This is a genomic window from Mucilaginibacter pedocola, from assembly GCF_002013915.1.
GTDB classification, from domain to species: Bacteria; Bacteroidota; Bacteroidia; order Sphingobacteriales; family Sphingobacteriaceae; genus Mucilaginibacter; species Mucilaginibacter pedocola.
The window spans coordinates 1-57671 of the sequence record NZ_MBTF01000013.1; the positions used below are offsets into that span (position 1 = coordinate 1).

Annotated in this window: 51 protein-coding genes (1 of these 51 running past the window's edge); 30 read left to right on the top strand and 21 right to left on the bottom strand. The window is 46.3% G+C overall.

Translation table 11 applies throughout. The features are described from left to right. Window positions 1-240: 240 nt before the first annotated feature. On the top strand, window positions 241-1206 hold the full coding sequence (locus BC343_RS15100) for an IS110 family RNA-guided transposase (RefSeq protein ID WP_078347262.1): 966 nt from the start codon (window positions 241-243) through the stop codon (window positions 1204-1206). Between the two features lie 181 nt (window positions 1207-1387). Here the strand turns inward: BC343_RS15100 and BC343_RS15105 are convergent, their stop codons facing one another. Next, window positions 1388-2158 (bottom strand): enoyl-CoA hydratase/isomerase family protein, encoded by a 771-nt coding sequence (locus BC343_RS15105; protein ID WP_078348647.1) that lies wholly within the window; start codon window positions 2156-2158, stop codon window positions 1388-1390. 134 nt (window positions 2159-2292) lie between these two features. Here BC343_RS15105 and BC343_RS15110 point away from each other — a divergent pair, with 134 nt between their 5' ends. After that, entirely contained in the window at window positions 2293-4926 is a 2634-nt protein-coding gene (locus BC343_RS15110) for a PAS domain-containing protein (RefSeq protein ID WP_078348648.1), read from the top strand. A gap of 51 nt (window positions 4927-4977) precedes the next feature. Further along, complete coding sequence (locus tag BC343_RS15115) at window positions 4978-5337, top strand: response regulator (protein WP_078348649.1); 360 nt, start codon at window positions 4978-4980, stop codon at window positions 5335-5337. A gap of 137 nt (window positions 5338-5474) precedes the next feature. On the opposite strand, the gene BC343_RS15120 is transcribed toward BC343_RS15115, so the two are convergent. From BC343_RS15120 to BC343_RS15130, 3 genes are all read right to left on the bottom strand, one after another. Next, window positions 5475-5921: a DUF983 domain-containing protein gene (locus tag BC343_RS15120; protein WP_078348650.1), complete on the bottom strand. Its 447-nt coding sequence runs from the start codon at window positions 5919-5921 to the stop codon at window positions 5475-5477. Next, window positions 5908-6795 carry a helix-turn-helix domain-containing protein gene (locus BC343_RS15125; RefSeq protein WP_078348651.1) on the bottom strand — a complete coding sequence of 296 codons (888 nt, stop codon included), beginning with the start codon at window positions 6793-6795 and terminating at the stop codon, window positions 5908-5910. The genes BC343_RS15120 and BC343_RS15125 overlap by 14 nt, the downstream gene beginning before the upstream one ends. 297 nt (window positions 6796-7092) lie before the next feature. Then, entirely contained in the window at window positions 7093-8727 is a 1635-nt protein-coding gene (locus BC343_RS15130; RefSeq protein ID WP_238381787.1) for a gliding motility protein RemB, read from the bottom strand. A gap of 174 nt (window positions 8728-8901) precedes the next feature. Here BC343_RS15130 and BC343_RS15135 point away from each other — a divergent pair, with 174 nt between their 5' ends. The 5 genes from BC343_RS15135 to BC343_RS15155 all read left to right on the top strand — a co-directional run bounded on the left by BC343_RS15135 (window position 8902) and on the right by BC343_RS15155 (window position 14134). Beyond that, window positions 8902-11922 (top strand): glycosyltransferase family 117 protein, encoded by a 3021-nt coding sequence (locus BC343_RS15135; RefSeq protein WP_078348652.1) that lies wholly within the window; start codon window positions 8902-8904, stop codon window positions 11920-11922. A gap of 129 nt (window positions 11923-12051) precedes the next feature. Then, complete coding sequence (locus tag BC343_RS15140) at window positions 12052-12828, top strand: DNA-formamidopyrimidine glycosylase family protein (RefSeq protein ID WP_078348653.1); 777 nt, start codon at window positions 12052-12054, stop codon at window positions 12826-12828. 84 nt (window positions 12829-12912) lie between these two features. Next, entirely contained in the window at window positions 12913-13173 is a 261-nt protein-coding gene (locus BC343_RS15145; protein ID WP_078348654.1) for a hypothetical protein, read from the top strand. A gap of 155 nt (window positions 13174-13328) precedes the next feature. Beyond that, window positions 13329-13811, top strand: a complete 483-nt coding sequence (locus tag BC343_RS15150) for a ferritin-like domain-containing protein (protein ID WP_078348655.1) — start codon at window positions 13329-13331, stop codon at window positions 13809-13811. Between the two features lie 2 nt (window positions 13812-13813). Then, complete coding sequence (locus BC343_RS15155) at window positions 13814-14134, top strand: hypothetical protein (RefSeq protein ID WP_078348656.1); 321 nt, start codon at window positions 13814-13816, stop codon at window positions 14132-14134. 188 nt (window positions 14135-14322) lie between these two features. Here the strand turns inward: BC343_RS15155 and BC343_RS15160 are convergent, their stop codons facing one another. The 3 genes from BC343_RS15160 to BC343_RS15170 all read right to left on the bottom strand — a co-directional run bounded on the left by BC343_RS15160 (window position 14323) and on the right by BC343_RS15170 (window position 16158). Continuing rightward, window positions 14323-14715 (bottom strand): hypothetical protein, encoded by a 393-nt coding sequence (locus BC343_RS15160; RefSeq protein ID WP_078348657.1) that lies wholly within the window; start codon window positions 14713-14715, stop codon window positions 14323-14325. A 40-nt stretch (window positions 14716-14755) separates the two neighbouring features. Then, window positions 14756-15391 (bottom strand): HAD family hydrolase, encoded by a 636-nt coding sequence (locus tag BC343_RS15165; RefSeq protein ID WP_078348658.1) that lies wholly within the window; start codon window positions 15389-15391, stop codon window positions 14756-14758. 107 nt (window positions 15392-15498) lie between these two features. Continuing rightward, a complete protein-coding gene (locus tag BC343_RS15170) occupies window positions 15499-16158 on the bottom strand; it encodes a GDSL-type esterase/lipase family protein (protein WP_162276878.1) in 660 nt (219 codons plus the stop codon). 313 nt (window positions 16159-16471) lie between these two features. On the opposite strand from BC343_RS15170, the gene BC343_RS15175 reads away from it, so the two are divergent. The 7 genes from BC343_RS15175 (at window position 16472) to BC343_RS15205 (ending at window position 22211) form a co-directional block, all read left to right on the top strand. Beyond that, on the top strand, window positions 16472-17725 hold the full coding sequence (locus tag BC343_RS15175; protein ID WP_078348660.1) for a DUF2130 domain-containing protein: 1254 nt from the start codon (window positions 16472-16474) through the stop codon (window positions 17723-17725). A gap of 127 nt (window positions 17726-17852) precedes the next feature. Continuing rightward, a complete protein-coding gene (locus tag BC343_RS15180; protein WP_078348661.1) occupies window positions 17853-18203 on the top strand; it encodes a single-stranded DNA-binding protein in 351 nt (116 codons plus the stop codon). Window positions 18204-18278: 75 nt separating this feature from the next. Next, window positions 18279-19343, top strand: coding sequence for a M20 family metallo-hydrolase (locus tag BC343_RS15185; protein ID WP_078348662.1), 1065 nt, complete (start codon window positions 18279-18281; stop codon window positions 19341-19343). Between the two features lie 302 nt (window positions 19344-19645). Beyond that, window positions 19646-20980: an argininosuccinate lyase gene (argH, locus tag BC343_RS15190; protein WP_078348663.1), complete on the top strand. Its 1335-nt coding sequence runs from the start codon at window positions 19646-19648 to the stop codon at window positions 20978-20980. A 6-nt stretch (window positions 20981-20986) separates the two neighbouring features. Continuing rightward, window positions 20987-21241, top strand: coding sequence for a hypothetical protein (locus BC343_RS15195; protein WP_078348664.1), 255 nt, complete (start codon window positions 20987-20989; stop codon window positions 21239-21241). A 43-nt stretch (window positions 21242-21284) separates the two neighbouring features. Next, entirely contained in the window at window positions 21285-21488 is a 204-nt protein-coding gene (locus BC343_RS15200; protein WP_078348719.1) for a YwbE family protein, read from the top strand. A 33-nt stretch (window positions 21489-21521) separates the two neighbouring features. Then, window positions 21522-22211 (top strand): DUF1345 domain-containing protein, encoded by a 690-nt coding sequence (locus BC343_RS15205; RefSeq protein WP_078348665.1) that lies wholly within the window; start codon window positions 21522-21524, stop codon window positions 22209-22211. A 123-nt stretch (window positions 22212-22334) separates the two neighbouring features. Here the strand turns inward: BC343_RS15205 and BC343_RS15210 are convergent, their stop codons facing one another. Then, a complete protein-coding gene (locus BC343_RS15210; RefSeq protein WP_078348666.1) occupies window positions 22335-23645 on the bottom strand; it encodes an MFS transporter in 1311 nt (436 codons plus the stop codon). 268 nt (window positions 23646-23913) lie between these two features. Here BC343_RS15210 and BC343_RS15215 point away from each other — a divergent pair, with 268 nt between their 5' ends. The 7 genes from BC343_RS15215 to BC343_RS15245 all read left to right on the top strand — a co-directional run bounded on the left by BC343_RS15215 (window position 23914) and on the right by BC343_RS15245 (window position 31645). Further along, window positions 23914-25257, top strand: coding sequence for an alkaline phosphatase family protein (locus BC343_RS15215; protein WP_202909802.1), 1344 nt, complete (start codon window positions 23914-23916; stop codon window positions 25255-25257). Between the two features lie 35 nt (window positions 25258-25292). Beyond that, entirely contained in the window at window positions 25293-25802 is a 510-nt protein-coding gene (locus BC343_RS15220; protein ID WP_078348668.1) for a hypothetical protein, read from the top strand. Window positions 25803-26005: 203 nt separating this feature from the next. Continuing rightward, window positions 26006-27607, top strand: a complete 1602-nt coding sequence (locus BC343_RS15225) for an amidase (RefSeq protein WP_078348669.1) — start codon at window positions 26006-26008, stop codon at window positions 27605-27607. Between the two features lie 252 nt (window positions 27608-27859). Then, window positions 27860-28255, top strand: a complete 396-nt coding sequence (locus BC343_RS15230; RefSeq protein WP_078348720.1) for a helix-turn-helix domain-containing protein — start codon at window positions 27860-27862, stop codon at window positions 28253-28255. Between the two features lie 257 nt (window positions 28256-28512). Next, window positions 28513-29277, top strand: a complete 765-nt coding sequence (locus BC343_RS15235; protein WP_078348670.1) for an SDR family oxidoreductase — start codon at window positions 28513-28515, stop codon at window positions 29275-29277. Window positions 29278-29552: 275 nt separating this feature from the next. Next, window positions 29553-30677, top strand: coding sequence for a sulfotransferase family protein (locus BC343_RS15240; RefSeq protein ID WP_078348671.1), 1125 nt, complete (start codon window positions 29553-29555; stop codon window positions 30675-30677). Between the two features lie 35 nt (window positions 30678-30712). After that, the gene (locus BC343_RS15245; RefSeq protein WP_078348672.1) at window positions 30713-31645 is read left to right on the top strand and encodes a DUF72 domain-containing protein; all 933 of its coding nucleotides are present in this window, start codon (window positions 30713-30715) and stop codon (window positions 31643-31645) included. A 71-nt stretch (window positions 31646-31716) separates the two neighbouring features. Here the strand turns inward: BC343_RS15245 and BC343_RS15250 are convergent, their stop codons facing one another. From BC343_RS15250 to BC343_RS15260, 3 genes are all read right to left on the bottom strand, one after another. Further along, a complete protein-coding gene (locus tag BC343_RS15250) occupies window positions 31717-33447 on the bottom strand; it encodes a tetratricopeptide repeat protein (RefSeq protein WP_078348673.1) in 1731 nt (576 codons plus the stop codon). A gap of 241 nt (window positions 33448-33688) precedes the next feature. After that, window positions 33689-33910: a PspC domain-containing protein gene (locus BC343_RS15255; protein WP_078348674.1), complete on the bottom strand. Its 222-nt coding sequence runs from the start codon at window positions 33908-33910 to the stop codon at window positions 33689-33691. A 1-nt stretch (window position 33911) separates the two neighbouring features. Then, window positions 33912-35198, bottom strand: coding sequence for a DUF2851 family protein (locus BC343_RS15260; RefSeq protein WP_078348721.1), 1287 nt, complete (start codon window positions 35196-35198; stop codon window positions 33912-33914). Window positions 35199-35320: 122 nt separating this feature from the next. On the opposite strand from BC343_RS15260, the gene BC343_RS15265 reads away from it, so the two are divergent. Both BC343_RS15265 and BC343_RS15270 read left to right on the top strand, forming a co-directional pair. Continuing rightward, window positions 35321-36298: a glycoside hydrolase family 5 protein gene (locus tag BC343_RS15265; RefSeq protein WP_078348675.1), complete on the top strand. Its 978-nt coding sequence runs from the start codon at window positions 35321-35323 to the stop codon at window positions 36296-36298. A 111-nt stretch (window positions 36299-36409) separates the two neighbouring features. Continuing rightward, window positions 36410-36820: a hypothetical protein gene (locus BC343_RS15270; RefSeq protein ID WP_143822205.1), complete on the top strand. Its 411-nt coding sequence runs from the start codon at window positions 36410-36412 to the stop codon at window positions 36818-36820. A 3-nt stretch (window positions 36821-36823) separates the two neighbouring features. On the opposite strand, the gene BC343_RS15275 is transcribed toward BC343_RS15270, so the two are convergent. The 3 genes from BC343_RS15275 to BC343_RS15285 form a co-directional block, all read right to left on the bottom strand. Continuing rightward, entirely contained in the window at window positions 36824-37246 is a 423-nt protein-coding gene (locus tag BC343_RS15275; protein WP_078348677.1) for a BLUF domain-containing protein, read from the bottom strand. An 86-nt stretch (window positions 37247-37332) separates the two neighbouring features. Beyond that, window positions 37333-38094, bottom strand: a complete 762-nt coding sequence (locus BC343_RS15280; RefSeq protein ID WP_078348678.1) for an MBL fold metallo-hydrolase — start codon at window positions 38092-38094, stop codon at window positions 37333-37335. Next, entirely contained in the window at window positions 38091-38363 is a 273-nt protein-coding gene (locus BC343_RS15285; protein WP_078348679.1) for a hypothetical protein, read from the bottom strand. Before BC343_RS15285 ends, BC343_RS15280 begins: the two co-directional genes overlap by 4 nt. 289 nt (window positions 38364-38652) lie before the next feature. Between BC343_RS15285 and BC343_RS15290 the strand changes: the two genes are divergently transcribed. Continuing rightward, window positions 38653-39786: an acyltransferase family protein gene (locus tag BC343_RS15290; RefSeq protein ID WP_078348680.1), complete on the top strand. Its 1134-nt coding sequence runs from the start codon at window positions 38653-38655 to the stop codon at window positions 39784-39786. Window positions 39787-40133: 347 nt separating this feature from the next. Here BC343_RS15290 and BC343_RS15295 read toward each other — a convergent pair whose 3' ends face one another. Both BC343_RS15295 and BC343_RS15300 read right to left on the bottom strand, forming a co-directional pair. Then, window positions 40134-40802, bottom strand: coding sequence for a LolA family protein (locus BC343_RS15295; RefSeq protein ID WP_078348681.1), 669 nt, complete (start codon window positions 40800-40802; stop codon window positions 40134-40136). 154 nt (window positions 40803-40956) lie between these two features. After that, entirely contained in the window at window positions 40957-43542 is a 2586-nt protein-coding gene (locus BC343_RS15300) for an FtsK/SpoIIIE family DNA translocase (RefSeq protein ID WP_078348682.1), read from the bottom strand. Window positions 43543-43857: 315 nt separating this feature from the next. On the opposite strand from BC343_RS15300, the gene BC343_RS15310 reads away from it, so the two are divergent. Next, window positions 43858-45177 carry a serine hydrolase domain-containing protein gene (locus BC343_RS15310; RefSeq protein ID WP_078348684.1) on the top strand — a complete coding sequence of 440 codons (1320 nt, stop codon included), beginning with the start codon at window positions 43858-43860 and terminating at the stop codon, window positions 45175-45177. Window positions 45178-45334: 157 nt separating this feature from the next. Here the strand turns inward: BC343_RS15310 and BC343_RS15315 are convergent, their stop codons facing one another. From BC343_RS15315 to BC343_RS15335, 5 genes are all read right to left on the bottom strand, one after another. Beyond that, the gene (locus BC343_RS15315; protein WP_078348685.1) at window positions 45335-45520 is read right to left on the bottom strand and encodes a hypothetical protein; all 186 of its coding nucleotides are present in this window, start codon (window positions 45518-45520) and stop codon (window positions 45335-45337) included. A gap of 108 nt (window positions 45521-45628) precedes the next feature. Beyond that, a complete protein-coding gene (locus BC343_RS15320; RefSeq protein WP_078348686.1) occupies window positions 45629-46366 on the bottom strand; it encodes a DNA-formamidopyrimidine glycosylase family protein in 738 nt (245 codons plus the stop codon). Between the two features lie 122 nt (window positions 46367-46488). Then, the gene (locus tag BC343_RS15325) at window positions 46489-46953 is read right to left on the bottom strand and encodes a RidA family protein (protein ID WP_078348687.1); all 465 of its coding nucleotides are present in this window, start codon (window positions 46951-46953) and stop codon (window positions 46489-46491) included. Window positions 46954-47028: 75 nt separating this feature from the next. Beyond that, window positions 47029-47889, bottom strand: coding sequence for a YitT family protein (locus BC343_RS15330; RefSeq protein WP_078348688.1), 861 nt, complete (start codon window positions 47887-47889; stop codon window positions 47029-47031). Window positions 47890-48063: 174 nt separating this feature from the next. Beyond that, complete coding sequence (locus BC343_RS15335) at window positions 48064-48810, bottom strand: NUDIX hydrolase (RefSeq protein WP_078348689.1); 747 nt, start codon at window positions 48808-48810, stop codon at window positions 48064-48066. Between the two features lie 184 nt (window positions 48811-48994). Here BC343_RS15335 and bglX point away from each other — a divergent pair, with 184 nt between their 5' ends. From bglX to BC343_RS15355, 4 genes are all read left to right on the top strand, one after another. Beyond that, window positions 48995-51304, top strand: coding sequence for a beta-glucosidase BglX (bglX, locus tag BC343_RS15340; protein WP_078348722.1), 2310 nt, complete (start codon window positions 48995-48997; stop codon window positions 51302-51304). A gap of 793 nt (window positions 51305-52097) precedes the next feature. Continuing rightward, on the top strand, window positions 52098-55352 hold the full coding sequence (locus tag BC343_RS15345) for a SusC/RagA family TonB-linked outer membrane protein (protein ID WP_078348690.1): 3255 nt from the start codon (window positions 52098-52100) through the stop codon (window positions 55350-55352). 11 nt (window positions 55353-55363) lie between these two features. Continuing rightward, a complete protein-coding gene (locus BC343_RS15350; protein ID WP_078348691.1) occupies window positions 55364-57154 on the top strand; it encodes a RagB/SusD family nutrient uptake outer membrane protein in 1791 nt (596 codons plus the stop codon). Window positions 57155-57380: 226 nt separating this feature from the next. After that, window positions 57381-57671, top strand: partial view of a vanadium-dependent haloperoxidase gene (locus BC343_RS15355; RefSeq protein WP_078348723.1) — the start only. The gene runs 1029 nt beyond the window's last position; 291 of the gene's 1320 nt are visible here — the first part of the coding sequence; its start codon is at window positions 57381-57383; the stop codon falls past the right edge of the window.

Genomic DNA, 57671 nt, shown 5'->3' on the forward strand with positions numbered 1-57671 from the left:
TGTCATCCTATGTTTGCTTATAGGAAAAAGTTAAGTGTTTAGAGTAAATTTAAAGTAGAAGAAAAAGGGTAAAGAGAAAGATCACGAGTTGTCATTGGCTGTAGGAAGCCGTTCGAAATGCAGATCACTTTACCCCTTTGCTTACAAGCTTGAACAGTTCATTAGGCCACAAGAGCCTGTATGTAGGATTGATAAGCAGTAAAGCAGGTTCTTCTACAGTATTTATCTCAAAACAAAGTTATGGAAACTCATGCAAATTACATTGGTGTAGACATTTCAAAAGCGTCCTTTGACGTATCAGCCGGCCGACGCCATTATCAGTTCAGCAACGAAACTACAGGCTTCGACGGCTTCTTAAAGCTATTGGATACAGATAGCCATATCGTGATGGAAGCATCCGGCCCATATTATTTAAGGCTTGCTTGCTTCCTGCATACGAAGGGCATTAAGGTAAGTGTGGTAAATCCTTTGGTGATTCGCCGCTACAGCCAAATGCGTATGTCCCGGGCTAAAACAGATAAGAAAGACGCACTCCTGATCGCAGAGTATGGTGCCATGGCTAAGCCGGAGCAATGGGCCCCACCACAGCAGCATGTGGTAGAATTACAGCAAACAGAAGCCATTTTATCAGGATTGAGCAAGCAGCATACTGTGTTAAGCAACCAGCTTGAAAGCTTTACAGCTACAGGAATGATGCAAAAAGCACTGAGGCAGACGATACAAAAAGAGCTATGCCACCTTAAACAACTTATATCACGGCTTTCAGCTAACATGGAAAAGATCGTTCTTGAACATTATGGGCAAATGCTATCAGGACTGAAAAGCATACCTGGCATTGGCAAAAAAACAGCGATAATGCTCATCCTGGTAAGCGGTGGTTTCGAGCGTTTCGGCGATTGCAGTAAATTAAGCTCTTACATTGGGACATGCCCGCGCCTGTTCGAATCGGGCAGCAGTGTAAAAGGCAGGCCAAGAATATGTAAAATGGGCATGTCTGCGATCAGGGCCTCATTGTATGTATGCTCATGGAGCGCAAAACGCTGCAATAAAGCCTGCCGGGAGCTTTATGAACGCTTGCTGGCAAAAGGAAAAGCCAAAAAAGTTGCTTTGATCGCAGTCGTAAATAAGTTGCTAAAGCAAGCTTTTGCAATAGCTAAAACTAACTCAACATATCAGGAAAATTATTCAAATATTATTTGCTTTTAAACACAGTTCATTTCGACGAACAGCGGGCGAGGGCGGTGCGGGGCGTGAGGAGAAATCTTATGCGATATGCAAAGCCATTATGCAAATCCGCATTACAAATCGTTCATGCATTTCGTCGAAGATTTCTCACCCGCTCCCGTTCATTCCCTCCGCTTGAGGGATTCGAAATGACATCGTTTTTTTACTTCTTCAAAAATCCCTTTAAAGCCTCCTGTGTAAACTCCGACAGCACCAATTCACCACTAATCGCGGCACGCTCCAACAGCAATTCATCCCAATCCTCTGTGCCTTCCCAAAGTATTTGTTTCAGCCCGGTTAAGGCGTCGGGGTGGTAGGCGCAAAGCTTTTGGGTGAGTAGTAAAATAGCTTCGTCCATATTGGGGATATCGCTATAAACCTCGTTATACAAGCCTTTTTCTTTTGCCCATTGCGCGGTTTGGAAATCGGTAGCGCGGATAGTCAGCTGCGAAAAGGCCGGCAAGCCTATTTTACGCGTTACCGCCGGCGATATCACAAATGGGCCTATACCAATAGCCAGTTCGCTTAGTTTAACAAAAGCAGCTTCGGTAGCCAGGCAGTAATCGGCGGCAGCGGCAAGGCCAACCCCGCCACCTACAGTTTTGCCCTGCACACGGGCGATAATGATCTTGGGCGACTTGCGGCAGGCGTTTATCACATTAGCAAAGCCCGAAAAAAACTCTGCCCCGGCTTGTTTATCCTTTATCTGTAATAGCTCATCAAAACTGGCGCCGGCGCAAAAGGTGCGGTCGCCCTCGCTTTTCAGCAATATCACTTTGGTTTTATGGTCGATGCCGGCAAAGGTTATCATTTCGGCAAGCTCTTTTAGCAGGGCAGATGGTAGCGAATTCTGCGCGGGATGGTAAAAGCTGATGGTGGCCAGCCCGTCGTCGGCTATAGTGAGCGATACGCTGCCGTTTTGGTTGTTGCTCATAATTGGTTTTTAACAGATGCGGAGGACAATATCAGCAAATTTAAATTACCCATCAATTAAGTGCATCTCATTGAACCATGGCGCTAAAACAAACAGGCCGGCAATTTTATTATATTTAAGCGCTAAATATCTTGATGGAACATAACAGCCCCCCGCCAACCGAAAATTTATTTGAAACACTTATTATGGAGTCGCCCGGCCCGGTGGCTTTGTACGTGGGGCGCGAAATGGTGATCAAGGTTGCCAATAAGGCCGTAATTAAAGTATGGGGTAAAGGCCCTAACGTCATCGGCAAAACCTACCGCGGCCTGCTGCCCGAACTGGAGGGGCAGGGCTTTTACGAAGTGTTGGATAACGTTTATACCAGCGGTATACCCTACGAAGCTACCGACGAACGCGTTGACCTGGTGATGGATGGTGTGCTGCAAGTATTTTATTTCAATTTCACATTTAGCCCGTTAAAAGATAATGATGGCACGGTATGGGGCGTATTGAATACCGCCACCGATGTTACCGAATTGGTTACCACCCGCCAAAAACTAACTGAAAGCGAGCAGCGTACGCAGTTTGCACTACAGTCGGCCGAGTTGGGCACCTGGGACCTTGATCCTGTAAATGATGTTGTAAGATGGGATGCCCGTTGCAAAGCGCTCTATGGTTTTGCCAAAGGAGAGGAGGTGGTATCTTATCGGGAGGTTTTAAAATACATTCACCCCGGCGACCGCGAACGTATCGATAAAACGGTGCAGGATTCGCTGATACCCGAGCGGGGAGGTTTTTACGATAGTGAGTTCCGTACCATTGGTGCCGAAGATGGTATTTTGCGCTGGCTGCGCTGCAGGGGCAAAGCTTATTTTAACGAAGAGGGGCGCTGCATACGCTTTGCGGGTACCGCGCTGGATATTTCGCGTGAAGTTCAGCAACGCGAGGAGCAGCGCAGGTTAACTACTCTAATCGATAATACGTCGGACTTTATAAGCTTGAGCGATCTGAATGGCAACGTTACTTATGTAAATGCCGCCGGGCGCAAAATGATGGGGCTGGATACCCCCGAAAGTGCCCTACGCCACAATACTGATTTTATAATGCCTGAGGAGATAGAGCGGGTGAGAACGGCCATTACCCCCGATATACTAGATAGTGGCAGATGGAGTGGCAGAGTATTATACCGCCATTTTAAAACAGGAGAAGCTATACCCGTTGAAGCAACATCGATGCTGATATACGACCCTGTGACCAACGAGCCGCAGGGTAGGGCATCGATAGCGCGCGACCTTCGCCGCGAACTTGCCGACCAAAAAGCAATTACCGATAGCGAGCAATTACTGCAAAATATTACCAGCGCAGCGCCAACCGCCCTGTGGATGAGCGACGAGCAGGGCATGATAACTTATGCCAACAAAACCTGGACGGACTGGACCGGGCAAACCCACGACCAGATACTTGGCCGAGGTTGGCTACATTGCATACTGCCCGAAGACCGCCAGCGCGCAGCCGATAAATTCCTGCGCGACCTTACCGCGCAGCGCCCCTACGAGGTGAATTTCAGGATACGCAATAAGCTGGGGCAGATAAGGTGGTGTATAGCCACGGGCAACCCGCAGTACCGCAACGGCGTTTTTATAGGTTATATTGGTGCCTGTACCGATGTAACCGAGAAGACGATAGTGGATACTGAACTGCAGTTGAAAAACGCCGAACTGAACGCCCAAATAAGCCAGTTTGAATTTGTGACTGATTTTATGCCTGTGCAATTATGGACCGCCAAAACCACCGGCGAATTGGATTATGGCAACAAACGCGCTGTTGATTATTTCGGCGTGCCGATGGAAGATATTACCGGCCCTAAATGGCTGGAGATGGTACACCCCGACGACCGTGAGGCCTGCGTAAAAGCATGGGTTGCCTCATTAAAAAGCGGGCGGGTGTATCAATTCGAATTCAGGTTGCTTGGTAAGGATGGTAACTACCGCTGGCATTTGGCAAGGGCCTTACCTTTTGTGGTTGATGGCGAAATTGTGAAGTGGTTTGGTACCAATACCGATATACACGAGCAAAAAGAACTGCAACGCCAAAAAGACGATTTTTTGGGCATAGCCAGCCACGAGCTAAAAACGCCGGTTACCAGTATAAAAGCCTATGCACAGGTGCTGGGTGCTATGCTTGCTAAAGATGGCGAGGATAAAAAGGCCGGCATGGTGGCCAAAATGGATGCCCAACTAAACAGGCTCACCAACCTTATAGGCGACCTGCTCGATGTTACCAAAATAAACTCGGGTAAAATACAGTTCAACAAAACCCTGTTCAATTTTGACGATGTAGTGCGCGATAATGTGCACGATCTGCAGCACACCACCACCCGCCATACACTGGAGATGGAGTTTGGCCACGTTGGCGAAATTTTCTCAGATAAAGACCGCATAGGGCAGGTAATAACCAACCTGATCACCAATGCCATTAAATACTCACCAGATGCAGAGCGTATAATTGTCAGCACTAAAATGAAGGATGGGCAGGTATCGCTTTGCGTACAGGATTTTGGCATTGGCATACCCGATGACAAACAGGAGCGCGTGTTCGAGCAGTTTTACCGTGTTAGTGGCAGCAAACAACATACTTTCCCCGGTTTGGGGCTTGGATTGTACATTTCCTCGGAAATTATTAAGCGCGAGGGAGGTAAAATGTGGGTTAACAGCGTGGAAGGAAAAGGGTCCACTTTTTGCTTTTCATTACCAGTAGACAGTGGTGATGTAATCGAAAAGAAATAACTGTATTAAAATTAACCCAAAAGATAATTTAACCGAACGCTTTATACCAAGATGAAACCGAAGAAGATAATGATAGCAGATGACGACCCGGGGATAGTGGATGCTGTAGAGATGCTGCTTGAATTTGAAGGCTACCAGGTCACCAGCACCTACAACGGTGCCGAGGTGCTAAACCTTAAAGGCGACCTGCCCGATTTGCTGCTGTTGGATATATGGATGAGCGGCGAAGACGGCCGCGATATTTGCCGGCAGCTAAAAAGCCTGAATGATACTCGAAATATCCCGATCATCATGATATCCGCCAGCCGCGATATACAAGCTTCTGCCTTCGAAGCCGGTGCCGATGATTTCCTGGCCAAGCCATTCGAAATGGATGAGCTGATCAGGAAGATAGAGAAGCTAACAAATTGAAGTTAAATGTTGAATAATGAATATCGAACGCCGAATAATGAAGTAAAAGCCTTCGTTATTCGGCGTTCAGTATTGGGTGTTCGATATTGATCCTATTCGCCTTTCAAAAGCTTCCCCTTCAGGGGGCTGGGGGGGGCTTACGCCTCCGGCTCCCTTGTCAGCCCCTTATTCCTGTCCTCACTTCTCCATGCCTCGTAATGAAGCCCCGGTGTTAACCAGTACAATAATACCACCCTCGAGTACCTGTAATTAAAAGGCGACATCAGGAATATCACAGCCATCAATACACCCACATACAACCACGGCGAACTGGATTGGGTGAGCACGTGAATTGCTACCGCAAAGGTTACCATCTCTGCTACGTTGAATGCGTAGCTTACAAACATGGCTACGTACCAGTATCCGGGTTCGCGTTCATAGTGCAGTCCGCAGTGCGAGCAAATTTCGTGCATTTTTTGACCGAACAGTTGGTAAGTGCTGGTAGAGAATATATCGCCGCGGCGGCAACGGGGGCATTTGGCTTTTACGCAGCCCTCCAGGGCCGAAATAGGTTTTGCAGGTTGCAGGTTGTTAGTGCTTGTCATGGTGGGTCAGATTTTGTTTACGAAACTCTTCGGGTGTTTGCCCGGTATATTTTTTGAAAAATTTGCTGAAGTAAGAGTTGTCCTCAAAGTTGAGCTGCGAGGCAATTTCGTTAATGTTTAGCCCCAGGTTTACCAGCAGGCGTTTGGCTTCCAGTATTACCCGGTTACGTATCACTTCGCCTGCAGAAATGCCGAGTATATTATTACACAGCGCATTTAAGTGGTTCGGCGTAATGTAAAGCATCGCTGCATAATCTTTGGGCAGGCGTAGTGCAGCAAAGTTTTTATCAACCAGTTTGCGGAAGCTTTGTAGTAGCGTGTAGTTGTAGTTGAGTGCATTTGCAGCTACATCGTGCTCGGTATGCCTTGCTACTATAACGAATAGTTGCAGCATCAGTGCACGTACCATATCGGCGCTCATGCGATTGTGCTGCCCGTCTTCCTGCACCAATTGCTCAAATAGTGCGGTAATGGCTTGCCCGGTTTCGGCAGGCAGGTTTATTACCTCGTCATCAATATTCCCGCTAAAAAAGGGGAGGCTATCCAGGTAATCGGAGCGAAGCAAAAACGATTGAAAAAAAGCTGCTGAAAAGTTGATGATGAAGCCATCTACGGGGCCTTCAAAACTCCAGCTGTGCACTTGGCCGGGCACCATAAAGTAAATTTGGTAGGGCTTTACATCAAAACTTTTAAAATCGATAGCATGGGTTCCGCCGCCTTCGGTAAAAAATACCAGGTGGTAAAAGCTGTGCTTATGAGCCATGCTAAGGTTTTGATGCTTTTGCAGGTAAGGCGCAAACCTGCTAATGAGCAGATCGTTGTGCTGATGCTCGTGCAGGGTGCAAATATCATAAACCGGGAACGCCTTTTTCATACCACAAAGATACAGGGCTGTCGGTGGTACAAAAGGTGATTTCTGTCACTTTTGTGGTATTTTTTACTGATAAGTAAATTTTACAATAGCGTTAATGTCGATTTTACCGCAAAGGGCGCAAAGTTTTCGCAAAGAAGCGCAAAGCTTGTGTTGGTATCAAAAATGCTTACTTAATAGCCGTTATATAAGCCTTTGTGTCCTTTGCGCTCACCACCATGCTAATTCTCAGTGTTCTTTGCGGTAAAATAACCACAAAGCATTCGTGAAATTCGAATCAACTAGCAGAATTAGTGTTTATTAAAAATCGTGGTACAAATTCCTAAACGATGTTCTCACCCCGAAGGTTAGTACCATATTACGCTTATCGGCAATGGTGTTTTTCTCTACACGGTATAAGCCGCCCAATTCGAAACGGAGGTTGTATTTGGGGTTCATCAGGAACGATACAGTACCCTCGGCGTAGTACAAATCGGTTTTAATGCCTTGTGCAATTTTTGATGTTGGCGTGGTTACCTCGTAGGGGGCGTTAATGTTTTTGCCATTGTTTTCGCCGGTGGCATCTAAACCGTATTTGGCGTAATTCAGTTGCCCCTGCAAATCGAAACGGCCTATCGAATAATTCAGCAAACCAACAAACTCTTTAAAGTTGGCACCCAGCGGGTGTGCAAGCGGGTCGCCATAGAAAGTGTAGCTGGCCAGCATGTTGGCATCCGAGTAGGTGTATGGCTTCACGGTATTAAACTCGAACAGGTAGCTCAGGTTTTTTGCTCCTGCCAAATCGCCGCCGCGAACGCCAACTTGGTAGCCATTGCTGCTTTTGCTTGGTCCGCCTGCGGCCTTTTGGTTATCCAGTATCACTTGTGCATACAGGGCATTCTTGTTGAATATTTTGTACTTTCCCGTAAAGCCGAACAATACATTGTTGGGCGTAACCTTATTGTTGCCGCTGGTGAAGAATAAGGGGTTGATGTAATTAATATCAAACCCGTGGCGGTTGTCAACATCGTCGGCTTCGGGCGTTACCACTGCGTTGAAGAAGCCTAATGAAAGGCTCTTGGTAGCATTCCAGTCAAAGTAATGGTAAATGGCGTACTTGCGGCGATTGCTGCCAAAATCGTCAAACTTTGGTGCTTTTATATCCTGCAGGTAGGTCCACATCATCATGTACTGCACGGGGCCAATATTGGCAGTAGCGCGCAGGAAAGGATAATTGGCCGCAAAATCCGATAGGAGCAGCGAGCGGTAGCCATCGCCTATAAAGGTTTTATCCTGGCCTAAGGTTACATTAAGGTATTTATTTGGCGTGTATGATAGCAGGGCCGTTACGTACGACCAATCCTTCTGTGGTTTACCAAAACTGCGGTCGTAAGCCAGGCCCGGCACAAATTCTGTAGTATTTACATAGTCATTGTAATAAGAAGGGAATATGGCCTGATTTTCGAAAGCGCTGGTGTAGAATGAGAACTTACTGCCAATGGTACCACCTACCTGGAAACCGCGCGTGTTAATACCAAGCGGAGTTTTTAAGATATACCCGAAAGGCTTAAAGTTGCTCGGCATATCTTTACCATCTTTAAAATCTTTCCCAAAGGTGTTATCAATCAATATATCTGCATAAAAAGTATACTCCTTATCGTCTACCTGCAGCAAATGCTCGTTGAATAGCTTTCGTTCTACCCAGTTGCGGTCTTTTTTTACCCCCAGGTTCATCAACTCGGTGTAACGGTTGGTGAGCGAGCTGTCTACCAAAAACGGCCTCAGCGATGTATGCATACCATTAGTGGTAGAATAAACCTCTGCGTTAAATTTTTGGTAAAATTGATAAGATTGCGGTAGGTAAACCGATTGAGCCTTAGTTACTCCGGTAAAAAACAGCAGCCCGGCAATTAGCAGTGTAAATTTGCGCGGCAACAGGGGTTTATGTTTTTGCATCGCAACAAAATAAGTATTATTTATTGTAACATTAAAATGCAAGGGGCAATTAAATATTAATACTTAGGCACAGGCGTTAATTTGTGTTAAATTTGTTAACAGAAGCCCCATAACAACCAAATAATTTATAAAATTACTGATATTTGCCCGCGCTTTATCAGCACCTTACAGTACATGCAATACAACAAAATTAACAACCTTTTAGGCTGGCTTTGCTTCGTTATAGCCTCTGCAACTTACATTTTAACTTTAGAGCCATCGGTAAGCTTTTGGGATTGCGGCGAGTTTATCTCCTGCGCCTACCGCCTGCAGGTATCGCACCAGCCGGGCTACCCTATGTTTGCCATGTTGGGCAAAGTAATGTCGTTGCTATCGTTTGGCGATAATACCAAGGTGCCCTTCTATACTAACATGGGTTCGGCATTGGCAAGTGGTGCTACGGTAATGTTCCTGTTTTGGAGCATTACGGCTATGGCCAAAAAACTGGTTGCCGGCCGCGAGAAAGATTTTGGCGATTCGGCCACCATGCTCATCATGGCCTCGGGCCTGGTAGGGGCATTGGCTTTTACTTATACCGATACTTTTTGGTTTTCGGCCGTGGAGACCATCGTTTTCGCGCTATCGTCACTTTGTATTGCTGTAATCTTCTGGGGTATTCTGAAATGGGAGGCCCATGCCGATGAGCCGGGTGCCGACCGCTGGATAGTTTTCATAGCCTATGTAATGGGCCTCTCGATAGGTATACACCTGCTTAACTTGCTTACCATACCTGCCATTGGGCTGGTGTACTACTTCCGCAGGTATAAAAATGTTACTACCAAAAGCGCTTTTATGGCCTTTTTGGTAAGTGTGGTTATCTTGGGCGTGGTACAATACGGTATACGCGGTTACACGGTAAAATTTGCTGCCTATTTCGATCTGTTTTTCGTGAACAATCTGGGCCTGGGCTTCGGTACCGGTGCGTTGTTCTTTTTATTGCTGTTGATAGGTGCTATTGTTTTCGGTATTGTGTACAGCATCCGCAACAAAAAGCCTGTGCTTAATTTGGCTATGCTTTGCGTGGCGGTTATATACTTTGGCTACGGCTCGTTCGCTTATATTCCTATCCGTGCAACTGCTAATCCGGATCTGAATAACTCGCACCCTGATAACGCCTTTACCATGTACGGTTACCTTAACCGTATACAGTATGGCGAAAACCCGCTGCTGTTTGGGCAATATTACGATGCCCAGGTTACCGACCAAACCGAAGGCAATATTATTTACCGCAAAGGCGAAAAGAAATACGAAGTTGCCGGCAAACGCCCTAATTACGTTTACGACCATACCACTTTGTTCCCCCGTATGTACAGCAGCGATGGCAACGACGTGAACTTTTACAAACAGTGGCTCAATATCCCCGAAGGGCAAAAACCAAACTTCGGTACCAACCTTAGCTGGCTGGCCAGCTGGCAGATATACCAAATGTATGTGCGCTACTTTATGTGGAACTTTGTTGGCCGCTATAACGACCAGGATGGCCAAACCAGCACCGAAGGTATTGACGGTAACTGGACCAGCGGTTGGTTGGATGGTGGCAAGCATCTGCCGCAGTCGTTACTGAAGGACCCTACGTATACCCCGCTTTACGCTTTGCCGCTGATAGTAGGCTTGTCAGGTATGCTCTATCACTTCAACCGTAACCAGCGCGATGCACTCATTATAGCCTTACTGTGGTTCTTTACCGGTATTGCGGTAGTGCTTTACGTTAACCAGGCGTCTACGCAGCCGCGCGAGCGCGATTACTCGTACGTTGGCTCGTTTTATGCTTTTGCTATATGGATAGGGCTGGCTGTAATAGCCATTGCCGATACCTTGCGGAAGAAATTGAATATAAAGATAGCCACCGGTATAGCCTTTGTGTTTTGTATTTTGGTTTGCCCTGTATTAATGGCAAAGCAGGAATGGCGCGCTCACGACCGCTCTACTAAAATGACACCGCACGATATGGCTTATAATTACCTTATTTCGTGCCCGCCAAACGCCATTTTATTTACCTATGGCGATAACGATACTTACAGCCTTTGGTACGACCAGGAAGTGGAAGGCATACGCCCCGATGTACGCATTGTAAACCTGAGCCTGTTCACCGGAGATTGGTACATCCGCCAGATGCAACGCCCCATGAACCAGAGTGCGCCACTACCTATTACCATGCCTTACGATAAGTATAAAGAGGGCGTGCGCGATATCATATATTACAATGACAGTAAAATTGCAGGTTACTCGCCTATAAAAGATGTGTTCGAGTTTATCACCTCAGACGACCATAACCTGCAGGGGCAAAACCAGGCCGGCGAGTACATGAACTACCTGCCTACTAAAAGCTTTAAAATAGATATTAACCCTAAGGATGTGTTAGATAACCACGTAATTACCACCGACCAGGCAGGCCGCCTGGATAGCGCAATGCGATGGAAATACACCTCTAACTACGTTACTAAAGAGAACCTGGCCATTTTTGATATACTGGCCCATAACAACTGGAAACGCCCTATTTGTTTCACCACCACTATTGGTAACGATAACCTGATAGGCCTGCAGCCATACTTGTATAAAGAAGGCTTCACATACCGCCTTATTCCGTTCAAGCCAGATACTGCTAACCATAACCAGTTGGGCAAAACCAATACTTTGGTGATGTATGATAACGTGATGAACAAATTCAAGTTTGGCAACTTTAAAACGGCTAAGTATCTGGATCACGAATCGGTAAATATGTTTTACCCTGTTATGATGACCACGTTTTTGGATTTGGCCACCAACCTGGAAGCAGAAGGCCATGGCGACCTTGCGCTGAAAGCCCTGCATAAATTTGATGCAGAGATGCCAAACCTATACCCATATATTGATGTAACCGGCCGCAAAATGTACATGGCCGAAATAGCCTACCGCTTAGGCGATATTACCTTAGGTAACAAGTTTACCAACGAGATAAATGCGCATTTGGTAGACCAGCTTGATTTTAACTACTACAACCTGCAGCACAACCAGCAATACCTTAACCAGCGCGATGTACAGATAAGCATGCAGGTGTTAAGCAACCTTGCCGATTACCTGCAGCAGCACCACCAGGATGCACTATACAAAAAGCTGGATGCTGAGTTTAAAGGCTACGCAACCAAGTTTGCGCCAATAATGCAGATGGGGGAGTAAGGCTTTCTGATAATAAAAAAACGCCATCCTTATAGGGGTGGCGTTTTTTGTTGAAAAGATATTTTTAAAAACCTCTGCGGCCGGTTATCGGTTTTCTAAATTCGTAACATTAAAAAAACATCTACCGCCATGCCCGAACTACCCGATCTTCAAGCCTTCGCCCGCAACCTCGATAAAAAATTAGCCGGTAAAACGCTGAAACATATTGTTGTACACAACGCCAAAAAGCTAAACGTAACTAAAGAAGAATTAAGTGCTAAACTGGAGAAGCAAACACTGAAGCAAATTTACCGCGATGGCAAAGAGCTTTACATCAAATTCAGCGAGGGCGATATTTTAGCCCTACACCTGATGCTGCATGGTAAGCTGTTTTTGTTTGAAGGGAAAAACGAGAACAAATACAGCATCATCGAACTGCTTTTTACTGATGACAGCGGTTTGGTGCTTACCGATTTCCAGGGAATTGCTACGCCTACTTTAAACCCGGGTGAGAAAGAAGCGCCCGATGCTGTGGACGAAAATGCCGGTTTCGACTACCTGAAAGCGAAGCTGGGTAAAACCAAAACCAATGTAAAAACGGTGTTACTCGATCAAAAGATCATTCGTGGTATTGGTAACGCTTACGCCGACGAAATTTTGTGGGATGCCGGTATTTCGCCCTTTTCGGCAAGCAATAAACTACCCGAAGAGAAGATAAAGGACCTGGTGAAATCCATTCATTTAGTTCTAAAAGAAGCTGAAAAACAAATACTTAAATCGAATCCGGATATTATTAACGGCGAGGTGAGGGATTTTATGCTCATCCATAATTCCAAAAAGAAGGAAAGCCCCAATGGTGCACCTATTTTGATAAAAGAGGCCGGGCGTAAAACCTATTATACCGAGGAGCAAACGCTTTATAGCTAATAGGTGTAAGCTTTGTGTTAGTTGGTGCACTAATCGGCACGCTGCTTGCGTTTTAACTGGCAGATAAATTAATTAACACAAAATATGGCACACATCCTTACATTCGCCCTCCACTTGTTTGTTGTTGCTATGATAGCTGCATTTATTGTTGGCTCGGTAACCGCCCTTTCCGGTACTTACGACCACTGGGGCAACCGATATGTTTTAAAAGCACGCCGAAGCCGTTTAATCCGCGAACGAGCCCGTGCCGCCCGCCGCGACGGTGTATATAAAAATGTAACGCCTTTTAAGGCCAAAAAAATAAATAAACGTTCGGAGTTTTATTTGGTACGCCAGGCAGCTTAGAAAGCGCCCGCTACGAGAGTTTATAGAGGAGCCCCTGGCATTGCCATGGGCTTTTGTTTGTGTTGTAATTTATTTATTTACAGTTATTTATAAACGAAAATACCACAAACATTAACCCGCATGTTATGTTATTTAACTAAAATAATAACACAACAATGGGAACATTACAGCATATCCAGCACCAGATATCAGCGCTTAACGACCTGATAAAGATCAATAACGACCGCATTACCGGTTATCAAAAAGCGATAGAAGGCACTACCGATGCCAGCCTGAAGGCTGTATTTACCGGCTACACCGACCAAAGCCGCGGCTACGTAAACGAACTTAACGAGTATGTGCATGTGCTGGGCGGCTCGCCGGCCGATGGTACTACGCTATCGGGCAAGTTTTACCACACCTGGATGGATGTTAAATCTGCATTCAGCAAAAAGGACGACCATTCGGTACTATCTGATTGCGAATACGGCGAAGATATAGCCAAAACGGCCTACCGCAAAGCTTTAGATGATAAGGAGTTGATATGGGAAGACGGTAAGGTAGTAAACCTGCTCACCAATCATCTGAATGGTTTAAAAATGGCACACGATGCTATTAAGGCCCTGCGCGATTCGGTAAAAGAAAAACAGGAGGCATAATTATGGATAGCCCCGATCAGGATTTTTTGAAAGAATACAAACCGCTGCATGTACCGCACCGGTTTGATGCAGAAGCGTCGCTGCAGGATAACGTAGTATACGCCCTTGCCCAATTAGAGCATGCTACCGCCGGCGAAGTAGCCAAAATGCTTGATGAATTTGAGCCCGAAACAGACATTGCCACCCATCAAATGCACGCCGAAGAAGTGCTTGGCCATTTATTTGATAAAGGCCTGATAAAAGGCGATGATAGTGCTGACAGGGTATACAATCTCAGCAAAATACTCACCCAAAACTCGGGCAAGGCGGATGCCTTGTTTTGATAACAGCATTTTCATTCTAATCATCTCTACAACCCGCAATCCGCGGGTGTCGACTTTCTCTGCTTTACAAAGAGGGTGCAGAAATTCGAAATAGTGCAGCTTACCCTCTTTCCGCTTGCGGAGAGAGGGTCGCCCAGCGATAGCGTAGGCGGGGTGAATAAAATCGCGAGCTTTTAATCGACGAATGATCAAGGCGCCGTAGGCGCAACCGGCGTTACCGACATTACGCTATCTACAACAAAAACACTTACGCCGCGCCATGGTAGGGTGTGCAGGTATTCTTTATAGTGCAGGTCCATCATGGCACCGGCGCTATGGTTAAGTTTGTCGGCAACTTTTTCATCGGTTACCGAAAACATAAATTCGTTTGATGTGATACCACCGTTTTGCGATTGCGAGCGTATGCCCGATTGGATGAGGCGGCCCTCATAGGTTTTAAACATATAACCCTTTTTTACAAAGTAGTTCAGAGTTCCGGCTTTAGTACCTTCGCCAAAAACAAAGTAATAACGGTAGTATATTACGCCCGTTAAAACCACTAAAAGTACAAGGATAACTATCGTAAAAATGCGGCCTTTCATATCAATGGGTTTTGTTACGTAAAGCTAACGCAAATGCAGGTTATAAGTTTAAAAAATAATCAGTCAGCGATTTAAAATCGTCAAACTTCTCGTCATAGTCGTTAGTTTGGCCAAAACCATAGCTCACAAATACAAAGGGGATACCCGCTAAGCGGCTTTGGTGCCCGTCGCCTTCGGTATCGCCTACGTAAACAGGTGCTTTCAAATCGTACTTATCGGCCAGTAGTTTGATGTTATGCTGCTTGGGCATAAAGTTTATGCCGTAAGCAATTTCGTCGGTAATGTGCGCGTCTATGCCAGCCCAATCTATAAACTGGCGGATAACGCCGGCGGCACAATTGCTCAGTATAAATAGCTGGTATTTTTCGGCAAGTTGCGCCAACCCCTCCTTTACGCCATCGTAAAGTATGCCGCCCATTTGGGGGATAAGCACTTTGCGTTTCTCATTCACCTGGCCATATATTTCCCAGCGTTTTTCGGGCTCAAAATCGGGCATCATTACTTCAACCACTTTTTTGCCTTCCCAACCCACCATGCCCGAAAGCTGTTGGCGGCTTACTTTTTTATCGATGCCCAGTTCTTCGAACATTACGTTCCACGAGTGTGCGTAAGTGTCAACAGCATCCCAAAGGGTGCCATCCATATCAAAAATGAGGCTGTCGGGTTTTGTAAGCATGTGTTTGTTTATTTAATCGCAAAGATATTTGAGTGAACACGAATTTCACTAACGGAATCAAATTATCACAAATCACGAGCAAAATATGCCACCTTATAATTTATTCACTATAAGTAGCATTCAATAGCCCTGCGCCACAGGTAATAGCCAACGCTGTTAAAGTGTATACCATCAATGGTTGCAGCTCTATCGAGTTCGCCATTTTTAGCAAGGGCACTGTATAGATCAATGTAGATAACGTTTTTATCCTTTGCGAGGGTCTCTATCCTTCCGTTTAAAGGCAGTATCTGCTTGTTTAAGTAGCTCGAATCGGTAGGCATTATCGATTGCATGTAGATAGTGGTTTTGGGAGATTCGGCCTTAACCATATCCAGCATTTTAGCAATGTTGTTGTAAGCTACCTCGCTGCCCAGGTTTTTACGGAGGTCGTTTATGCCGCCTTCCAAAAATATTTTATTGGGGTGCCTTTTTACTATTTGCTGCAAATGTGTAATAAGGCCTGAGGTGGTTATGCCGGCTTGCCCGCAATTTTTGATATGAGGGTTGTTAAAAGCCTCTTGCAACGGGAAACCATAAGTAAGGCTTGTGCCTAAAAATATCACGTCGGCGGTGTCGGGTTTCTCGCTAAGTAGTCTTGTTAGGTTATTTACCGGCGGGTGAAAAAAGTCGTGGTTGCTGTAGTAAATCCGCTTGCCTACAAAAAACATCACGAAGGCAACGTTCAGTAAGATCGATATGCCGAGGGCGATGTTTTTCTTTTTATTCATGTAGCAAATATATAACATTGAGCTTTCGGGGTGATTAGTTGAAGTGGTTATTTAACCACAGAGGTTCGCAGAGAGCCTTGCAAATGACCTAAAAGTTAGAAAGCGAGTTGAATTTATAGATAACGCAAGTTCTTTTACTTTGCGGCTTAGCGCTTTTGCGTGAGTAAATAACCACAATATGAGTTCTTTGTGAACCTCTGCGTAACCTCTGTGCCCCTCTGCGTTAAAAAGCGCCACACTCAAAAAACTAAAATTTTGAGCATTTTATTCACAATCTTTAGCGTAATCCGACTTAAATTATCAGATTTGTGTTATGCCTACAGAAGTAAAATGCCCCAGTTGCGGCCACGGTTTCCCTATTGAGGAGGTAATGGCCGAAGAATATAAACAGCAGTTGCGCGTGCAAATGGCGGATTTTAAGCGCCAGAAGGAAGACGAGTTTAAAAAGAAAGAAGACGAGTTTAGCCGCACCCAACGCCAGCAGCAGCAGGATTTTGAGCAACGCCTGGCCAACGAGAAAAAAGCCATGCAGCAAACGCTTGAAGAAAACCTGCGCAAAACCATAGCATCCGATTTTGAGAACCAATTGCTCATAGCCAAAAACGAGGCACAAGCCAATGCCGAAAAGCTGAAGGATGCCCGCCAAAAGGAACTGGAGTTTATGCAGCGCGAACAAAGCCTCAAGCAAAAAGAGGAAGAGATGGAGCTGGCCACCCAACGTAAATTGCAGGAGCAGCGCGCCGAATTAACCGAGCAAATACGTAAACAGGAGGTAGAAAAATATTCCATTAAAGATACCGAGCACCAACTGAAGGTGAAGGAAATGGAAAAGCAACTGGAAGACCAAAAGCGCCTGGTTGACGAGATGAAGCGCCGTGCCGAACAAGGCTCGATGCAGTTACAGGGCGAGGCGCAGGAGCTTATATTGGAAGAATTGCTGCGCCAGCATTTCCCTTTTGATGTAATAAGCGAAGTAGGCAAGGGCGTGCGCGGGGCAGATTGTGTGCAAACCGTGCGCAATCAGTTTGGGCAGGAATGCGGCAAAATTATTTACGAAAGCAAACGCACTACAGCCTTCGGTGGCGACTGGATAGATAAGCTGAAGAAAGATATGCGCGCCATGAATGTGGATGTGGCCGTAATAGTTACCCAATGCTACCCAAAGGGGATGGATTGCTTTGGCGAGCGCGACGGCGTTTGGATATGCAGTTTTGACGAGGTGCGGGCCGTAAGCTACATACTGCGCGATGGTGTGGTGAAGCTGGCTAACCTGGCAAAATCGCAGGATAACAAAGGCGATAAAATGCACCTATTGTATGATTACCTTACCAGCAGCGAATTTTCCGAACAATGGAAGGCCATTCGCGAGGGGTATATGAGTATGCGCCTATCTATACAAAAAGAACGCGATGCGATGGAGAAAATGTGGAAGGCCCGCGAAAAGCAACTGGATAAAGTATTACTGAATGCGGCTCACATCAAGGGCTCGATAGAAGGCATAGCTGGTAACGATATGATACAGCTTAGCCTTGGTGAGGACGACGATGACCCTCTACTGTTAGACTAACAATTGGTTAATCTGTTTAGGAATAATCTATTTGCCAATAAATTTCGGCTACGCATATTTGTGTAGCCGTTGCTGTTTATGGGGTTAAATAATACCAGGCAACCGCGTACAATACGGTATTGGGTTTATGTTGAATAATATAGGGGTAAACAGGGTAATTTTGTTAGGGACGCTGGGCGAAGGCATCAGTGAGTGTACCGATACGGAAGGTAACGCATTTTTATGCATCAGCCTGCATACATCCGAGCAGGTAAAAAAAGAGTCGAAACAACCCCCGCATCACGAATACCACAAGGTTAAAGTTCCGCAAAAATTGCTGGCTCAGGATGGGCTTAAGCTGCGCGCCGGGCAAACGCTGTATGTTGAAGGTAAAATACACACAACCTCTTTTGTAGATGAACAACGAGTAAGGCGTTACAACCTCGAAGTAATTGCCGGCCGTATAGAAGTAGTGGGCGCGGCAATGGCCGATATATAGGGATAAAGCACTTAGCTTAATCCACAAAAAACATTAATTTTGCATCATAACATCAACGGGGAAATACCCGCATCTATGGCAGAATTAGCAACATTGCAGCAACAGGCAGTTACACTGCTCCAGCAATTAATTTCGATACCATCTTTCAGTAAAGAGGAAGACCGCACGGCCGACCTGATAGAAACTACCCTGCAGCAACACGGCGTTACCACGCACCGTAAGCTGAACAACATTTGGGCCTGGAACAAGCATTTTGAGGCATCCAAGCCTACCATCCTGCTCAATTCGCACCACGATACCGTTAAACCTAACTCGGGCTACACCCGCGACCCTTACGACGCCAAAATAGAAGGCGATAAACTTTTTGGCTTAGGTAGTAACGATGCCGGCGGCTGCCTGGTATCGCTCATTGCGGTGTTTCTGTATTATTTTGAGCAGGAGAACCTGAAATATAACTTTTGTTTGGCCACCACCGCCGAAGAAGAAATATCCGGCGTGAACGGCTTGGAACTAATCATCCCCGACTTAGGCGAACTCAGCTTCGGCATAGTGGGCGAGCCTACGCTGATGGACCTTGCCGTTGCCGAACGCGGCCTGATGGTGTTGGATTGCACTGCCCATGGCAAAGCCGGCCACGCTGCCCGCGAAGAAGGCGAAAACGCTATTTACAAAGCACTGGCAGATATTGAGTGGTTCCGCAATTACAGGTTCCCGAAAGAGTCGGAAGTTTTCGGTCCGATAAAGATGTCGGTTACTATCATCAACGCCGGCTCGCAGCATAATGTGGTACCTGCCACCTGCACCTTTACGGTAGATGTACGCGTAACTGATGCTTACCGTAACGAGGAAGTATTGGAGATAATACGCCAACACGTAAGCTGCGATGTAAAACCACGCTCTATCAGGTTAAAACCATCATCAATAGATAAGAACCACCCTTTTGTACAGGCAGGCATAGCCCTTGGCCGCACACCATACGGCTCGCCCACTACGTCGGATCAATCGCTGCTGGATATCCAATCCATCAAAATAGGCCCCGGCGACAGCGCCCGCTCCCACATGGCCGACGAGTTTATATATGTAGACGAAATAGGGAAGGGGATAGCGCTATACATTGAGATGCTGAGTAAAATAGTTTAGGGGAGAGTATTCGTTATCCCTGGTTAGATTTGACAACTTTTTAAAAGTTGTCAAATCTGTTCCTCCCCCCCCCGATGTCATTTCGACGAACAGTGGGGTGGGAGTGCGTGGCGTGAGGAGAAATCCTGTACGATACGCTAAGCCACTATGCAAATCCCCAATGCATGAACGCTTTGCAAATCGTCTTAGCAATGTGTCGAAGATTTCTCTTCGCCCTCTGGCTCTTTTCCTGCCCGCTGCTCATCGAAATGACAACGTTTTTTGAGGCTGTTCACCAACCCATTTAATTCTATATTTGCACCATGAGTAAGTTATGGCAAAAAACAACTAACGTAAACCAATTAGTAGAAACCTTCACCGTAGGGCGCGACCGCGAGCTCGACCGGGAAATGGCGGCTTTTGATGTGCTTGGTTCGCTGGCCCACACTACCATGCTGGAAACTATTGGGCTGATGGGTGCCGATGACCTCGCCCAGGTACAAAAAGAACTAAAGGCCATTTATGCCGATATACAGGCCGGTAATTTTACCATTGAAGATGGGGTAGAGGATGTACACTCGCAGGTAGAGATGCTGCTAACTCAGCGTATTGGCGATGCCGGTAAAAAGATACATAGCGGCCGCTCGCGTAACGACCAAGTGCTGGTTGATTTAAAACTCTTCTTCCGCCATAAAATACAGGAAGTTGTTGAAGAGGTAGAAAAACTCTTCCGCCAGCTGATAAAACTAAGCGAAGAACATAAAGATGTTTTATTGCCCGGCTATACGCATTTGCAGGTGGCCATGCCGTCATCGTTCGGGCTGTGGTTTGGTGCTTATGCCGAAAGCCTTGCCGACGACCTGGAACTGGTACTTGCCGCCTGGAAGATAACCAACAAAAACCCATTGGGTTCCGCAGCGGGTTATGGCTCGTCGTTTCCGCTTAACCGTACGCTTACTACGCAGCTGCTGGGGTTTGAGAGCCTTAACCATAACGTGGTTTACGCCCAAATGGGCCGCGGTAAAACCGAGCGCATTATTGCGCAGGCACTATCATCGGTAGCGGCAACCCTTGCCAAAATGGCTATGGACCAATGCCTGTACCTGAGCCAGAATTTTGCCTTTGTAAGTTACCCCGAAAGCCTCACTACAGGCAGCAGTATTATGCCGCATAAAAAGAACCCCGATGTGTGGGAAATTATGCGCGGCAAATGTAACCGCCTGCAAGCCCTGCCAAACGATGTGGCCATGATGACCACCAACCTGCCATCGGGCTACCACCGCGAATTGCAATTGCTGAAAGAACTGCTGTTCCCGGCTTTTGCCGACCTGCTGGACTGTCTGCACATGGCAACCTTTATGCTCCAGAATATCAGCGTAAACAAAAATATATTAAACGACCCTAAGTACGCCTACCTCTTCAGCGTAGAGGAAGTAAACAAGGCCGTACTAAACGGTACGCCTTTCCGCGATGCCTACAAACAAATTGGCCTCGATATAGAACAAGATAACTTCAACCCCGAAAAAACCGTGAACCACACCCACGAAGGCAGCATAGGCAACCTGCAAAACCAGCAGATAACTGAAGGGCTGGAAAAAGTGTTAGGCAGCTTTGGGTTTACGAAAGTGGAAGAAGCGATAACTAATTTATTAAAATAAGTTTGTATGCAAAAAGGTGTGCGAGTTATATTAAAGACGTTTTTAGGAGAAACAACCGCGCCGGAAAGTACAGAACCCTGGAATGACTATTGGAAATTGCTTGGCGAAGAAGGCGAGGTGATAGGCGACGAAATTTACAACCAGCGCGTTTTAGTTTTGTTCCATACAGATTTAAATATCTTTAAACTCGCTAATCATAACCCGGTACCGAACTCGTTGTGGATTTTGCCATCGGACCTTGAAACAATTAATACAAAATAGAATCGGTGAAATCATACAAATCGGTGCAATCGGTGAAAATAAAATGAACGGACAAAACAGAGCAGACATATACCCGGGACTTGAAGTAGATATCATCCTGAAAAAAGACCAGCGCAGCGGCAAGCTAACGCGCGGCATAGTAAAAGATTTGCTTACCAGCGCCTCGTTCCACTCGCGCGGCATAAAAGTACGTCTGGAGGACGGGCAAGTGGGCCGCGTAGCGGAAATAATAGAGGACGATTTTTAACCATTCACCACTCTCTAATTACTACTCACCAACATGCAACCCGTAAAAGAACCTCAAAAATACTTCCTGCTACGGTTGGATGCGCATTACCGCTTGTATATAGCTTTACTGGTTGGCCTGATGGCTTTCTTTTTGTCGAGAGGGATGCAGTCGGTACCTGAAATTACACTCATCGTTTGGATAGCGGTGGCGCTGACCATTATCATACTAAACTGGGTGATCATTTTGTGGGCGCATCCGCGCGAGATACGCAAGATAGCCAGCCTGGAAGATAGCAGCCGGTATTTGGTTTTCCTTTTTGTGATGACGGCCTCGCTGGTGAGTTTGGTGGCCATGTACCTACTACTCAAATCAACAAAGGGGCAGTCTGACGAAACCATTAGCGGCTACATTATTTTAGCCATGAGCGCGGTGGTAGTTTCGTGGTGGCTGGTGCATACCGTTTATACCATGCGTTATGCCCATTTGTATTACGATACTTCTACAGCTAAAGACAGTACCAAAGGCGGCTTAGAGTTCCCCAAAGATATCACCGATCCGGACTATATGGATTTTGTGTACTTCTCCTTCGTCATCGGCATGACGTTCCAGGTATCCGACGTGCAAATAACGTCCCGCCACCTTCGCCGCATAGCCTGGGCACACGGGCTTATCGCTTTTGCATTTAACACCGCCATTGTGGCGCTGAGTATAAATGTGATATCTGGATTGGTGTCTAAGTAGGGGAGAGTCCGAAAGACCGCAAGTCGGCAAGTCCAAAAGACGGAGGTTGCGTACTCACAGGCACCTTTCTTTTCTCGTTATTGCTTTTCTTCTTTCGGACTTCCGGACATCGGACTTTCCGACTTAAACCTCCTCCTCTATCTTCGAGTGCTTCTGCGTATCTACCATAGTTGCATATATCAGCAACGATATCAAAATACAAACCGTTACGTACCAGTAAAACCATTCCTGGTGGCCGGCTTGCTTAAAGCTGAGCGCAATGTACTCTGCCGAGCCGCCAAAGATAGATACGGCAATAGCATAAGGGAAACCTACACCAAGGGCGCGTATATGTGCGGGGAAAAGTTCGGCTTTAACTACAGCGTTGATGGAGGTGTAGTTGCTTACTACCAGCAAAGCCGCCATAATAAGCGCAAAGGCTACCCACTCACTTTTGGTATGGCTTAGCGCCATCAGGATGGGTACGGTAGTTAAGGTACCCAATATGCCAAAGGTTTTCAGCATGGGCTTGCGGCCTATACGGTCGGATATATAGCCATATAAAGGCTGCGCCAGCATAAAAATAAATAGCGTAAAGGTTGATACCAGCGTAGCTGTGCTTTTGCTGAAACCGCTGGTATTCACCAAAAACTTCTGCATATAGGTAGTGAAAGTATAGAAAGCAACGGTGCCGCCCAGCGTAAGCCCGATAACCGTAAGCACGGCTTTGGGGTGTTGCAATAAGGCGCGGATAGTACCCCGGCTATCTTTATGTACCTTATTTTCTTTACCGGCAAAAGCGGCAGGCTCTTTAAGGCTGCGGCGCAGGTACATGGTAATAACGGCCAGTATAGCGCCAATAACGAACGGTATGCGCCAGCCCCAGGCATGCAATTGCTCTTCGGTAAGGAACACGCGTTGTAGCAGCACCAACACACCCAATGCCGTTAACTGCCCCATAATAAGCGTAACGTATTGAAAGCTGGAATAAAAACCACGGTGCTTTTTGGCCGCCATTTCGCTGAGATAGGTGGCGCTGGTACCATATTCGCCGCCTACGCTAAGCCCCTGTATAATGCGGGCGAAAAGTAGCAATATGGGGGCAGCAATGCCAATGGTATTATAGTCGGGCGTAATGGCAATAATAAGTGAGCCGGCGCTCATCAGCAAAACTGACCAGGTAAGCGCCGCTTTGCGCCCGTGTTTATCCGCAAAAGTCCCCATTAGCCAGCCACCCACCGGGCGCATTAAAAAGCCAATAGCAAACAATCCGGCACTGTTTAAAAGCTTAACAGTTTCATCTGTCCCCGGGAAAAAGGCATCCGAGAAGTAAAGTGAAAAGGCTGTGTAAACATACCAATCGTACCATTCTACCAAATTTCCCAGTGAGCCGCCAACTATTGATTTAATGCGGCCGGCGGTAGTTAAAGGTGTGTTGGTAGTAGTGGTATGCATGGGGCGGTTGTTTGGTTGAGGCAAGATAGGAATTATAAATTGGTTTGGGAGGGGGAGCTAAATTCCCTCCTTGGGGAGGGGCGGGTGGGGCGTGCGCGCAAATGCAGGGAGGGGTTAGCCAGTAAATCCAACTCGCACAATCCACGAAACCCCTCCCTGCACCCTCCCAAGGGAGGGAATCGCGCAATGCCCTCGCTCGTTAGAATGAGATTCCCCCTTCGCAACATTAATGTTATAGTACCAATATCTTAACTTGTAATATATATTTTTGAGCCCACGTTATTACCAAATGATGAAGAAGTACGCCCTTTTTGCTTCGTTTATGCTGTTTTGTGTAAGCAGTTTTGCGCAAAACACGCCTCCGCCACCCGATACTACACAACAGATAATTGCAGGCCGCAAAAACAGCCCCGCGCAGCAGCAAAAACCTTATGTGATATTAATCTCTGCCGATGGCTTCCGCTGGGATTATGCCGATAAGCACAACGCAGTTAACCTGAAAAAACTTCGTGCCAAAGGCGTGGCTGCCGAATCGATGGTGCCATCTTTCCCGTCGGTTACTTTCCCTAACCACTATGCCTTGGTGAGCGGCTTATACCCATCGCACTCGGGCCTGGTGAATAACAGCTTTTACGACCCTGCCCGTAACGATAGTTACAACATGAGCAACAAACCAAAGGTAGCCGACGGCAGCTGGTACGGCGGTACGCCGCTGTGGGTATTGGCCGAGCAGCAGAAGATGCTTGCCGCAAGCTTTTACTGGGTAGCATCCGAGGCGGCTATTAAAGATACCCGCCCAACTTACTATTACATCTATAACGAAAAAATAGAGATCAACAACCGCATAAAAGCGGTGGTCAATTGGCTGAAACTACCACCGGCAGAGCGCCCGCATTTAATTACTTTCTACTTCCCGCAGGTAGACCATGCCGGCCACACCTACGGCCCCGATGCACCCGAAACAGAGCATGAGGTACACTTTGTAGATTCGGCAGTGAATGCGCTGCAAAAGGCTGTTAAAAAGACGGGTTTGGATGTGAACTTCATCTTCGTTGCCGACCACGGTATGACCAAGATCGATAACCAGAACCCTATTGGCATACCCGCAGCTATTGATACCGCAAAGTTCAGGGTAACGGGAGATGGTACGTTAGTAGAGCTTTACGCCAAAGATAGAAGCGCCATACAAAGCACCTTCGACGAGCTAACCAGGGAAGCAAAGGATTACAAGGTATACCTAAAAACCGCCATGCCCGAAAAATTCCACTACGGCGCAAGCGACGATTGGCATGGGCGCATTGGCGATATCCTGCTTATACCCGAGTGGCCAAGGGTTTTCAACCTCATGAACCGTAAAAACCTGCACCCCGGCTGGCATGGCTTCGACCCATCGGTAGTAAAAGATATGCACGCCACTTTTTATGCCTGGGGGCCGGCCTTTAAAAGGCACCTCAAGATAGAATCGTTCCCCAATGTTGATGTTTATAACCTTGTAGCGCGTATATTAGGGCTCAACATTACCGAAAAGGTAGACGGTACCCCCGCGCTGGCCAATAAAGTATTGATGAAAAAGGTTGTCAGGCGTAAAAGAAGGAATGAGATCACTTATTAAAAAACTGTGGAAAGGGCAGTAATTTGTTTAGCGATTTGAGGAAGCTTTTTCCATTATTTATTTTAATTCTTTTACCCTTTTTTCTAAAAGCTCAGGATACCACCGTTGTAAAACGCCAGGCAGGGTTATTTGCTCATGCCACATTTCAGGGCGATGTAGAGCACATTATTGCCGGCACTTATCCCGCGCTTATCGAGCTATCGGGCGGTAAAGCACAGTTAGCGCAACTCATAACCGAACGCATGGATGCCCTCAAAAAGCAGGGTATCACCAGCTTTGAAGGAACCGTTGGTAAGCCCGGTAAAATTTATAAAAATGCAGGGCAATGGTATTGCCTGCTTCCCGAAGAAATTATATTGCGCACATCGATAGGGCGCTACCGCAGCAAATCGTATTTGTTAGGCGTAAGCGAAACCAAAGGCGAGAGCTGGACCTTTTTAGATGTAGGTAATATGCCGCGCGATGTGCTGCATCGGCTGGTACCCAACCTCAACCCCGAATTGGTGATACCGCCGCCTGTAAGAACCGAGTTTTTACCGGACTAACATGGGTGGCTAATTTAACCACAGAGTTCTCAGAGGTTTCACAGAGGTTCGCAGAGAGCCTTGCAAATGGGTTAAGAGATGAAACTCAAAATACTCTTTTGCCACTATATAGGCTCTGTGTATCTCCGCGTTTTTCTCTCTGTGTCCTCCGTGGTAAAATAACCACTAAAATACTTACCTTACCTCCTCAATTCCCTCCCCATATGCAACGCAGAAACTTTTTAAAAACCGGCACTTTAGCAGGCCTAACATTAACCACATTAGGCGCAGCATCGTGCAGTACCCCATCGGCAGATACAAAAACCGAAACGCCGGCAACAGATGATTTCGAACTGAACGAAATAACTATTGATGGTTTGCAGAAACTGATGGCAGATGGTAAACACACCTCGCGCAGCATAACGGAATTATATTTAAAAAGAATTGATACAGTAGATAAGACAGGGCCGAAGCTGAATGCGGTTATCGAAATAAACAAAAGCGCATTGGATATGGCCGATGCGATGGATAAAGAACGCAAAGCAGGTAAAGTGCGCGGCCCGCTGCATGGCATACCCGTGCTGATAAAAGATAATATTGATACAGGCGATACTATGCAAACTACGGCGGGTTCGCTGGCATTGGAGGGGCATTATGCCAAACAGGATGCCTTTATTGTACATAAACTGCGCGAGGCCGGCGTGGTGCTGTTGGGTAAAACTAATTTGAGCGAATGGGCAAATTTTCGTTCGTCGCGCTCTACCAGTGGTTGGAGCAGTAGGGGTTTGCAAACTAAAAACGCTTATGTGTTAGACAGGAACCCCAGCGGCTCCAGTTCTGGGTCTGGTACGGCGGCATCTGCTAATTTGTGTGCGGTGGCCGTGGGTACAGAAACGGATGGCTCGGTGGTTTCGCCATCGTCCGTTGCCGGCCTGGTGGGTATTAAGCCAACAGTGGGCTTGCTTAGCCGTAGTGGCATTATCCCAATTTCGGCTACGCAGGATACGGCGGGGCCAATGACGCGTACCGTGCGCGATGCCGCTATACTGCTTGGCGCTTTAGCAGGCGCCGACCCTAACGATAAAGCCACCCTGAACGCCAAGCCCGCAACCGACTATACAAAATTCCTTGATGCCAACGGCTTGAAAGGCAAACGCATTGGCGTAGAGAAAATAGAACGCGCGAACGACGGTACGTTAATGCTGATGAAGGAGACCATAGAAACCCTGAAAAAGCAAGGCGCGGAAGTAGTGGAAGTAGAGGTTTATAAAGCATTAAAACCTGCCAACGGTGCCGAGTTCCAGGTGTTGCTTTACGAGTTTAAAGATGGTGTAAATAAATACCTGGCCAAGGCTGATGCCAAAGTGAAAACACTCGCCGATGTAATTGCATTCAACAAGGCTAACGAACCCAAAGCCATGCCCTTTTTTAAGCAGGAGGAATTGGTTGAGGCCGAGGCCAAAGGTGACCTCAGCAGTAAAGAATATCTTGATGCGTTGGAGAAGTCGACCGGTGTAAGCCGCAAAGTTATAGATAGCATCCTGACCGAAAATAAGCTGGATGCAATTTGCGGGCCAACCAACGGATTTGCAAGCTGCACCGATATTTTAAACGGCGATTATGATAATGGCTTCGGTTTTTCTACACCTGCGGCCATGGCAGGCTACCCGCACATTACGGTGCCTATGGGCAACTGGCACGGGCTGCCTATGGGCTGGTCGTTCTTTAGTACGGCATGGAAAGAAGGGGAGTTGCTAACCCTTGCATACGCCTACGAGCAGGCATCGAAGAAAAGAACAAAACCGGAGTTTAAGGAAACGCTGTAAGTAGTTTGCAGTGGGCGGTTTGCAGTAGGCAGTTCTCATAACATTTATGTCATATCGAAGGAAGCGAAGCGACGAGATATCTTGAACGATTTGAATTGACGCTATGCATAGCGGCTTTGCATTTACGCTATGCATTATGTCGAAGTTTTCTCCTCACGCCCCGCGTTTGCCCTCCCGCTGTTCGTCGAAATGACATTGTTTATTATTACCTTTGGTAAAAGCAAACTGCACACCGCGAACTGCAAACTGACTATGCCCGCTCCGTTACCAAAAAAATATTTGGCCCGCAAGGATGAGATCACCAGCGATTTTTTGCTGGCGATAGATAAGCACCTGGACGATATTATGCAGGAGCGTACCACAGAAATGTTCGAGATACGCGACCTGGCCGATGTTTTGCATATCCACCCAACGCACCTCAGCAATACCATTAAACTTACCACCGGCAAAGCCCCATGCTTTTTCTTCGAAAAACGGATAATGGAAATAGCAAAGGAGCTGTTAGAGCAAAACGTGCCGATAAAGGAAATAGCCTACAAACTCACCTTCGACCCATCAAACTTCACCAAATTTTTCAAGCGCTTCGAGGGTGTAACGCCCAAGCAATACAGGGAAGCTTTGGCAGAAGTAGGATTAGTCGCCGTTTAATGAGCCGACAATCTGCAAGGCGTTCATGTTTAGCCACGAGGTTGCCAAGCTTAGCTCTTAAATTACAGGGTGTTGAATTGGGATTCAGCAAAAAAATCCTGTTTTAATCCTGACATCCCTAAATCCTGTCAAAACAGCCAACCATTCCTCAAATCGTGTTAAAATACTGAAGCTATCACCATTTTTTCGGAAGCTGTCACCATTTTTTGAAACGAATCTTGTCGCACCTTTGTATCAATATCTAAAGAAACAAAAAAATGGAACCGACAAACAAAATTGCATTAATAACAGGCGGAAGCAGGGGCCTTGGTAAAAACGCTGCATTAAAATTAGCCGCTAAGGGTAACGACGTGATTGTAACCTACCGCAGCAAAAAAGAAGAGGCCGACGAAGTAGTTGCGCAAATAGAAGCCCTTGGCTTAAAGGCCGCGGCTTTGCAAATAGATACAGGCGTGGTAAAATCGTTCCCGCAATTTAAGGAAGCATTGACCGCTGTATTGAAAGAAAAATGGAACCGCGATACTTTCGATTTCCTGATCAATAATGCCGGTATAGATGCTGCATCTCCCTTCGCCCAAACCACCGAAGAGGACTTTGATAACTTGCTGAACGTGCACTTTAAAGGCGTTTACTTTTTAACCCAAACGCTGCTCACTACCATTGCCGATGGCGGGCGCATTATTAACCTCTCGACAGGGCTTACCCGCTTTGCAACACCGGGCTATGCTGCCTATGCATCCATGAAAGGTGCTATAGAGGTATTCACCAAGTATTTGGCCAAAGAGCTGGGCAGCCGCCGTATTGCTGCCAATTTGGTTGCGCCGGGCATTGTGGAAACCGATTTTACGCAACGTGCCTTTAACAGCCACCCGGGTATGCACGATTTCATCTCGTCGATAACTGCCCTTGGCCGCCCCGGCCAGCCGGACGATATCGGCGGTGTTATCGCCTTCCTGTGCTCGGAAGAAGCCCGCTGGATAAACGCACAAAGGATAGAAGCTTCAGGTGGTATGTTCTTGTAAAGAGAGCTATGTGTTTTTAACCACGGAGTTATATTGAAGTTGCACGGAGGTTCACGGAGAATAAAAGCTACTTCACATAAAGACGCCAAACCGCAAAGAAAAAGTGGCTTGGCGTTTTTGTTTTAATTCGTGTTCATTTTCATCACCGCTATGTAGGCTCTGTGAATCTCCGTGTAACCTCTGCGTCCTCCGTGGTTAAATAACCCCATTGCAAATAACCGTTTAACAAAGCAACCCCCAAAGCATTTTAAAAGTATCCTCTTAAAACGATACTCATGCTCTTACGCATTGCCGAAGCCGAAGAACAACTCAATGCCTTGCTTACCGTAAAACGCATTCAGGATAGCCCTGATCCGGCTTTGCTTGCCAAGGCAAGGGAGTGGTCGGCATTGGTGTGGGATGAGGCTGTTGGTTTGGGCCCTATGCCTTTAAGCGAGATGGAGGTTACAGACGGACTGCGGCTTGCCACCCGGCCTGTTTATATTTGCGGCGTACACCGTAGCGGCACCACGCTCGTTCGTAACCTGCTCGACGGACATCCGCGCCTGTGTGTGCTGCCTTCAGAAGGCACTTTTTATACCAACCAGGAGCGTCATTTATCCAAACTCCCGCAAACGGAATGGGCAAAGCATTTGGGTACCGAGTGGCTGCGCAGATTGGCCAACCCCGTTAACCAGGCGCCGTATTGGCTATTGGGGCGCAGTATTGCTGAGGCATCTCCTTACGTAAGTTTTGCGCGTTATGTGCTAAGCTGGTGGCAGGCAGTAGAGCATCGCCCGGGTACGCAATGGCCGCATTTGGCCATTGTATTGGCCTATGCCAGTTGCACCAATAATTTAAAAGCGAAGTATTGGATTGATAAAACGCCAACTAACGAGCAATATCTTGACAGGATAAGGCAGGAAGCACCCGATGCCCGCATTATACACGTGATACGCGAGCCCTTAGCCACTATTGCATCGCGCAAGGTGATGGAACCGGGTGCAGCCTTTAAAGGCGCTTTACGGGCATTAAAAATATCTTACATCATTGCGGAAAGAGAAAGAAGCGAAGATGATCCGGCCTATCTTTTAGTACATTATGAACAGCTTTGCAACCAACCCAAAGCAGTAATAGAAGAGATGGCGCTGCTGCTGGGTATTGCCAATTTGCCTGTTTTGGGGCAGGCGACTGTAGCGGGTATGCCTGCCGAACCTAACAGTTCGTTCGGGGCGGATAAAGATGGAGGGAATATCGTAAAGTCAAAAAAGGAGGAAAGGAACGATGTCTTGAATGCCGAAGAAAAGAAACTTATAGCCGCTTACCTGAGTGCCGAAGCCGGTACACTTGGTTACGCATTACCTGTCATTGATTTATTGGAGCGTATATGGCTGCGGTTGAAATATAGGTTAGTCAGGTAAAAAAATCTGCTTATCTTGCCAAAAAATATAGCAATATGGAATTTGGCCGCGTAACCGAAGATCAGCTCAACCTGATAGATTTTAGCCTGCCGCCCGACCCGGAGTTTACCGTAGAAACCCTGCGAAATGCCGGTACTACGGAGCCTTTACAGGTACGCGCCGGTTGCGCCAAGTGGGGGCGTAAGGAGTGGGTTGGCAAAATATACCCGCCCAAAACCAAGGATGCTAATTTTTTGGATGAGTACGTTAAGCACTTCAACTGCATAGAGCTGAACGCCACCTTTTACCAAACCTATGGCCCCGATACCATTGGCAAGTGGAAAGCAAAGGCCGATGCTAACCCCGACTTTAAATTTTGCCCCAAGTTTTCGCAGAGCATAAGCCATATACGCAGGCTAAAAAATGCCGAAGATATTACCACCAGCTATTACGAAGGTATTATGGCATTTGGCGATAAGCTTGGCCCCCTGTTTTTGCAACTGAGCGATAACTATACGCCCAAAAGCCTGCCCGAACTAACCGCATACCTCGAAAGCCTTCCTACAGATGTTCCCGTGTTTGTAGAGCTTCGCCATAAAGATTGGTTTGCTGTGCCCGAAAACAGAAGCGCGGTTTTTAACCTGTTCAAGCGCCTTAATATTGGCAGCATACTAACCGATGCCAGCGGCCGGCGCGATTGCCTGCACATGATGCTGCCCACACCGCATGCCTTCATCCGCTTCGTAGGCAACAGCCTGCACCCTACAGACTACAGCCGTTGCGATGAATGGGTAGACCGTATTGTGCAATGGAAAGACTTAGGCCTGCAGTCGGTATGGTTTTTTATGCACCAGCACGATGAACGCTACAGCCCCGAGCTTTGCGATTACGTAATAGATAAATTAAACAAACGTCTGGGTACCGATCTGATGCGGCCGCAGTTCATCTTGAAAGATGAGGGTTTATCCGGAGTGCCAACGCTATTTTGATCCCAATTAGATTTGACAACTTTCAAAAAGTTGTCCAATCTGGGAAATGCCCGTTAAATCAACATTTCACCCTAAAATACCGGGCGTTCTATTTTGGTATCTTTAATTTTCCAGGCCTTCGCCAATTGTTTATTTAACTTTTGCAGCTTAAAAGTGTTGCCTGCGTAAGCGAACTGCAATCCTGTTAAGGCCCAGCCATTGTCGGGGTTTATTGTTAGGTCTTTATTTAGTACCGTTATGGCTTGGGCTTTCCTTCCCGCTTTTAACAGCGCATTACCCAGGTATTGGCGTGCGGGTAGAGGCCAGTCGCGTGGTTCGTTGTATATAATATGGTCTTCGGCTACAACTGCCTGTTGCAGCAACGTTACCGCAGGTGGCAAGTCGCCCTTTGTTTGCGCGATTACGCCTTGTAATATCAGTTTGCCTACACCTGCGGCCTCGTAAGCCGAACTAAAATTGCCCAGCGGCACCTTTAATTCAGGTGCTTGCATTTTCTGTTCCATCGCTGCCAGTTCCATCGCTGCTACGTTGGCGTCGCCTTTGCCGCAAAAGGCCATTCCTCTTGCGAAATGTAAAAGTACCGAGGCATAGCCTAAAGTATCTACGGGTGCTTGTTTTAAAATATCATCCCAGCGGCCAAAGCGTAATGCAGTAAATACCGGCTGCATATAAAAGTATTGCATATAATTGCCTTCGGCCCCTTTTACCGATTGGTAAGGTACAACCAATTGCTGCAGGGTATCGGCACTTGTGGCAGCAATTTGATAGTTGCCGGCCATTTGTGCGCAGTTTATTTTGAGGTGAATGTTATGAAACTCGTACAGGAAATCTAAAGTGGTTACAGGCTTGTATTGCGCGGCATATTGATGGTAGCCCTTTACTGCTGCAATATTATCGGCAATACCACGGCCATAGTGCCCGGTGCGGATGTAAATATGCGATGGCATATGCGTTACATGTGACACCGAGGGCATCAGGGTATCGAGCAGGTAAGCGCTTTTAAGTGCCAATTGTGGCGTGGCCGAGGCCTCCATGGTATGGATGTAGTAGTGGTTGGCACCAGGATGTTTTGGCGCGAGAGCAAGCGCTTTTTCTAATACCGTGCGTATTTCGGCGGTCCAGGCTTTGGGGCCTTGATCGTGGTTGTACAAGTCCCACGGGTGTAAAAGCAACAGCGCATCTGCATATAGCGCCAACACATCGGCATTTTGCGGGTATCTGGTGTAAACCTGTTTCATGGCAGCGGCGTAGTTTACCCGTAGTTGCCTAACACTAATGGTGGTATCGCTGCTGTAGCGTTGCTGCATGGCGGTAATTAAGGCCTGCTCTAAGGGCGAGCAGGTATTAAAGAGTTGTTTACTTTTTACAGACGCTTCATAAGCGCCGGTGGGTGGTGCATAGCCATTGGGGTAGTTAATGGTTGGCCCCATTGATAACGATTTTCCATACCATGCCATTGCGCATTGCGGTGCCAGCCGGGTGGCTTTTTCGAAAGAAGCGATGGCTTCAATAGCATGAAAGGCAAAATACATGCTAAAGCCCTGGTTTACATAAAACTGCGCGCTATCGGTAGCGTGGCTCACCTTCCATTTATAATTGCCCCAGCCTTTTAAGGCAGGTATTTCGCCCGCTGCGGTGTCGGCATAACCAAATAAAGGTGTGCAAAGGCTTGCACGCACCTGCGGATACCTGTACCATTTTACAGGCTGCTTTTGGCTAATACGGCTTGTGTATAACGACCGCGCGCTGATTAAAGCTGTACAAAGCAGAGCGCCGAGTGCGAGCAGGTGTTTGATCTTCATTGCGGCAGAGTTTTAAGTTGCTGCAATTTAGATAATTAGCTTTGAAAAAGCGACGACGTAATATTCGTTTTGTTATTTTGATTCAAAAGCGGGTAACAGGACTGAGTAAAGGAACCGGGGGCTATGCTATACGTTAAAATTCTTCCGGCGGTGGGGGCACCGCCTCGTGGTTATGATGTGCTTATCGTATACAACGGAGTTCATCTGCACATCTGTAATTTGCACATCTGCACATCCGGCCTTACATATCCACTGCGCGTGAGCGGCGGCGTTTTACGTAATTGCGTATATCGAGAACTATACCCGCAAAAAAGTAAAATATCAAAGGGAACCCTACTGCCAGGAACGACGAGTAGATAAAAAACAAGCGTATTTTGGCGATGGATACGTTGAAACGCTCGCCCAGGTAAGTGCATACCCCAAAAGAGTAGCGCTCAAAAAAGGTGATTATCCGTTGTAGCATATCAAGCCGGTTTTAGTATTTTCACTCCAACGCCGCATTGCAGGCATTTCTTATAGCTGCAATAATTATTTTTTAACTCGAGCAGCCCCTGCGATTCGAACGCCGTGAAAATATTTACCCCTAAGGTAGCAAATTCCTGCGTAACATGGTTATTTTCAGCAGGTATATTTTCTAACAGTTTTAACGCGCGGCTGGTATAAAAACTTTGCCCCATGTGTTTGCCATAACAAAACAGGAACAAAGCAACGGTATTCAGCAACACCGTGTCAACCGATGCCTGCCCGAAATGTTTGCCCACAGGCGGCGATTCTTTATCGAACCGGTAATGCGTTTCCCAATAGGGGTTAACTTTTATATCAGCAAATAAGGCACGCAATTCCTTTACTTCTTTTAGTTCGAGAATTTTCGAGAACAGGTAGCTGCTTTGTATTATGAGCGCGGCAAACTGCGCCAACCGCACCGTAGGGAAGTTTTGCGGGCGCATCCGCATAAATTTCCATAAGTGGTTTTCAATAGGAGTGAGGTTGAATTTCTTCCGCAGGTAGTCGTACTCTTTTTTCAGGCTGCGCGGATATTCATCCTCGGGTTCTGCCTCTAAAAAGCCCGCCTGCCCAAATATCAATGCCTCTATTTGCAGCGGGTTGTTCTTATGCTTGGCCAGTATGTTTTGCGGTAACGATTTGGCCATTAGCTCAAACGGCAGCGCATTAGTTTTAAACCCGAAGTTGGCGGCAAGGTATTGGTAAAAGGTTTCTTCCCAATCGCCGCGGTTTTTGGCTAACGTGGCATTTACGGCTTCGGTGCGTTTCTCTAATCGCTCTACCAATACACGGGTAAGCCAGTTGTGCATGGTAAGCGGGTCTACACGGCTAATGTTGCCCTCGCAGGGTATAACGGTTTGGTTGCCGAATACAAGATTATGGTAGCGCTGATAAAGGTCGGCGCTAATACGATCCTTTAATTCCAGTGTAGGTAGCGGGCGGCCGTTGGCGAGGGTTACCGGTGCATCATCGGTATATACCACGTGCAATATTACATTATCATACGCACCATTACCGGTGTGCCCGTGGCGTTGCCAGTCGGCCGAATTGATATGCAGTTCGGCATTGCCCGCCCAGGTAGTGTCGCCAATGCGTATGCGCGCATTCTGGAAATCGGGCCCCGCATGGGTGTTGTGTAAGCCTACCGAATATATTTCTAAAGCTTCGCCTGTAGTGGTGCGCAAGTCCTGCTTATCAAACAGGCGGAACTTCCATACGTAATGCAAAAAGTCTTCAGTGAGTACCATGGCGGCCAGCTTTCGGTTTAGTTTTTTATTGGGATGAATATACAAGTTTTGCTAAATATTTTGGTAAAATAAATTCCTTTGCGATATTTTTCTTCGCTGCTGTTTACTTACCTTGTAGGCCTATGGAAAAGTTTCTTTTATCTGCCTTTACTTTGTTTATCGCAGCCCTAACTTTTGCGCAACCATCCGGCTCGCCCGTAAAAAAGAACGGTGAGTTAAGCGTTAAAGACGGCCGTATTGTTAACCAAAACGGGCAGCCGCCGCAATTGCGTGGTGTAAGCCTCTCCTGGAGTTTATGGGCCGGGAAGAAGTACTATAATGCCGATGTGGTTAACTGGCTGGTGAAGGACTTTAAAATATCCCTGCTACGGGCATCAATGGGCGTGCAGCCCGCCGGCGGTTACCTGCAGCAACCTGCCGAGCAAAAACAGATAGTGATTGATGTTGCAGATGCTGCTATAAAAAACGGCATTTATGTACTGATAGACTGGCACGACCATAACAGCCACTTGCACACTGCTGAAGCTAAACAGTTTTTCGCCGAAATGGCTAAAAAGTACAGCGGCGTGCCTAACGTGATATACGAAATTTGGAACGAGCCCGAGAAGGTAAGCTGGGATACCGTAAAGGCGTATGCGCTGCAGGTAATACCCGAGATACGCAGGTACGATAGCAAGAACCTCATCATAGTAGGCAGCCCGCATTGGGACCAGGATGTCGATATAGCCGCCGCCGACCCCATTAAGGGGTTTAACAATATTGCTTATTCCTTTCACTTTTATGCATCAGATAAAAACCACCAGGAAAAGCTGCGTGCCCGTGCCGATAAGGCCATGAAAATGGGCTTGCCACTAATGGTGACCGAGTGGGGCGTAGGCGAAAGCAATGGCAACGGGCAATTTAGCCGAAGCAAAACAAAACTCTGGATGGATTGGCTTAACGTTAACCAGCTCAGTTGGGCCAATTGGAACCTCACGGATAAAGATGAAACCACCGCCCTGCTGGAACCCGTCGCGCCCGCCACCGGCGGCTGGACGGAAGAACAACTAACTTATGCAGGGCAATACATCCGCAAGGCGTTACGGCAGTTGAACAAATAATTTACAATAGCATAGCCAAATAGCCCGGTGCTTTTGCCTAAATTGTGAAAAACTAAATGGCTTATGCGGCATGCAGTTGTTTTGTGGTTACCAGTAGCAATAGCATGGCTTTTGCACAGTTGCGCTCACAATAAAAAGCTTTACACCAGCGACTGTAGTGCCGACATCTCCTACAAAAAAATAGGCTACGCAGCACTGGCCGATAGCATTACCCATTACGACAAACAATATGTGGAGGTATCGGGACGGTTTGCCGAGGGTAAGGATCTTTCCGCATTGGTAAACGATAGCCTATACGCCATCCATGGCGAAAGCCGCGCTTTTTGGATAAACTTTTCGCAGGACTGCCCGCTATACCTCAAGGGCACACACCAAGGCTTCTTTGCCTCCGAAGATGGAGCCGGCAACAAACTTAATGACAGGATGGTAACCGTGCGCGGCAGGGTTGATTTGCGGCAGAAAGGGCACAACAAAGCCTACCGCGCCACTATTGACGACATCAGCTATATCGAAATAGAATAGCTGTTAATGGTTTACCACCAGGTTGTTGCTTTCTATAAAAGCCTTCAACAAGGCTATTGAGGGATGGTCGCCGGTTTTCGACATAATACTTTCTGTAGTAGTAATGTCGTCAATAAACTTGCACGAATCCTCATCGCTCATCAAGCCAAAGCCCATAGCCCAATTGGGGAAGTTGCGCTTCTCAATGGGTTCATTCATCATCACGATGACGTTTTTGTGGCGGTTATCGCGTTCTATTTTTTCAAAAATGGTATCAACCTCATCATCATCGCCTTCCAGCACTTGTATAAAACTGCCTTCGCAATACAGCAAAACGCCTGTAATGTTGTGTAGTTTGTTGTTGCGGCGCGATACTTCCAGTATCTCCATTAAAATCTCGTCGCCCAACAGGGTGCGCGAGGTGCTCACATAAAGTAAATTTTTCATATCGGGGGATATTGCCCGCAATTTAAGCGTTTAATAATCACCTGAATGTCAATAAGTAAAATAAACAATATGGGAATGCGAAAGCCTTAAATTTCCAGCTTTAATCCGTCGTAGGCCAGGTGTATACCAGCAGGTAATTCGGGGTCGATATCTGCATGTTTACCCATGCGGTGGCTGATGTGGGTAAAGTAGGTGGCTTCGGCACCAATATCATGTGCAAATTCAATGGCCTCCTCTAAAGTGAAGTGCGATATGTGCTTTTCTTTTTGCAGGGCATTTACTATCAGTGTTTTACAGCCGCGTATTTTTTGGCGTTCACTCTCATCTACCGTTTTGGCATCGGTTATGTAAACGAGGTCTTTTATCCTGAAGCCCAGCACAGGCAATTTATAATGCATTACCTGCAGGGGGATAAAATGTATACTGCCTATATCAAAGGGTTCCAGCCCAATGGTATGCAACTCTATCTGCGGGATGCCGGGGTAGCCCTTATCATCAAAAATATAAGGGAACTCGCGGCGCAGGGCGGTTTGCACGCGCATGTCGGCATATACATCAACGGCGCTTTGCTGCTTGTAATTGAAGGCGCGTATATCGTCCATACCAGCCACGTGGTCTTTATGCTCGTGAGTGAAAACAATGGCATCCAAATGCATTACTTTGGCGCGCAGCATCTGGTACCTAAAATCTGGCCCCGAATCTATTACCACGGTTTTATCATCGCTCTCTATCAGTAACGATGTGCGCAGGCGTTTGTCGCGCTTATCGGTAGAGATGCATACTTCGCATTCGCAGGCAATAACGGGTACACCCTGCGAGGTTCCGGTTCCAAGGAAGGTGATGGTCACAGTTGCAGGGTGGTTTGTTTTAGTTGATGTAAAAAGGCCGCCTGTTTTTCGTCGAGCAGGTGCAGGTCTATCTCCAGGGTGCGTGCCAGTTCGGCTACCGCTGCTATTTTGCTCTCCAGGTTAGCAAATTTGTTCACCATTATCATGCGGCTGCTTTGCAGCAGGCAGGCTCCTGTTTTAAAGTTGCCCTTCTCGTAACGCACCCGGTACCCTGCCGATTTTAGCAGCAGTTCCAGTTTCTCCAGCGTATGATTGGTGATTGTTAGCATGGTTTCCAAAAATAGGATAATTACCCGTTAACCCGATAGGGAAGGGGATGTTTTTTACGTTAGCGCAACACTCGGCATCATTCCGTTCCGTCGACGTTCACCAAGTACTTGCCGAGGCCTCATGAAAGTATCTACAACGTTTTCGTTAAATAAAAACGCAACTTCTTAAAATATTTTAAAAACTTTTAGATAGCTTTAGTTTATGGTAAGTCGTTGTGTTTTTCACGCCGATTTATTTATATATTGTACCTGATATTTCCCCAGATCTTTTAAACCTATTATTGAAATTATGAGCCAAAAACCCGAGAGGTTTCTTTCGCTGGATGTGTTTCGCGGAATGACCATTTGTTTTATGATCATTGTAAACACGCCCGGCAGCGGCGCAGCCCCCTTTGCACCACTTGAGCATGCCGCCTGGTTTGGTTTTACCCCAACCGACCTTGTGTTCCCTTCATTCCTGTTCGCTGTTGGCAATGCCATGAGTTTTACTTCTTCCAAATTTGCCCAAATGAGCACCGGTGCAGTATTGGCTAAAATATTCAAACGAGCTTTTATCATCTTTATGCTTGGCTTCCTGATGTATTGGTTCCCGTTCTTCGACCGTATAGACGGGCAATGGGTTTTCCGCCCGTTTAGCGGCACACGCGTAATGGGCGTTTTGCAGCGTATAGCGCTTTGCTACCTGTTCGCTTCGCTTATTGTATACTTCGTAAAGTCGAAACGTGCGGTTATCATCATCAGTATTATTTTACTTGTTGGCTACCAACTCCTTTTATTGGCCTTTGGCGATGCCGCTGCCCCCTACGGTATGCTGACCAACGCGGGCACTTATTTCGATAAATTTATTTTAGGCGATGCCCACCTATACCACGGCGAGCACGTGGCCTTCGATCCTGAGGGAATATTGAGTACACTGCCAGCCATTGTAAACGTTATTTGCGGTTACTATGCGGGTAGATTTGTGCAGGAAAAAGGAAAGGGTTACGAGGCAATTGCCAAGCTGTTTTTGGTGGGCTGCCTGTTCATCTTCCTGTCGCTTTGCTGGAATCTTAGCTTCCCGATAGGTAAAAAATTATGGTCGAGCCCGTTCACATTGCTTACCGTTGGGTTAGATCTTACCATTATCTCTTCGCTTATTTACATTGTTGAAGTAGCCAAATGGAACCCCGCTAACTGGACGAGCTTTTTCACCACCGTTGGTAAAAACCCGCTGGCTATTTACATTTTGTCGGAGATACTCATCATAGCCTTCTGGATGATTCCCGTTGGCAAAACCAGCTTTTTCGATTGGATAAATACAAGCGTTTACCAGGCCATACTACCGGGTGCCCTTGGATCGCTGCTGTTCGCGGTAAGTTATATGCTGCTGTGCTGGGTAGTTGGGAAGATTTTGGACAGCAGGAAGATATATATTAGGGTGTAATAAGTGTGGAAGAGAATATCGAATGATGAATTTCGAATATCCAATATCGAAGGACGAACTTCATCATTCGATATTGGATATTTTAAATCAAGTAAGCCCAGGATTTTTTAGGCTCACCAGTCTTTCTATTCTATCGCTTACAGCGCAACTGTTCAATAAATTTTGTCATTTTGAGCGAGCGAAGGGCGGGACCGTGAGAGAGGGCGACGAGAAATCTTCGGTACAATGCTTGGCGTTTATGCATTTCGGTAATGCATGGTGCAGAAGATTTCTCCTCACGCCACGCGCTTCCCTTGCCCACTGTTCGTCGAAATGACATCGTGGAGTAAGAAAGCATTACCTGTTTATTACCTCAGATCCACCAACTCGGCGCCCGGGTGTGCTTTTTTATCGTAAGCAAAAGCGGCATCGGTAATTCCTTTAACTGCTGCAAATGTTTTTAGCGTGTAGGTGTAGTGGCTGCCGTTCTTGTCGAAAATATTGGCGCTATATAGCTGATTTTTCTCTTTATCTACCATTAAGCGTACTTTAAAGTAGCTTGTTTTTTCGCTTTCGGGGGTAAGGTCTATCACCTGGTAGGTTTTGCCGCCGGCTTTTTGCAGGCCGGTGTAAATATATTTATACCCTTTTTCATACATGGTAAATATCTTGGCCGGGTTAAATGCTTCTTCGCTGTTGTCGGCATCGGCTAATTGTACCTCGTTGGCATCTTTTAGGTAGGTCCACTGGCTTTTACCATCGCTGATGATCTCTTGTGATACGGTTTTGCCCGTTTCGTAAATAGTTACCTTGTATTTATTGGTTTTTGATTTGGCAACCAGCGTACCGCTTTGGGTTTGTTTAAGGTTGGCTTGCGGGTTATCAACCAGCAACGTGAAGTCGGTTTTTACGGCATCGTAACTGCGGTATTGGGTGCTCAGCTTGTTTAAAATAGCTTTGGCATCTTTATCTTTCTGGGCAAAGGCATTGCTAAATGTAAAAGCTGCTGCCAGTATAAATAGGGTTAATTTCTTCATTGTGTTTTATTCTTTTGAGTTAACACTAATTCCTCGAATTGTTTCAAATTTCACAAATTGATACTAAACTAATTGTGTTTATGGATTTGTGTAATTCGCTTCCGTTCGTTCTAATTAGTGTTCACTCAATTAGAGTAATTAGCAATCTATTGGTTTAATCGTTGCTTGGTTTTTGGAGGGTTTCCAGGTGGCGTTCCAGGCTGTATTCGTCGGGGTAGAGCACATCGCGGGCCTTGCTGCCCTCAAATGGGCCAACAATACCTGCTGCTTCCAACTGGTCTATAATACGTCCTGCACGGTTGTAACCCAGCTTCATTTTACGCTGAATAAGCGATGTTGAGCCTTGCTGGTGCAATACAATTAAACGCGCAGCATCCTCAAACATTGGGTCGCGGCTGTCGGCATCGTACTCTTTAGGGCTGCTTGCTTCGCCTTCGCCCACATATTCGGGCAGGTACATGGCCGATGGGTAGCCACGCTGATTACCAATAAAATCGGATATCTTCTCTACCTCAGGCGTATCCACAAAGGCGCACTGCAGGCGTATCAGGTCGCTACCTGTCGAGAGCAGCATATCACCGCGGCCAATTAACTGATCAGCACCACCGGCATCCAAAATGGTGCGCGAATCTATCTTAGATAATACCCTGAAGGCCAAACGGGCCGGGAAGTTGGCCTTAATGGTACCCGTAATAACGTTTACCGATGGGCGCTGTGTTGCAATAACCAGGTGTATACCCACAGCACGGGCCAACTGGGCAAGGCGGGCAATAGGTTGCTCAACCTCTTTACCGGCGGTCATCATCAGGTCGGCAAATTCATCTATTACCAGTACAATGAATGGCAGGTAACGGTGTTTCTCCGGGTCGCTTATTTTGCGGTTTACGTATTTGTTGTTGTATTCCTTAAGGTTACGTACCTGTGCATCTTTCAGCAGGTCGTAACGCTGGTCCATCTCAATACAAAGAGAATTGAGCGTATTTACCACCTTTTTGGTATCGGTGATAATAGCATCGCCATCATCAGGTAGTTTGGCCAAAAAGTGCCTTTCTATTTTACGGAACAGCGTAAGCTCCACCTTTTTAGGGTCAACCAATACGAACTTCAATTCGGCAGGGTGCTTTTTGTAAAGCAACGATACCAATATGGCGTTAATACCAACGGATTTACCCTGACCGGTAGCACCCGCAACTAATAAGTGGGGCATTTTGGCCAGGTCGGCAATAAATACTTCGTTGCTGATGGTTTTACCGAGGGCAATTGGCAGGTCCATTGCAGCGTTCTGCCATTTTTCGGTGGCCAGTACCGATCGCATCGACACCATTTCGGGGTGCTGATTTGGCACCTCAATACCAATAGTACCCTTACCCGGCATAGGCGCTATAATACGTATACCTAAAGCGGCAAGGCTTAGGGCTATATCATCTTCCAGGTTCTTGATCTTGGAGATACGCACGCCCGGCGCGGGTATAATTTCGTAAAGCGTAACCGTTGGGCCAATGGTGGCCTTTATTTTTTCAATCTCGATGTTGTAGTGGTTCAGCGTTTCAACAATTTTGTTTTTGTTGGCTTCCAGTTCATCGGCATTTACCGCTATTTTGTTGCTGCCGTAGTTTTCCAGCAGATCCAGCGAAGGGTATTGGTACGATGCCAGGTCAAGCTTATGGTCGTATTGGCCAAACTGCTCTACCAACGAGGCTGCCTTGGCATCATCGTCGCTTTTTTCGATATTGAGCACCGGGGTAGGGCGAACCACATCAATAGTAAGCGGTATATCCTCTTCTATATCTTCTTCAACTTCCAGTTCAGGCTCGGGCTTAAGCACTACCGGCTCGTGGCGTGGGATGTTCTGCTGCATGGGCTCGGGCTTTACAGGCTCCGGCGTAACAATTTCTATAACATCCTCTTTCAATATATTATTGCCTTTGGCGCGGCCGCCGTTGCGTGGCCACTCCACAGGGACAGAAATTTCTTCGTCCTCCAGTTCAACAGGCTCGGGTTTTACATCCGGCACGGCAATAGCAGGAATGTTTCTTTCGCGGCGTTCGGGTAGTTTAAAATCAATGTTATAAGCTATTACCAAAACAGTCAATCCGGCAAATGCCAGTATAGCACCTGTACCCGCATGGCCCACCTGCACGCTCAGTAGCTTATTGCTCCAGTAGCCAAATTCGCCTTCGAAAAAGTGCGGGTAATCTGACACCATGCCGTGTACAAAACCCACGGTAATAGATATGAACACAATGCCAAAAAGCGTATACGCCAGCATTTTGGGCACCGAGAAAAGCCTTACTTTAAATACCAGCCTGAAGCCGATAACAAAAAAGATGAATACAAACAGGAACGATGCCACGCCGAACCATTCGTAAATAAATTGGTTGGCCAGCAAGGCACCAAATACGCCCAGCCAGTTATCGATAGGGTCGGTAATGCCGCTCTCTATCAGTTCTTTTGATGATTTAAAGAGGTTGTGCCAGCCGCCGTTGGCAGGCGAAACATAGCTTTGGTCTTGCTGCCAGGTAAACAGGTACGAGGTAAAGGCAATGAGAAAGAAAACCGCCAGCACCAGCGAGAATAACCCTACTATTTTCAGGATGCGCCCATCCTCCAAATTGAATATGGGGAGGCGTTCGCTTATGGGTTTGGTAGGTTTTGGCCTTTCGGCTTTTGCGCCCGGCTTACGCGGCGTTTCGTCATCCTTAAAACTATTGCTCCTGAACTGGTTTCCTTTTACTGGCATCTGCTGCTATCCTTGCACGTTTGGTTGCAAATATAAAGTTATTAGAATTAATTAAGTTTTATGTTGGGTGGGGAAAATTTAGGGAGGTGGTTTGGTTGGTTATTTTTACCGCGAAGTGCGCAAAGAATTTGCACAGTGGTGAGCGCAAAGGCTTCGCAATCCTGATAACAGGTAAGCTTGCTGCTCTATTGCTTATGCAAGGCTTTGCGCCCCTTTGCGTTTTTTCTCCGCGTACTTTGCGGTTAAATAGCCACTATTTCACAATTACCGTAACAACACGGCACCCGCAGCCGTCAAACCTGTAAATCTTCTATCATGATAAAAAGAATACTTTTCTTCTTCCTTGTCGCTTTATCGTTCAATGTTGTAAAGGCGCAGGATATTAATAAACCGAAACTGGATAGCCTGCTGGATGTGCTTGCCGCTAATAACAAAACCATGGGCAGCCTTACCATATCAAAGGATGGTAAAGTGGTTTACCAGCGCTCGGTGGGTTATAGTTCGGTAGAGGCTAAAACCCTTGCCGATGCGCATACCAAATACCGTATAGGTTCTATCAGTAAAATATTTACGGGAGTTATCATCTTCCAACTTGTAGAAGAGAAAAAGCTAACGCTTGATGCCACGCTGGATAAGTTTTATCCGCAAATGCCCAATGCCTCAAAAATTACTATCGCGCAATTGCTTAGCCACCGCAGCGGTTTGTTCAACCTTACCAACGAGCCGGAGTTTGGCACTTACATGACCCGGCCGCAAACCCACGAGTTCTTGTTGTCGAAAATGGCAGCGTTAAAGCCCGACTTTGCACCTAGTGAGAAGTTTAAATACAGCAATACCAACTTTATACTGCTTAGCTACATAGCCGAAAAGATAACAGGTAAGGCTTATCCCGAGATAGTGAAACAGCGTGTAATTAATAAAATTGGGTTAAAGGATACCTACTACGGCGGCAAAATAAACGCGGCGGCCAACGAAGCATTGTCTTACGATTATAACGATGGTTGGAAGGTAGCGGTAGAAACCGATATGAGCATCCCGACCGGTGCGGGTGCAATGGTATCAACCCCGGCCGATCTGGATAAGTTTATCGAAGCACTTTTCGCAGGCAAACTGATCAGTGCTGCCAGCCTGGCTCAAATGAAACCAACTATTGAAGGCTACGGTATGGCCATGCATAAGTCGGCATTTAAAGATAAAGTGGGTTACGGGCACGGCGGGGCTATCGACGGCTTTTTATCGTCTTTACAGTATTTTCCTGAGGATAAACTGGCTGTTTGTTATATAAAAAACGGCGGCAGCTACACGCCCGAAAACATTATCACCGGTGCGTTATCTATCTACTTTAACCAGCCCTATGCTATCCCATCATTTAAAAGCATCGCCCTTAAAACCGAAGACCTGGATAAATACCTTGGGGTTTATGCCAGCCCAACTTTTCCGTTGAAGATCACGGTTTCAAAAGATGGCGCTACGCTGATAGGGCAGGCAACAGGGCAGGGCTCACTTAGGCTGGAAGCTAAAGAAGGCGACAGATTTTTGTTTGAGCCCGCAGGTATAGAGATGGTGTTTTATCCTGAGAAGCACCAGTTTCTGTTGAAGCAGGGCGGGAGGGAAGTTTTGTTTACGAAGGAATAGACAAGTAGGATATTTATCAAATTCGTTATTTAACCACGGAGTTGGCAGAGGTAACGCGGAGGTTCGCAGAGTGTTTATTTTCATTATTAGGTCTGCATAGTAAAGAAATAGCAGCCATCATGAAGATTTGCTCTGCGAACCTTGTGGTAAAAAGCCGTTATTCAAATTGCAGTTCCCATTTATCTTCCCCGCCATCTACAACGCGGAAAATGTTTTTAACCACGGAATGCGCACCATCTGCCGACTGCAGGGTAACGCTGTCGTGATCGTGGTACAGGTCTGATTTGGGCACCCAAACGGCTGTCATGCCATGCGGGTCGCCATTTACTGTTATTGTTTCCATAATTTATTGGGGCTTTGGTTTATAGAAAGAATAACAAGGTAGCCGGGAATAAGTTTCTATACGGGAGGCTTTTCAGTTAAGATGGCGATAGATGAGGGTATCGGTGCTCTACACATATTTCTTCATGCAGATCTCGCAGTAATAACTTGTGCGATGTGATCTGCCGGTATCTCGTTTTATAAACGGCACCTCGTCCCGCGGGCATATCTTTTTATCGTAAGCATGCCAATTCTTCTTTAGTTTGCCGGTCTTCTTTTGTCCCAAAAATTCGAAGCTGTAATTGATGGCCTCGCTTATCATTTCTTTTACCTTTTTTGGCGGCAGGGCGCTTACCAGGCTTTCGGGATGTACGCGTATGCGGAAGAGTACTTCGTTTTTAATGATATTGCCCACGCCCGAAAATAGGTGCTGGTCCATCAATGCATCGCAGGCCAATAGTTCGGGTAATTCCTTCATTTTTTTAATGACTGCTTTGGTATCCCATTTATCGCTCATCACATCGGCTTTCCAGTCGTACATGCTGTTCAATGGCTCCTCTATCAGTTTTAATTGACTGGCGTAGAAGTTCAACTCTCCGCCACCTTCAAATCCCAAATGTAACCGCGCAGGTTTTGTGGTGTGAGAATTGATGCGGTACGAGCCGAACATCATCATGTGCACCCTGATAGTAAAATGCGGAAAACAGATAAGGAAGTGCTTGCCCCAGCTTTTAAGGTCGGTTACAGTTTGGTTTACCAATAATTTTGCATCTATAGCTCGGTTATTGCAACTTGCTTTGATCACTTTTTGCCCTTTAAATTGCAGGGCCTCTTCTTTCAGGATGACGATTATAGGGCCTTCAGGCATTAGTTACAAACCTCATTAGAGAGGTGTTTGAAGAACCCTGCAACGTGGAGGAATGTTTTCGCTGGTACTGGTTATAAACCTTTACGGTTTTTTTGTGGGAGTCCGAAAATCTGGGTGGATGATTATTTGGGTATTACCGCCGTAGCCTCTATCTCCACCAATACATCATCCCTGAATAATTTACTCACCTGCACCAAAGTACTGGCAGGCGGATGGTTTACATCGATGTATTTATCGCGAATAGCACGCACGGTTTGGATGTTAGCCACATCTATCAGGTAATAGTTCAGCTTTACCACGTTAGCCATGGTGCCGCCCTTGCTTTCTACAATGGCTTTTATATTGGCAAATGTTTGCTCGATTTGGGCTGCTACGTCGCCTTTGCCCACCAGTTGACCGCTCTTATCTAATGCTACCTGGCCCGATAAGAGCAGCATATAGCTGTTGCCCATATCAATAACCGCTACCTGAGAGTAACCTTTTGGCGTTACCACAGCCGGCGGATTTTCTAAAGTTGCCACCACCTTTTGCTGCGCGAAGCAGGTTGTAGAAAACAATACTATTATTAAAGGTATAAGGCGTTTCATTATTGTCAAATGATGATGCTTTCAATAAGCTGCTCAAAAAAAAACTCCTCCGCTAACCAGCGGAGGCTGGGGCGCTTAATGCCCTTTCTTCCTCTTCAATAAGCCACCGGTAGTATCATCTACGCTGGTTTGTACAATAAATGCAGAGGGGTCTATGCTCAGTATTTCGCGTTTTATTAGCGGTACTTCCAGGCGCGATGCTACGGTGAATATGATCTCGCGCGGGGCGTTGATGTGCCCGTCTTTACCGTACCCGCTTTTACCTTGGTACACGGTTACGCCGCGGCCAAGGTTTTGGGTAATGGCCATACGTATCTCTTCGCCTTTGGTAGATACTACCGTCATGCCGGTGTATTGTTCCAAACCGTTTAGTATCAGGTCTATCATTTTTGACGCCGAGAGGTAAGTGAGTATAGAATATAAGCCTTTCTCTACCCCTAAAACAAAAATGGCGGCCATGAAGATGAATACGTTCAATATCAGTATAACATCGCTTACGCGGACTATTTGCGCACGCTTGCTTACCAATACGGCGGCAATTTCGGTACCATCAAGTACCGCCCCGCCGCGTATGGCAAGGCCAATGCCTGCACCAATGAATACGCCGCCAAAAATGGCCGTCAATAACTTATCGGGTGTAACATCCGGGAATTTGATAAAAGCCAGTACCACGGCCAACCCCGCAATGGCCAATGCACTGCGGATTGCAAAGCCGATACCAAGTTTGCGGTAACCCAGGAATAAAAATGGCAGATTGATGAAGAAAATTAGTATGGAAAGGGGCGTGTGCGTAAGATCGGCCACTAAAATAGATATGCCGGTTACGCCGCCATCAATAAAGTGGCTGGGCAGCAAAAAGCCTTTAAGCCCAAACCCTGCCGAGAATATACCTAAGATAACCAGTACAGTATCTAATAAAGCGGCTTTGTATTTCATAATCCGGGAGAATAGATGCGGGCTTAAGATACAGAAAAGTTTGCAGTTCTCGGTAGAGGGTTCCCAGTTTGCGATCTGTTTCTGAACCCTGATTCGCCTGATTGAGGGATTATCCGATGTTTTGCGAATTGTATCAGAGAATCTTTAAATCAAGAAAATCAAGGTTCAGACAAGCTACCACCCACTCTTCAGACCCTCTTTCAACGCGGCTTTGTAATTTTCCAGGTCGAACGAGTATAGGTAGGGGGCTTTGTGGGCGCCGCCTTTGCGGGTTTGATCCAGCTTATTTAAAATGCCGAAGCCCAGCATACGGCGCTGAAAGTTACGCCTGTCCAGCTTTTTGCCTAAAATGGTTTCGTAAAGCTTTTGCAGTTCGGGCATAGTAAATTCTTTCGGCATCAGGTTATAGCCTATTGGCTGATAGCTGAGTTGCAGGCGCAGGGTGTCCAGCGCGGTGTTAAATATCAGTTCGTGGTCTAACTGGAAAGTGGGCAGGTCCTCGAGGTCGCGCCAGGTGCAAACTTCAGAAAATGCATCGGCAGTAGGCGTAACATCAAAAAAATCTACCAGGGCATAATAACCTACCGATATAAACCGCTGTTTAAAAAAGGGGTTGTCGTGGTACAGGTCGTTATGGTGCTTGGTGCGGTCGGGCGCGGCAAATACTCGGAATTGGCGCAGGAATATTTTTTCCAGCCCGGTACGGTCTTTTAATATACGGTTAGCTGCATCGTCAATTGGTTCCTCTATTTTGAGGAAGCCACCGGGCAGGTACCAGTCTTTTTCGTTCTTACTTTTCAGCATCAGCACTTTCATCTGGCCTTCGTGGAAACCAAACACCACACAATCAATAGATATGTGGTCGAGGTAGGTTTTGTTTCCTTCTGCCCAAAATTGCTCCAGTTCGTCTTTAGTCAGCATTTATATCAAAAATACTTTGAATGTTTAATTTTAATATCTACAATTGTGTACCAATTACACCCTTGTTTACATTTTTTTAACAACCAATAATAACCAATAAGTTTTAACAAACTTTAATAATGGCGAAATTATCATGCGTTATAATTGGTGTATTACGGTAAACATACAAACCACGTTTATTCAAATGAAAAGTTTTTTTACCAACAAAGCCTTTTTTAAAATAACGGCCGCAGCTATGCTGGCCATGCCTTTTGGGCAAGCCATGGCGCAAACCGCCCCAGCCGATGCCAAAATGAACGCCTTTGTAAGCACGTTAATGAAAAAAATGACCGTTGACGAAAAGATAGGCCAGCTAAACCTGGTTACCAGCGGTATGGCCATCACGGGTTCGGTTACTAATAATGGTGTAGATAATGGTATAGCCAATGGTAAAATTGGCGGCATCTTTGGTTTATACGGCGTAGAGAATGTACGTAAAGCACAAGAACTGGCCGTGAAGAATAGCCGCCTGCATATACCTTTAATATTCGGTTTGGATGTTATACACGGCCACCGCACTATTTTCCCTATACCGTTGGGTATGTCTGCAACTTGGGATTTGGATATTATTCAGAAATCGGCACGTGTAGCAGCAAAAGAAGCTACTGCCGAAGGTTTGAACTGGGTGTTTTCGCCCATGGTAGATATTGCACGTGATGCCCGCTGGGGCCGTATATCTGAAGGTAGCGGCGAAGACCCTTACCTGGGCGGTAAAATTGCAGGTGCTATGGTAAAAGGCTATCAGGGTACCAACCTTAAAAATGCGGATGCGGTAATTGCCTGCGTAAAACACTTTGCATTATACGGTGGTGCCGAGGCAGGCCGCGAGTACAACACCGTTGATATGAGCCGCCTGCAGATGTACCAGGATTATTTGCCGCCATACAAAGCTGCAGTTGATGCCGGTGCGGGTAGCATCATGAGCTCGTTCAATACCGTAGATGGTGTACCATCAACAGGTAACAAATGGTTGCTGACCGATCTGTTGCGCAAACAATGGGGCTTTAAAGGTTTTGTGGTGAGCGATTATACTTCGCTTAGCGAGATGAGCAACCACGGCCTGGGCGATTTGGCACAGGTATCGGCCATTGCGCTGAAAGCCGGTTTGGATATGGATATGGTTGCCGAAGGCTTTTTAAATACTTTAAAGAAAAGCTTACAGCAAGGCAAGGTAACCCAGGCAGAAATTGATGCCGCCTGCCGCCGTATACTGGAAGCAAAATACAAATTAGGTTTGTTTGATAACCCGTACAAATCGCTCAATGCCGAAGTAGAAAAGAAGAACGTATTTACCGAAGAGAACCGCAAAGCTGCACGCGTGGCTGCAGAGCACTCTTTTGTATTGCTGAAAAATACCAACCAAATATTGCCGCTTAAAAAATCGGGCGGTACTATTGCAGTTGTTGGCCCACTGGCAGATAACAAACGCGATATGCTGGGCACCTGGGTAATTGCAGGCGAATGGGAAAAATCAGTAAGCGTAATGGAAGGCATGAAACATGTAGTTGGCGATAACGTGAAACTGCTTTACGCCAAAGGAGCTAACATTACGGATGATACCGAGTTTATGAAACGCCTAAACTTTGGGCCGGGCATGGTTAGTTTAGATGCACGCTCGCCCGAGGATATGATTGACGAGGCTGTTAAAACTGCTAAAAAGGCTGATATTATAGTAGCGGTAGTAGGCGAGAGCCAAAGCATGAGCGGCGAATCATCAAGCCGGTCGGATATCGGTATCCCTGAAAGCCAGAAAAATATGCTGAAAGCTTTGGCCAAATTAGGGAAGCCTATAGTAATTGTATTGTTTAACGGCAGGCCGCTTACCCTTAGCTGGGAGCATGAAAACGCTGCCGCTATATTAGATGTATGGGCACCGGGTACCGAAGCGGGTAATGCCATAGCCGAAGTGTTATTTGGTAACTACAACCCATCGGGTAAAATTACCGCAACCTTCCCGCGCACCGTTGGGCAGATACCTATATATTATAACCACAAAAACACCGGCCGCCCTTATACCGATGGCCCAACCAAATTTAAATCGAACTACCTGGATATTTCTAACGACCCGCAGTACCCATTCGGCTACGGGCTTAGTTACACCAGCTTTGGCTACAGCGATGTTAAACTGAGCAAAACCAAGTTGAAAGGTAACGAAACACTAACCGCTAAAGTAACCGTCACCAATAATGGCGCTTACGCCGGCGAAGAAGTAGTTCAAATGTACGTGACGGACCCCGTGGCGAGCCTGTCGCGCTCAGTGCAGGAGTTGAAAGGTTTCCAAAAAATAAGCCTGCAGCCCGGCGAGGCAAAAGAGGTAAGCTTTGCCATAACGCCCGAGCAATTGAAGTTTTACAACAGCCAATTGAAGTACGATTGGGAGCCCGGCGAGTTTATTATTCGCATTGGTACCAGCTCGGCCGATACGCATAGTGCTAAAGTGCAGTGGCAAAAATAGATAGCTATTGTTTTTGTTAAATACAGCTTATACAAATGATAACCTAATGTGCCCTGGCAAGTTGCCAGGGCACATTTTTTTTATATAAGCCGTAAAAAACATGGACGGGCAAGTGTGTACTATACACTTTTTAAAAAGTCGGCTAATTAACTGTATAATTAACATTTGCTTAACGAAATGATAATTTGTAGCGCGCTTTCGCGGCAGAATTTAAAGGCTGCAAATCCAAAAAAAAAGGACGTAAATAGAAATTTGAGCCATTCTTAAACTAAAATGGCATGTTTTGATATGAAAATTGCTTTATAACACATTTTTTACATTGTTAAGTTTTTATAAAACAGTGGTTATAATTAAAAAAGTACTTAAAATAGTTTTTAAAAATTTGAAATTATTTAAGAAACCTTCTTAAAAAAATAAATAATTCATAATTCTATGAAATTGGCTTGTGTAACCTATACACTCTATTTATATTAGAGCATTACCATTATAAACTTTTCCTGCAACGGAAAAGCAACAATTTTTCAGGGGCTTAAATTGAAGCGTTCCACAAGGGGCAAATCGGTTAGTAAAAAACATAAATTAAAAACTTTAGCAGGGTAGGTACCGCTATATGGTTAAACTTTTACAAACACTTCTTTTTGAATACTTCGTGTGCAAAGGGCATCTCACCCCTTTGTCGAAAGGAACTTTGTACAAGTTTGCCTATGCCACTACTCACGGCAATTATTACCATCGAACGTAGTATGGAATAAGATCTTAAATCAAATATATTAATCAACTAAATCTCAATCTCATGTTTAAAAGTTTACTCCTCAAAGGAAGAGTACTCTGCTTGCTATTATGCTGCATGGTTTCTTCATTGGTAGTTACAGCTCAAACAAAACACACCGGCCGTGTTATAGGCAGCGATGATAAGCTGCCCGTAGTTGGCGCCACCGTGCGAGTGAAAGGCACAACTACCGGTACACAAACAGACGTTAACGGGCAATTCTCACTCAGTGTGAAAAACGGCGACGTTCTGGTTATCTCTTACCTTGGGTATACCACCCAGGAAGTTACCGTAAGCAGCGAAAACATTGGCATTACGCTGCAAGCCAGTAACAACTCCCTGAATGAAGTAGTAGTAACAGGTTACGCATCGCAAAAGAAGAAAGACCTTGTGGGTGCGGTAGCCGTAGTAGATGTTGCCGCCCTGAACAGGACGCCTACAGCTTCTATCGAAAACCAGTTACAAGGCCAGGCTTCGGGTGTTACCGTGGTTAACTCGGGTGCTCCGGGCCAAACACCACAGGTAAAAATTCGTGGTGCCAACACCTTTGGTAACAACCAGCCATTATACGTTGTAGATGGTGTACCAACTACCAACGTTAACGACTTAAACCCTAACGACATTGCTTCGATGCAAGTACTGAAAGATGCGGGTTCGGCATCTATCTATGGTGCGCGTGCATCAAACGGTGTAATCATTGTAACTACCAAACGCGGTAACGGTAAAACCAACATTAGCTATGATGCTTATTATGGTACCCAAAACCCTAAAGGTGGAAACGTGTATGATTTGTTAGACCCTACCGAAATGATGGCTCTGCGCCGCCTTGCTATTAAAAACAGCACTGCTGCCGGTACTGCGCCAAACTACAGCAGCAACTTGTATGGCCCTAACGGCGATGTTTTGCCTGATTACATCAGCGCAGGCGGTAACGGCCCTGCCGGTATTAAAGACGGCGACCCTGCTGTTGACCCTTCAAAATACAATGTTAACCCACTGTACACTACAGGCGATGCATCTGGTTTTTACCGTATTACAAGGGCTAATAAAGCCGGTACCGACTGGTATCACCAAATTTTTAACGCTGCGCCTATCCAAAGCCACAACTTAAACTTAAATGGTAGCAACGATCAGGCAAGTTACCTGTTCTCGTTAAACTACTTTAACCAACAGGGTGTGTTGATCAACACTTACAACAAGCGTTACACCCTAAGGGCTAACACAAATTTTAACGTTACCAAAAACTTTAGGGTTGGAGAAAACGTAGCTTACTCTATAACCGACAACCCGCAAGCTAACCAGAATGATGAAGGTTCGGCTATCGGTATGTCATTCCGCGAACAACGCATTATTCCGGTACGCGATATTATGGGTAACTATGCAGGTTCTAACACAGCTAACTTAGGTAACGCACGTAACCCGGTAGCGATACAGGAACGTACCATGAACAACCGTGGTAGCAGCAACAGGTTATTTGGTAACATTTATGCTGAGGCGGATTTCTTTAAACACATTACTTTACGTACCCAATTTGGTGGTGAGTACTACGCAGGTTATTTTAACTATTTTAACTTCCCTGAGTACGAAAACTCTGAGAACGGTGTTACCAACACTTATGGCGAAGGTAACTATACCGGTTATAACTACACCTGGACCAACACCGCGCGTTACCACCAGGTATTTGGTAAACACGATGTTACCTTCCTGGCAGGTTCTGAGCAGTATAACAACTATGGCCGTAACATTGGCGGTACCAACAGCGGTTATTATACCTTCGACCCTAACTACGTAAACCTTTCTACCGGTACCGGTACGCCAACTGCCTACAGCAACTCTAACAGAGATAAATTATTCTCGCTGATCGGCCGTTTAGATTATACCTACAACAACCGAGTATTGTTAAGCGCAACTATCCGTCGCGATGGTTCTTCAAGGTTCCTGAACAATACTTTCGGTTGGTTCCCTGCGGCCAGCTTAGGTTACCGTTTATCTGAAGAGAGCTTTGTTAAATCTATCGGTTGGGTTAACGACTTGAAAATCCGCGGTAGCTACGGTGTTATGGGTAACCAAATCAACGTAGACCCTGCCAACGCTTTCACTACCTATGGCCAATCAAGAAACAACTCTTACTATGACCTTACCGGTAGCAGCACAGGTACAGTTCCCGGTTTCTCTAAAAACTACATCGGTAACCCTGATGCTAAATGGGAAAAAGATAAAAACTTAAACGTTGGTTTCGACGCGACTTTGTTCAACTCTAAATTAGAGATCAGCGCCGACTACTACGTTAAGAAAATTACCGACCTGTTAGTTGCTCCTCCATTGGCAGGTACAGCGGGTACCGCTCAATCTCCGGCCGTAAACGTTGCAGCTATGGATAACAGTGGTTTCGATATCGCAGTTACCACTCACCAAAACCTGGGCAGCGAACTGAAAATGAATGCTACCCTTACTTTCACCAGCTACAAAAACGAGGTGAAGAAAATTACTTTGGGTAACAAACAACTTACAGGCCAGGGTGGCCGTTTCAGCGGTACCTACATCACCCGCAGCGCGGTAGGTGGCCCGGTTAGTTCTTTCTACGGTTACCAAACAGATGGTTTCTGGGATAGCCAGGCAGAAATGACCGCAGCTAACACTGCAGCAGGTGGTACTTACCAGGATGGTATGGCTTTGGGCCGCTTTAAATACAAGGATATGAACGGCGATGGCAAAATTACTGCTGATGACCGTACAAACCTTGGTAGCCCTAACCCTGATTTCACAACAGGCTTAAACTTAGATTTCAGCTACAAAAGGTTCGACCTGAGCATGTTCATGTATGCATCTGTTGGTGCTAAAATATGGAACGACGTTAAATGGTGGACCGATTTCTACTCAAACTTTGCCGGTGCAAAAAGCCGCACTGCCTTATACGATTCGTGGACCCCTGACCACATGAACGCTAAAGCACCTATACAAGAGCTTAACGGTTCATTCGCCAGCGGTACTACACCAAACTCTTACTATGTAGAGAATGGTTCGTTCCTTCGTTTACGTACTGTACAATTAGGTTACACTTTCAATGCTAACGCTTTAAAAGCTGTTGGTATGAGCAAGCTGAGAGTATACGTATCAGGTGCTAACCTGCTTACTATAACCGGCTACTCGGGTGTTGACCCGGAGATAACTGGTTCCGGTGATAATGGTGGCCAGAGAAATAGTGTGGATTTTGGTGTCGATCGTGGTAGCTATGCTCCTGTTCGTACATTATTATTAGGCGTACAAGTTAAATTCTAATTTCAAACAACATGAAAAATATAAAACTTTTATCAGTTTGCGCTTTAACAGCAACTGGTATCCTGGTGGCTTCGTGCAAGAAGTATCTTGAACAACCAGCATTAGGTAAATTAAGTGGTGCACAGGTATTTACTTCATCGGGCCTTGACGGGCTTCTGATAGGCGCTTACTCTGCCCTTGACGGTGGCGGCGGCGACGGCGGTGCATTAGGTGGCGGTTCTGCATGGGAATCTGCCGGTAGTAACTGGGTGTATGGTAGCGTTGCCGGTGGCGATGCGCACAAAGGCTCTGACGGTACCGACCAGCAATCTATCAACGCCATTGCGCAATGGACAGTTGATGCCAGCAACGGTTTCTTAAACACCAAATGGAAAGCAGTATACGAAGGTATCACTCGTTGCAACAGCGTACTTAGCGGTTTAAATACCGTATCAGGTATTTCTGATGCCGATAAAAAGAACCTGGGCGGCCAGGCACACTTCCTGCGCGGGCACTACTACTTCGAGTTGAAAAAGATGTTCAACAATGTACCTTACATTGATGAGAACACTACAGACTTTATTGTAGCTAACGATCAGGACATTTGGCCAAAAATTGAGGCTGATTTTAAATTTGCATACGATAACCTGCCGGGCCAACAAGGCCAAATTGGCCGTGTAAACAAATGGGCTGCCGCTGCATACCTGGCAAAATCATATGTTTACCAAAAGAAATGGACTGATGCTGATGCATTGTTCACTACAATTATTGCATCGGGTACAAACTCTGGTGGCGTAGCTTACGGTTTAACTGATAACTACGAAGACAACTTTAACGCTGCTACCAAAAACAACAAGGAGACTGTGTTTGCTGTACAACAGGCTGCTAACGATGGTACAAACACCATCAGCGAGGCTAACAACGGCGATATGCTTAACTTCCCTTACAACAGCCCTTTCCGTTGCTGCGGTTTCTTCCAGCCATCAATGGACCTGGCTAACTCTTTCCGTACAGATGCATTAGGCTTACCTTATGTAAACGATTACAACTCGCATCCGTTAAAAACCGACCAGGGTGTTGATGGTGTATCATCTGGCAACAGCTTTACACCTGATGCAGGCAACGTTGACCCACGTTTAGACTGGACAGTTGGCCGCCGCGGTATTCCGTTCCTTGACTGGGGTTTACATCCGGGTAAAGACTGGATTCGTGAGCAAAGCTACGCCGGCCCTTATTCTCCTAAAAAGAATACTTACTTCCAGGCTACTCAAGGTACTTACTCAGATCAGCACTCTTGGGCTCCGGGTACTGCTAACCAGATCAATATTATCCGCTTTGCTGATGTGTTATTGTTAGCTGCTGAAACTAAAGCGCAATTAGGCCAGTTAGATGCTGCTCAAACTTTGGTTAACCGCGTGCGTGCAAGGGCTGCAAACCCTGCAGGTTTCGTGTACACCTACAAAAGCAACTCCGACCCAATGGGTGGTTACACAACTACTAAAGCTGCAAACTACGTAGTGGCAACCTGGCCGGCAGGCACTTTTACAGTTTTGGGTAAAGACGGCGCTTTAAAAGCAATCTACTTCGAGCGTAAAATTGAGATGGGTATGGAAGGTCAAAGGTTCTTTGATATCTCACGTTGGGGTATAGCGCAGCAGGCATTAGCTGCTTACTATACTTTCGATGGCGGTTTTATTACCGACATCAAAGGCTCGAGCTGGACTCCGAACAAAAACGAGTACTTCCCGATACCTCAGCCTCAAAGAGATATCATGAGCGATGGTACTACATCTAAACTTAAACAAAACCAAGGCTACAATTAATCAGTAGTGTTTTGAAGCATAAAGAGGGGGGAGGCGAAAGTCTCGCCCCTTTTTTTGTTTGGGACCAATGGGTATAAAAAAATGGAATTTCAGTAATACAAATGTTAAGTACGGGCGAGCGCGCTTGTTGCACTCGGGTAAATGTTTTAATATTGATGGCCGATACGCCCGGTACTGCTATAAACCGGCAGAGTGGCTCGTCAATAAACCTATATTAGCCTTTAATATGAAATCTCTTAAAGTATTACTTGCTGTAGCATTTTGTTTTGCCGTTGCGGGCTGCGTTAAAAAGCCCAAAATACCTATGATGAAAGATGCCGACGTGCTACACGAGAACCTTGACCATTTAACGCAGGTAATTATATATGATGTTTTTACCCCACCGGTAGCCAGCCGTATCTATGGCTACACATCGCTTGCTGCCTACGAGGCCATGCGCCATGCGGATCCAAAATACGCTTCTATAACAGCACAGCTCAGAGGGTTTAAAGCAATGCCCGAGCCCGAAAAAGGGAAG

Bases quoted from the DNA above. Each gene is read 5' to 3' on its own strand.
- BC343_RS15130 (WP_238381787.1), bottom strand. From the start codon at position 8,727: ATGCAAAAACATAAACCCCTGTTGCCGCGCAAATTTACACTGCTAATT.
- BC343_RS15185 (WP_078348662.1), top strand. From the start codon at position 18,279: ATGGCAGAATTAGCAACATTGCAGCAACAGGCAGTTACACTGCTCCAG.
- BC343_RS15155 (WP_078348656.1), top strand. From the start codon at position 13,814: ATGGATAGCCCCGATCAGGATTTTTTGAAAGAATACAAACCGCTGCAT.
- BC343_RS15150 (WP_078348655.1), top strand. From the start codon at position 13,329: ATGGGAACATTACAGCATATCCAGCACCAGATATCAGCGCTTAACGAC.
- BC343_RS15105 (WP_078348647.1), bottom strand. From the start codon at position 2,158: ATGAGCAACAACCAAAACGGCAGCGTATCGCTCACTATAGCCGACGAC.
- BC343_RS15285 (WP_078348679.1), bottom strand. From the start codon at position 38,363: ATGCTAACAATCACCAATCATACGCTGGAGAAACTGGAACTGCTGCTA.
- BC343_RS15140 (WP_078348653.1), top strand. From the start codon at position 12,052: ATGCCCGAACTACCCGATCTTCAAGCCTTCGCCCGCAACCTCGATAAA.
- BC343_RS15310 (WP_078348684.1), top strand. From the start codon at position 43,858: ATGATAAAAAGAATACTTTTCTTCTTCCTTGTCGCTTTATCGTTCAAT.
- BC343_RS15290 (WP_078348680.1), top strand. From the start codon at position 38,653: ATGAGCCAAAAACCCGAGAGGTTTCTTTCGCTGGATGTGTTTCGCGGA.
- BC343_RS15255 (WP_078348674.1), bottom strand. From the start codon at position 33,910: ATGCTACAACGGATAATCACCTTTTTTGAGCGCTACTCTTTTGGGGTA.
- BC343_RS15110 (WP_078348648.1), top strand. From the start codon at position 2,293: ATGGAACATAACAGCCCCCCGCCAACCGAAAATTTATTTGAAACACTT.
- BC343_RS15210 (WP_078348666.1), bottom strand. From the start codon at position 23,645: ATGCATACCACTACTACCAACACACCTTTAACTACCGCCGGCCGCATT.
- BC343_RS15330 (WP_078348688.1), bottom strand. From the start codon at position 47,889: ATGAAATACAAAGCCGCTTTATTAGATACTGTACTGGTTATCTTAGGT.
- BC343_RS15135 (WP_078348652.1), top strand. From the start codon at position 8,902: ATGCAATACAACAAAATTAACAACCTTTTAGGCTGGCTTTGCTTCGTT.
- BC343_RS15300 (WP_078348682.1), bottom strand. From the start codon at position 43,542: ATGCCAGTAAAAGGAAACCAGTTCAGGAGCAATAGTTTTAAGGATGAC.
- BC343_RS15350 (WP_078348691.1), top strand. From the start codon at position 55,364: ATGAAAAATATAAAACTTTTATCAGTTTGCGCTTTAACAGCAACTGGT.
- BC343_RS15245 (WP_078348672.1), top strand. From the start codon at position 30,713: ATGGAATTTGGCCGCGTAACCGAAGATCAGCTCAACCTGATAGATTTT.
- BC343_RS15195 (WP_078348664.1), top strand. From the start codon at position 20,987: ATGCAAAAAGGTGTGCGAGTTATATTAAAGACGTTTTTAGGAGAAACA.
- BC343_RS15265 (WP_078348675.1), top strand. From the start codon at position 35,321: ATGGAAAAGTTTCTTTTATCTGCCTTTACTTTGTTTATCGCAGCCCTA.
- argH (WP_078348663.1), top strand. From the start codon at position 19,646: ATGAGTAAGTTATGGCAAAAAACAACTAACGTAAACCAATTAGTAGAA.
- BC343_RS15235 (WP_078348670.1), top strand. From the start codon at position 28,513: ATGGAACCGACAAACAAAATTGCATTAATAACAGGCGGAAGCAGGGGC.
- BC343_RS15315 (WP_078348685.1), bottom strand. From the start codon at position 45,520: ATGGAAACAATAACAGTAAATGGCGACCCGCATGGCATGACAGCCGTT.
- BC343_RS15250 (WP_078348673.1), bottom strand. From the start codon at position 33,447: ATGAAGATCAAACACCTGCTCGCACTCGGCGCTCTGCTTTGTACAGCT.
- BC343_RS15320 (WP_078348686.1), bottom strand. From the start codon at position 46,366: ATGCCTGAAGGCCCTATAATCGTCATCCTGAAAGAAGAGGCCCTGCAA.
- BC343_RS15325 (WP_078348687.1), bottom strand. From the start codon at position 46,953: ATGAAACGCCTTATACCTTTAATAATAGTATTGTTTTCTACAACCTGC.
- bglX (WP_078348722.1), top strand. From the start codon at position 48,995: ATGAAAAGTTTTTTTACCAACAAAGCCTTTTTTAAAATAACGGCCGCA.
- BC343_RS15165 (WP_078348658.1), bottom strand. From the start codon at position 15,391: ATGCTTACAAAACCCGACAGCCTCATTTTTGATATGGATGGCACCCTT.
- BC343_RS15240 (WP_078348671.1), top strand. From the start codon at position 29,553: ATGCTCTTACGCATTGCCGAAGCCGAAGAACAACTCAATGCCTTGCTT.
- BC343_RS15225 (WP_078348669.1), top strand. From the start codon at position 26,006: ATGCAACGCAGAAACTTTTTAAAAACCGGCACTTTAGCAGGCCTAACA.
- BC343_RS15160 (WP_078348657.1), bottom strand. From the start codon at position 14,715: ATGAAAGGCCGCATTTTTACGATAGTTATCCTTGTACTTTTAGTGGTT.
- BC343_RS15345 (WP_078348690.1), top strand. From the start codon at position 52,098: ATGTTTAAAAGTTTACTCCTCAAAGGAAGAGTACTCTGCTTGCTATTA.
- BC343_RS15260 (WP_078348721.1), bottom strand. From the start codon at position 35,198: ATGGTACTCACTGAAGACTTTTTGCATTACGTATGGAAGTTCCGCCTG.
- BC343_RS15180 (WP_078348661.1), top strand. From the start codon at position 17,853: ATGTTGAATAATATAGGGGTAAACAGGGTAATTTTGTTAGGGACGCTG.
- BC343_RS15295 (WP_078348681.1), bottom strand. From the start codon at position 40,802: ATGAAGAAATTAACCCTATTTATACTGGCAGCAGCTTTTACATTTAGC.
- BC343_RS15335 (WP_078348689.1), bottom strand. From the start codon at position 48,810: ATGCTGACTAAAGACGAACTGGAGCAATTTTGGGCAGAAGGAAACAAA.
- BC343_RS15115 (WP_078348649.1), top strand. From the start codon at position 4,978: ATGAAACCGAAGAAGATAATGATAGCAGATGACGACCCGGGGATAGTG.
- BC343_RS15125 (WP_078348651.1), bottom strand. From the start codon at position 6,795: ATGAAAAAGGCGTTCCCGGTTTATGATATTTGCACCCTGCACGAGCAT.
- BC343_RS15145 (WP_078348654.1), top strand. From the start codon at position 12,913: ATGGCACACATCCTTACATTCGCCCTCCACTTGTTTGTTGTTGCTATG.
- BC343_RS15120 (WP_078348650.1), bottom strand. From the start codon at position 5,921: ATGACAAGCACTAACAACCTGCAACCTGCAAAACCTATTTCGGCCCTG.
- BC343_RS15230 (WP_078348720.1), top strand. From the start codon at position 27,860: ATGCCCGCTCCGTTACCAAAAAAATATTTGGCCCGCAAGGATGAGATC.
- BC343_RS15175 (WP_078348660.1), top strand. From the start codon at position 16,472: ATGCCTACAGAAGTAAAATGCCCCAGTTGCGGCCACGGTTTCCCTATT.
- BC343_RS15200 (WP_078348719.1), top strand. From the start codon at position 21,285: ATGAACGGACAAAACAGAGCAGACATATACCCGGGACTTGAAGTAGAT.
- BC343_RS15170 (WP_162276878.1), bottom strand. From the start codon at position 16,158: ATGAATAAAAAGAAAAACATCGCCCTCGGCATATCGATCTTACTGAAC.
- BC343_RS15275 (WP_078348677.1), bottom strand. From the start codon at position 37,246: ATGAAAAATTTACTTTATGTGAGCACCTCGCGCACCCTGTTGGGCGAC.
- BC343_RS15100 (WP_078347262.1), top strand. From the start codon at position 241: ATGGAAACTCATGCAAATTACATTGGTGTAGACATTTCAAAAGCGTCC.
- BC343_RS15205 (WP_078348665.1), top strand. From the start codon at position 21,522: ATGCAACCCGTAAAAGAACCTCAAAAATACTTCCTGCTACGGTTGGAT.